Raw genomic sequence first — 57,671 nt, 5'->3', positions numbered from 1 at the left:
GCGCCCGTGACCGTGCGCACGGCGGTCAGGCGTCGCGGCGGGTGACGGCGACCGCCATGTCCCGCAACAGCCGCTTGCTCTCGTCGGTTGCGTCGCTGCCGTCGAGCGTGGTCAACGCCCGCTCGGTGAGGTCGGCGATGCGCTTCTCGGCGTCGTCCACCGCACCCAGGTCGGTGATCACCGTGCGCAGGCGTTCGATCTCCGGCTCCGACAGTTCGGTGCCGATCGACTCGCGCAGCAGTGCCGCGGCTGTCGGGTCCGTCCGATCGGCCTGCTGCAGCGCGACGGCGAACAGGACCGTCCGCTTGCCGTCGCGCAGGTCGTCGCCGGACGGCTTGCCCGTCACCTCGGGGTCGCCGAACACGCCCAGCAGGTCGTCGCGCAGCTGGAACGCGATGCCGATGTCGTGACCGAAGTCCCGGTACGCCGCGACGAGGGCGTCGTCCGCGCCGGCCATCGCGGCGCCCAGGTGCAGGGGCCGCTCGATGGTGTAGGCGGCAGTCTTGAACCGGTCGACACGCAGCGCCGACTCCACCGACTCGTCGGCCCGCACCTCGTTGCTGATGTCGAGGAACTGCCCGCCGAGCACCTCGGTCCGCATCGCCGACCACACCGGAGAGATGCGCGTGAGCGCGGCGTGGTCGAGACCGGACTCGCGCACCATGTCGTCGGCCCACGCCAGCGCGAGATCACCGAGCAGGATCGCGGCCGCCCGCCCGAACTCGGCCGCGCCGCCGCTCCACTGCTGCGCACTGTGCTGATCGGCGAACTCCACGTGCACGGTGGGGAACCCGCGTCGCGTGGTCGACGCATCGATGATGTCGTCGTGCACCAGCGCGCAGGCCTGCACGAGCTCGAGGGCCGACGCGGCCCGCAGCACGGCGGACGCCTGGTCACCGGCCGGGTCGCCGCCCGCACCCAGCCAACCCGTCCACGCGAAGACCGGCCGCACCCGCTTTCCCCCGCGGAGCACGAAGCTCTCGAGCGCGGCGACCGCGTCGGCGTAGCCACCGCCTACCGAGCGGACGAGCTCGGCGCGGGACGCGAAGAACTCCCGGAGCGACGCCTCCACGAGGTCGGTCAGTGGCGGGGTGGACTGGGTCGGGCGAGCAAACTCACCGGCTCCGGCGGACAGAACTGCCTCCAAGGTGCGTGGGAACTCGAGGTCGAGCACTGACGGCGACGCGGCGCTTCGGGCCGGCGCGAAGCCTCGCTCCCACCTTAGTGGGCCGCTGCCGAGGTCTGGCCGCGTCGGCCGCAGTCCCACCGAGCGGGCGACGCGATGCGCAGCGACGGGGCAGGTCAGCCTATGCTTGCCGGGTGACATTCGATGCCGTTCGGGGGCGCAGCAGCGCGGGTTGGGTGACCCAGACCCCTTCGATCGTGGACCGTATCCGCTCGTCCGACACGTCGCAGGGCGGACGGATCCCCTTCTCCGTCGAGTTCTCGCCGCCGCGCGACGAGGCCGCCGAGGAGCGGCTGTGGCGGGCGGTGCGCGCGTTCGAGCGGCTCGGCCCGGCGTTCGTGTCGATGACGTACGGCGCCGGTGGGTCGACCCGCGACCGCACGGTCCGGGTGACGGGGCAGATCGCGGAGGAGACGACGCTGTTGCCGGTCGCGCATCTCACGGCCGTCGGGCACAGCATCGACGAACTGCGGGCGATGTGCGGGGCCTACGCGGACCGCGGGATCAGTAACGTCCTGGTCCTGCGCGGCGACCCGCCGGGCGACCCGCTCGGCGAGTGGGTCAAGCACCCCGAGGGCGTCGAGTACGCCGAGGAACTCGTGCGCCTCGTGCGGGACATGGGCGACTTCCATGTGGGCGTCGCGTCGTTCCCCGAGGGGCACTACCGGGCACCGGATCTCGACCACGACACCAAGTATCTGGTGCAGAAGCTGCGGGCCGGCGCCGAGTACTCGATCACCCAGATGTTCTTCGACGTCGAGGACTACCTGCGGCTACGGGACCGGGTGGTGGCGTACGACCCCGAGCAGGGGGAGAAGCCGATCATCCCCGAGATCATGCCCATCACGTCGCTGCGGTCCGCTCGGCGCAGCCTGGAGCTGTCGGGGTCGCGGTTGCCCGAGGAGCTCGAGACGCGGCTGCGGCGCGCGGCGGGCGACGGCCCGGAGGAGAACCGGGCCGCGGTACGCGAGATCGGTATCGAGGTGGCGACCGAGATGGCCGAGCGGCTCATCTCCGAGGGCGCGCCGTGCCTGCACTTCATCACGCTGAACTTCGCGCGGGCGACCAGTGAGGTGCTCACGAATCTGGGAATGTCGGCGTCCGCCGCGGTGTGACGACGTATCCGGGGTGAGGCCCTGCGGCCGGTCCCGCCTCAGCCGACGGACCGGCCCTTCCAGCGCAGGCGTCCGCGCCGCCGATCGCGATGCGACGCGGCGAGCAGCCGGATCAGTCCGACCACCGATGCGGGATGGGCGAGAGCGTCCGCCACGTCGGTGCCCCGGGGGCGCCGGCCGGTCTCGACCGTCCGGGCCGTGAGCCGGGACGCCACACCCGCGGCGTAGCCCACCGCGCCCCAGACTCGGGTGCCGCCACGACCCGCGACGATCGCCACCGGCGGCAGTACGTAGCCGAGTGCGGCGACGGCCGCGACCACCGCGGCCCCGGCGGGGGAGCCGAACTGCGTCCACAACCACCGGGTGTGTCCGGCACGCAGGGTCGCGGCGCCGGTGTACATCCGGCACGAGGCAAGTCCCTGGGCGGCGGCGACCGCGGTGCGCTCGCCCCGGCGCCGGAGTGCGCGCGTGATGTCGAGATCCTCGGTGACGCTGCCCGCCACCGCGGTGTGCCCGCCGAGCCGGAAGTACGCCGCGGCGTCGAACACGAGGAACTGGCCGCACGCCACCGCCATCGACGGGCGCGTGTTGCGGTTCGCCACCGCGACGGGCAGGGCCGCGAACCACGACCAGCACAGCAACGGCTGGAGCAGACGCTCACTCACCGAACCGGCGTCCTGCCGCGGCCACGGCGACACCAGAGCGGCCCCGCTGCGGCGCAGCTCGCCGACGGCGGCCGCGAGCGCGCCGGGCGCCACGCGGACGTCGGCGTCGAGGAACACCAGCACGCCCGGGTGCCGCGGATCCATCAGGCGGGCGGCGTGGTCGGCGCCGCGCCGGCACGCCGCGTTCTTGCCGAGCCAGCCCTGCGGCGGCGGACCGTCGCCGTGGACGAGCGCGAAACGGCCGTCGCCGTCGAACGCGCGCCGCGCGACGTCGGCGGTGGCGTCGGAGGAGTCGTCGTCGAGGATCAGGACCCGCAGCGTGCCGAGTCCGCGCTGGGCGCGCAGATCCGCCACGAGAGCAGCGATTCGATCGGCCTCGTCGCGGGCGGGCACCACCACCGTCACCGGTTCGGTCACCGTCGCCGCCCGCAGGCGGGGCAGGGTCGCGGCGTTGACGGCGGCGACCGCGGCGCTCAGCAGCGCGAGTCCGGTTCCGGTACGGGTGGCGAGATCGAGGAGGCGGAGCGGGCGAACCACGGGGGGTCGGATCACCGTGCGGGGCTCGACGGACGCGGCTCCCGCGGGGCCGCGGGGCGCGAGTCGCGCGGCGGAGTCGGGGGCTGCATGCGGTTGCGGGTGGCCCACGCCATTCCGCCGACGATCACCGCGACCGCGATCGCGACGCCGCCCGCCATCCCGGCCCAGCCGGCGAAGCTGCGGGTGCTCGGGTCGGCGTACCGGACCTCGGCGCGCAACGTGCTGACGTCACCGGCCGGGAGCTTCCACGTCACCGTCGAATCGCCCTCACGGACACCGTTCGTGGTTGCGACCCGCGCCGGGAACGCGATCGTGAACTGGACGTCGGTGCCCTGTGCCGGCACGTTCTCGAGATCGACGCGCCCGTCGAGCGTCACCTGGTCACCGGCGCGGCGCAGCGCCAGCTGCAGTGCGGTGCCGGTCTGGCTGTACATCGAGCCGAGCTCCTGGACGTCCCCGAACGACAACCCGTTGAAGAAGGCCTGGGTGCCGACGTAACCGTCCTTGCGGTACTCCTGCACGCGGATGCGGCCCGCCAGCGACCCCGGCGGGGTGAGCTGCGGGCCCTTGTCGTCGTCGCTCTGCGGCACCGTCGCCGCGACGATCTGCCCGGAGACCTTGTCGTCGGCGGACACGCCCATCGAGACCTGCACCCGCAGACACCCCGCGAGCAGCGGGACCAGCAGAAGCGCGAGGACTGCGGCCGCGAACACGCGGGGGGAGCGGGACCGGGAGGAGGGGCCTGAGGAGGACGGCTGCACAGCAACATCGTGCCAGGTGCGGCGACATCCACGTGCCAGGCACCGCGTTTCGGCTCAGGTGGTGGGGGAGCTGTCCGATTCCGTGCGGTCGGTGCTCCGGTGGGGCCGGAGCAGCCGCAACAACAGCGGGACGCCGACGACACCCATCGCCAGCAACCCGTAGACCGCCGAGTACCGCAGCTCCGGCGGGTCCAGGAAGACCGCGTGCGCGAGCGACGAGCCCAGCCACGTCCACAGGAACAGTGCGATCGGCACGGCGTCCAGACGCGGCGTCGGCGTCACCCGCCGCCGCCGGTCGAGCGCGTCCACGACGACGGCCATGCCCGCCGCGACGACGACCCATCCCGCATAGTTCGTGAGCGGGATGTGCGCGATACCGGGCAGCCCGGCATCGGTGACACACCAGCGCCACTGCCCGTCGGCGACCATCTGCGGATCGAGATACAGATCCCAGCCGACGACACCGGCGGTGGTGAGAGCGATGCGGCGCACCCGGCCGCGGGTGACGAGCGAGGCCGCGCACCACACCGGGTAGAAGCCGGCCGTCCACGCGAACGGCACCACGAGGGGGACGTCGACGAGCGCCCAGCCGAGCCGTCCGGCCGCGTACTCGTAGCACCCGTACGGGTAGCCGGTCGCCGTCCCGACGATCTCGGAGACGAGCCCGATGCCGGCCGTGGTCACGACCATGCCGGCGGCCCACCGCCCGCCGCGGGTGCCCACCGCGTGCACGATCGACGCGGCGGCGAGCAGGGCGACGACCGCGACGGTCACGACGTCGCGGACGCGCCCGTCGACGAGGGGGTAGACGATCTGCGCCCCGACCGCCGCCGCCGCGACCACCGCGGAGACCGGCACGAGCGGAGACCGGGTGCTCATCGCAGCGTCTTGCGCAGCGCCCGCCGCAGCCGTCCGCCACTCGCGTCCGCGAGCGCGACGCGGGCGGCGCTGCGCCCGCTCGAGCCCGACACTCCGCCGCCGGGATGTGTGGACGCGCCGGTCAGGTAGAGGGCCTCGGCGTGCGGGACGCGGTGCCCGGCGAGCTCCGGGAGGGGGCGCCACATGAACATCTGGTCGAGGGACATCTCCACGTGCATCACGTTGCCACCGAGCAGGCCCATCTCGCGCTCGATGTCGGCGGGGGTCTGTACGTACCGGTGCCGGATGCTGTCCGCGAAGCCGGGTGCGAGCGCGTCCACGCCCGCGACGATGCGGTCGGCCTCGGTCGCCCCGAGATCGGCCCAGGACCGGCCGCCGGACAGCGCGTACGGGTGCCATTGCGACCACAACGTCACCTGGTGCTCGCCGGCGGGGGAGATCGTGGGGTCGATGCCGCTGAAACTCATCGCGAGTACCGCCGGCTGCGGCGGCAGTTCACCTGCCAGGGCCGCACCGTGCGCCGTCCGCAGTTGTGCGCGATCGGAGACGAGCAGCTGCAGCCCCGACGTCGCGGCCGCCTCGCTCGGTGCGCTCGGATACGTCGGCAGCGCATCGGTGCCCAGTCGCAGCACCATGCCGATCCCCGGTCCCACCCGGATGCGCCGGCGCCATCCCGCGAGGGTCTCCCGGTCGTACCCGCCCCGCTCGAGCAGGTCGAGGGTCGTCAGCACGTGACACCCGGCGATCACCGTACGCGCCCGGATCCGGCGGCCCGACTCGGTGACCACCGTCCACCCGTCGTCGCCGCGCCGCAGTTCGGTCACGCCGTCCCCGAGTGTGACGGTGCCGCCGTCGGATTCGAGGCGGCGGGCCAGCGCCGCGGTGAGCGCGCCGCTGCCGCCGACTGCACGACCCGGCGGAAGGGTGTGCATCAGGGCGGCGAACCCGACCATCGGCGCGGTGCCCGGCTCGGACATCGGCGGCCCGGACTGGGCGCCGAACCAGGCCAGCGCGGCCTTGAGCGGTTCGCTGTCGAAGTACTCGTCGAGCAGGGCGTCGCCCGTGGTGAGGAACTCTCGTGAGAGTGCGCCCGCGCCGCCGGCCGTGTCGAGACCCCAGAACGAGCGCAGCAGCCGCCCTCCGGTCGGGGGCGCGGCGAACGCGCGCATGACCCGTTGCGTCCGCGGCCCCCACGTCGCGACGAACCGCCGGTAGGCGTCCGCGTCCGCGCTGCCGCACGACTCCTCGATCGACCGGCACGTGCGATCGAGGTCGCGGTGGAAGACGATGCCGGGACGATCCGATCCGGCCGGCGCGGGCGCGAACGCCCATGGGTCGCAGTCGATGTAGCGCAGCCCGTGCGCGGCGAGGTCGAGCTCCTCGACGATTCCGCTGTGGCGGATCATGATGTGCGCCGACGAGCCCCGGTCGACACGGTGTCCGGGGAACCGCTCGACCGTCGAGACGGCGCCACCGACGACGCTGTCGCGTTCGATGACCTCCACCGACCAGCCCTCTCGTGCGAGGTAGCAGGCCGAGACAAGGGCGTTGTGGCCCGATCCGACGACGACGGTATCGATCACAGCGGCAACCCCCGGCCTAGAACTGCGAACGGCCGTCGGTCGCCCGCGAAGGTGAAGTGGCGGACGACGTCCCGGAATCCGGTACGGCGGTACAGCCGCCACGCCCGGTTGTCCTCGCCCGCCACCTCGGGTGTGGAGAGCAGGACTCCGCGCTCGGGACGGCCGGTGAGCAGTCGGTGCAGCAGTCGTTCGCCCAGACGATGTCCCTGGGCGCTGGGGTGGACGTGCAGTTCGGTCAGCTCGAAGTAGTTGCCGAGCACGTACTCGATCTGGTCGCGGCTCCAGCCCGTCGACTGCATGCCGTGGCGAACCTGCTGCTGCCACCACTGGTCCGGCGCACCCCGGTACCCGTAGGCGATGGCCACCAGCGTGGCAGGGCGGTCCGGGTCGGCGGGATCGGACCGGACGGCGCCGACCGCGCGCCACCCCGCACGTCGCGTGTGCTCGGCCCAGAGGGGGGCGCGGTGGTACTCGGTGCCGCGCGGGTAGCCCATCGCGGCCACGTAGATCGCCAGCGCCTCGGGCAGTCGCGCACGCATCTCGGCCGCCGACAATTCCAGAACGACCGGCGCGGCCGCGTCCGGTCGGGGATCCGGGCGCTCGCCGGGGCTCGCGCCGGTACTGCCGGTGGAGTCCATGCTCGGGCTCACCCTCTTCTCTCTTGACGTCCTGTCGGTGGGTCCAGCTATATTGAATAGGTCGAACATGTGTTCGACATCGGCGATCCGGTGATGTTCGAGGGAAGCGAATCATCGCCGGATCGCCGGCCCTGGACCCGCAAGCGGTGGGAGGTGCTCGGAGTCATGTCGGATGCAGTATCGAAGATGCGGCCGCGGTCGGCATCGATCGTGTCGGGCGCGCGGCGTCCCGGAGCGGCGCCGTGCGCGGACGGGGGACGGTCACGCCGCGGGGCGCTCGTGCGGGCGGGCGCACTTCTGCGCCGGGCGGACGGGCTGCTCTCGGAGTCGGTCGGGGCCGGGGCGCCCGCCGAGCGTTTCCGGTGCGCCTATCTCGCGGCGCTCAAGGGTGCCGCCGCGGTGCTCGCGGCGTCGGAGGGACAGCAGGCTCCGGCGCGACGGCCGCGCTCGCGCAGCGCCTGGGTGCTCATGGCGCGTACGGCACCCCAGTTCGGTGAGTGGGCCGACTACTTCGCCGCGCACTCGGCGTTGCGGGCGGCGATCGAGGCCGGCGTCGACCGCGGCGTGTCGGATGTCGATGCCGACCGCTTCTATGCGGAGGCGGGGAGGTTCCTCACCGCCGTCGAGGATTTCCTCGCCGAACAGGGTGCCGACGACACGTATCCGGGGATCTCCGCGTAGCACTCGCCGGTGATTCCGGACACGTTGGCGGCCTCGGCGGTCGAGGTGTCGCAGATCGCCGGCGATTCTTCGAGAACTCGTCGGTGGAGTAGGTGGTCAGGTGCGGGTGCACCTCGTATTATCGATTCCAGGTAACCGTCAGTCCGTTACCCGCCTCTCCGCACCGCGGTGAGGTGCCAACTCTTTAGTGCCGGGGGAGGTACCGTGCCACTCTCCGAGCACGAGCAGCGCATGCTCGACCAGATCGAGAGCGCGCTCTACGCCGAGGATCCCAAGTTCGCGTCGACGGTGCGAGGCGGCCGCATGCGTGCGCCGTCCGGCAAGCGCCGGTTGCAGGCCGTGGCCCTTTTCGTGCTGGGTCTCGTCCTTCTGGTCGTGGGCGTGGCTGTGAATGTGAGGTTGGGCGAATTCCCGATCATCAGTTTGATCGGCTTCGTCGTGATGTTCGGTGCCGGAATTCTCTTCCTGCTCGGCAACGGGAAGAGTCGTCTGGCAGCGGTTCCGGACGGAGACGGTTCTGCGGGCGGATCGCATCCGCGTAAGTCCCATGGGAGCAAGAAGGGCGGCGGTGGGTTCTCCTCCCGTATGGAGGACCGGTTCCGCAGGAGATTCGAGCAGGAATAGGGCGTAGGAAAGACCGCACGACTCGAGGGCGGTGGCGTGGCTCGCAAGAGCCCCGCCACCGCCCTTTCGTCGTCGAGCGCACCTCGCGGCCGGGCCGCCCCCTCGCGAGCCGTCCCCACCCCGTCTCCCCACCCCGGCCCACCCGGTCTCCCCACCCCGGCCCACCCGGTCTCCCCACCGCTCCCCACCTGCCGGTGCCCACCCCCGCGGCGCCGGGCCGCGTGGCGCCCGCACGGCGCTGAGCTGCCGATTTGTTGATCTTGATGGGCGCGTGCGACGCGTGCGCACCGGGTAATCGGCGTGTTTGCCGTCACCCGGAGCACTTCCCCCACTCTCGCCCCCTGGGCGTGAGCTGCACTTATCCCTCGAAACTTGTCAAATCACGCACCGATTCGGATTGAAAGTGGAGGAGAGTGGGGTAAAGTGGCGGGCAGCGGATCGCGCGAGCGACCCGCAAGAGATGCGGAACGGCGCCGGCGGGTGCCGGCCCGCACGTTCGCAACAGGGCCCCGGCGGGAGGTGTCGAGTTGTTTCTCGGTACCTACACGCCGAAGCTCGACGACAAGGGGCGGCTGACGCTGCCCGCGAAGTTCCGGGATGCGTTGGCGGGAGGTTTGATGGTCACGAAAGGTCAGGACCACAGCCTTGCGGTGTACCCCCGCGAGGAGTTCACCGCACTCGCACGTCGTGCCGCCGCCGCTTCCCGCAGCAATCCGCAGGCCCGCGCATTCGTGCGCGGTCTCGCGTCGGGCACCGACGAGCAGCACCCCGACGCGCAGGGACGGATCACGTTGTCTGCGGACCACCGCCGCTACGCGGGCCTCTCCAAGGACTGCGTGGTGATCGGATCGGTCGACTTCCTGGAGATCTGGGACGCCCAGGCGTGGGCGGACTACCTCGCGGAGCACGAAGAAAGCTACTCACAAGCCAGAGACGAGGCGCTCGAAGGGATCTTCTGACCCGTCGACGCCGGCGAGTGCCGCGAGGCCTCTGCCCGAGTGTGCCCCTGACGCACTTCCCCAGCGCCAGGTTCACCCCGGGGACCCTGACGCTCTTCCCCAGCGCCAGGTGCCCCGATCGGACAGGGACCTCGAGGCATTCGCTCTCCCAGGAGACGTGACGTTCGCGAGTGTCGTTGCCGGACAGATCGACAAGATCGATGGCCGACGAAATCGCCGAACCCACCTCCGCCACCCGAAGAACGCACAGCCAGCGCATCGAGCGAGACCCGGAGGAACCATGGTCGACGGCGAGGACGACACCCGGTCCGTCCCCGGCGAATTCGGTCATGTCCCGGTGCTCCTGCATCGCGCGGACGACCTGCTCGGACCGGCGATCACCGCGAACGATCCGCGTGGCGAGGGCGCCGTCATGATCGACGCCACGCTCGGACTCGGTGGCCACTCCGAGTACTTCCTGCGGACCTATCCGGGGCTGCATCTCATCGGCCTCGACCGTGACCCGGAGGCGCAGCGCATCGCGTCTCGCCGACTCGCCCCGTACGCCGACCGCACGACGTTCGTGCACACCCGCTACGACGGCATCGTCGACGCGCTCGCCGAGGCCGGGCTGGACTCGGTCGGAACCGTGCACGCCATCCTGTTCGACCTCGGCGTGTCCTCGATGCAGCTCGACGAGGCCGACCGCGGTTTCGCCTACTCGGTGGACGCGCCGCTCGACATGCGCATGGACCCCACGGTCGGTATCACCGCCGCCGAGGTGCTCAATACGTACAGCCACGGCGAACTCGCCCGCATCCTCAGCACGTACGGCGAGGAGCGTTTCGCAGGCCGGGTCGCGTCCGAGATCGTGCGCCGACGTCAGAAGCAGCCGTTCACCACGAGCGCGGCGCTGGTCGAACTGATCTACGACGCGATCCCGGCCGCCACGCGCCGGACCGGCGGGCATCCCGCCAAGCGGACGTTCCAGGCGCTGCGCGTCGAGGTCAACGGCGAACTGGACTCGCTGCGCGCCGCGGTGCCCGCGGCCCTCGACGCGCTGGCCGTCGGTGGCCGCGTGGTGTTCATGTCGTACCAGTCCCTCGAGGACCGCGTCGTCAAACAGGAACTGACTCCCCGCTCGAAGTCCAAGACGCCGGAGGGTCTGCCGGTGGAGCTGCCCGGGATGGGACCGGAGTTCCGGCTCCTCACCCGAGGCGCGGAGCGGGCGTCCGAGCAGGAGATCGAGGACAACCCCAGAGCAGCGCCGGTGCGTCTGCGTGCGGCGGAACGAATCGCGAGGAGGACCACAGCATGACCGTTCAGGCGGCTCCCCCCGCACGGATCAGACGGTCCACGGCAGCGCAGCGCGCCTACGACCGCCGCCGTCAGCGCGCGACGGTCGTCGGCGGCCACCCCGCACCCGCGTCGGCGCCGACCGTGACGGCGCCGCGCGCGATCGTGGCGCGGATCCCGTTCGTGGCCACCGTCATCGGACTGCTCTGCCTGGGGCTGGCCGCGACGTTGCTGCTGACCACGCGCGCGGCCGAGGACTCGTACGAACTCGCCGACGCGCGGGCACACAACCAGAGCCTGCGGGAACGGACGGCGGCGCTCGCGCGGGACGTCGCAGCCGGCAACTCGGCTCCGGTGTTGGCCGCCAAGGCCGCGGAGCAGGGACTCATCCCGGCGAAGGACCCGGCGCGACTGGTGATGGATGCCGACGGCACCGTCCACGTGGTGGGCACCCCCAAGCCGGCGGAGGGCAAGCCCGTCCCGCCGTTGGACCGCACTCCCGTCCCGGTGCCGGCCGCTCCGGCCCCGCAGACCCAGGTGAGCCGGCCCGCGCCGACGACGCAGGCGACGGCCCCGACCTCGGCTCCGGCCCCGACGACCGCAGCCGCGCCCACCCCGACGCAGCAGCCCGCCACACCGCAGTCCGCCAATGACGGTCGAATCCAGGCCCGCGGTGAACAATCGACTCTCGTGACGGTCATCACGCAGCCCCCGGCAGGTGCGCGGCAGTGACGTCCCCGGGTGGACGCGCTCCGGCCCCGCGTCGGCGCCGATCGGCCCCGCCCTCGCGCAAGGCGCGGGGGCGGCCACCGTCGGCGCGCCGCAGCGGCGGTTTCGCCTTTCGGCTCAAGTACGGTCGCGCGGTCATGCTCATCGCGCTGGGCGTCGCCGCGGTCCAGCTGTTGTGGGTGCAGGGAATCGACGCTCCGCGATTGTCGGCGGAGGCAGCGAACCAGCGCACGACGACCGTGACGCTCCCCGCCGTGCGGGGAGCGATCCTCGACCGCAGCGGCAACAAGCTCGCGTACACCCTCGATGCGAAGGCCCTCACGTTCCAGCCGGTCCGCGAGCGCAAGGCCATGGAGGACCTGCGCGCCAAGGACGACACGGCTCCCGATCCGGCGACGCGGCTCGAGGAGATCGCCGCCGGCATCCACGACCGGCTCGGCGACACCGCGTCCGAGAGCGAGTTGCTGAAGAAGCTGGAGAGCGACGAGACGTTCGTCTACCTCGCCCGCAGTGTGGATCCGGCGGTCGCGGCCGAGATCGCCGAGGAGTTCCCCGAGGTCGGTCTCGAACGCCAGGACATCCGCGAATACCCCGGCGGATCCCTCGCGGCGAACATCGTGGGTGCCACCGGCTGGGACGGGCACGGCCTGCTCGGCCTCGAGGAGTCGATGGATTCGGCGTTGGCCGGACAGGACGGCGCGGAGACCCACGACCGGGGCTCCGACGGCGCGGTGATCCCCGGTAGTCGCCGTGACCAGCGGCCCGCGGTGGACGGATCCACGCTGGAACTGACGATCGACTCCGATCTGCAGTACTACGTGCAGCAGCAGACGCAGCAGGCCAAGGACCTCTCGGGCGCGAAGAACGCGTCGGTGGTGGTGCTGGACAGCAAGACGTCCGAGGTGCTGGCGATGAGCAACGACGGAACGTTCAACCCGGCGATCGGGGTGGGCAACAATCCCCGCACTGCCCAGATGGGCAACCTCCCGGTCAGCTCGCCGTTCGAGCCCGGGTCGGTGGGCAAGCTCGTGACCGGGGCCGCCGCGATCGAGTACGGACTCACGACACCGGACGAGGTGCTGCAGGTTCCCGGGTCGATCCAGATGGCCGGCGTGTCGGTCAAGGACGCGTGGGCGCACGGCGTGGTTCCGTTCACGACGACCGGAGTGTTCGGGAAGTCGTCGAACGTGGGCACACTTATCCTGGCCGAGCGCGTCGGCGAGGAGCGGTTCGCGGACATGCTGCACCGGTTCGGGCTGGGACAGGCGACCGGCGTCGGGCTGCCGGGCGAGAGCGCCGGCAGCGTGCCGGCCCTCGAGGACTGGTCCGGCGGTACGTTCGCCAACCTGCCGATCGGTCAGGGCCTGTCGATGACGTTGCTGCAGATGACCGGGATGTACCAGGCCATCGCGAACGACGGTGAGCGCATCCCGCCCCGGATCGTCAAGGCGACGGTGGACCCGGACGGCACCCGGACCGAGACGGAACGCCCCGACTCGGTGCGCGTGGTGAGCGAGGAGACCGCGCGGTCGGTGCGCGACATGTTCCGGTCGGTCACCCAGAAGGACCCGATGGGCTACCAGCAGGGGTCGGGCCCGCAGGCCGCCGTCGACGGCTACCAGATCACCGGGAAGACGGGCACGGCGCAGCAGGTGGACCCGGCGTGCCGGTGTTACTCCAACTCGAACTACTGGATCACCTTCGCAGGTATCGCCCCGGCCGACGATCCGCGCTACGTGATCGGCATCATGCTCGACGCGCCGGCCCGCGGCATCGACGGTGGCCCCGGCCAGTCGGCCGCGCCGCTGTTCCACAACATCGCCTCGTGGCTGCTGCAGCGCGACAGCGTGCCGCTGTCACCGGACCCGGGTCGGCGGCTGGTGCTCGAGGCCGATTGACCGCCGGGCGGGGTGACTATTCCCACTGGCCCGCACTTCCAGCCGACGGTGACTCGTGTGGCGAGCGCCTCCGCCGGTAATCTGACACGTCGATCTCCGTCGCGCGCAGCGACGGGACTCACAGCACCATCGCCCGCCGAACCCGTACGTACCACCGATTCGAGAGGACCTGTCGCCTGTGCTTCCGAGTCCGCAGCCTTCCACGCCGGACGCGGCGCCGGGGAGCGGTCTTCGTCCGACGAATCCGCCGCTCACCGAGCTCGCGGGTCTCGCACCGACCATCGGCGCTCGGCTCGAGTGGGTGGGCGCGGCGCGGCCGCACGACGCCGGACCGGCAACGGTGACCGGGGTCGAGCTGCGAGCGCAGGCGGTGCGGGCGGGTGATCTGTTCGCGGCCCTCCCGGGCGCGCACACCCACGGCGCGGAATTCGCGGTCACGGCCGTCGAGGCCGGCGCCGTCGCGGTCTTCACCGACGAGGCCGGGCTGGACACGGTGCGGGAGCGGCTCGCAACGCAGGCGCCCGTCGCGGTCCTCGTCCACCCGTCCCCGCGGCAGGTCCTCGGCGAGGTGTGCGCCACCATCTACGGGCGCCCGTCGGAGCGGATGCAGGTCATCGGCATCACCGGGACGTCGGGCAAGACGACGTCGTCGTATCTCGTCGAGGCCGGGCTGGCGGCGGCGGGCCGCAGCATCGGGCTCGTCGGCACCGTCGAGACCCGGGTCGGCGGACACCGCATCCCCAGCGCCCTGACCACGCCGGAGGCCCCCCAACTGCATGCCCTGTTCGCCGCGATGCTCGAACGCGGCGTCGACACGGTCGTGATGGAGGTGTCGAGTCACGCGCTCGCCCTCGGCCGCGTCGACGGCACGCGGTTCTCGATCGGGGCGTTCACCAATCTGTCGCAGGATCATCTGGACTTCCACAAGGACTTCGCCGACTACTTCGCGGCCAAGGCCCGCCTGTTCGCGGCGGACTCGACCGTCCACGCCGAGCGCGCGGTGGTCTGCACCGACGACCAGTGGGGCCGCCGCATGGCGGAGGTCGCCCGCGGGGCGCATCCGGACCGGCCCGGCGCGGTCGCCACCGTCGGCACCACCGAGTCCCCGGCGGACTGGTCGGCCGGGGTGGCCACGGGTGAGCCCGACGGCAGCCAGGTCTTCGCGCTCACCGGTCCGGACGGCGCCGTGCGCGAGGTGTCCCTGCGGCTGCCCGGCCGCTACAACGTCGCCAACGCTGCGCTGGCCGTCGCCGTGTGCGCCGCGGCAGGCGCGGACATCGACGCGGTGCTGACCGGAATCGCCGGCGTCGACGTCCCGGGTCGGGTGCAGCGGGTGGACCGGGGACAGGACTTCCTGGCCGTCGTCGACTACGCGCACAAGCCCGCCGCGCTCGAAGCGGTCATCGCGACCCTGCGCGGTCAGACGAACGGCCGGATCGCGGTCGTCGTCGGTGCCGGGGGAGACCGCGACAGCGGTAAGCGTGTCCTCATGGGCGAGGCCGGCGCGCGGGGCGCGGACCTGCTGGTGGTCACCGACGACAACCCGCGCACCGAGGATCCGGCCGCGATCCGAGCCGCCGTGCTCGAGGGGGCGCTGGCCGTTCCGGCGGACGAGCGCGGCGATGTGCGCGAGGTCGGCGACCGGGCGGCGGCCATCGCCGCGGCGGTCGGGTGGGCCGGCCCCGGTGACGTGGTGCTGGTGGCAGGGAAGGGCCACGAGACCGGCCAGGAGATCCACGGGGTGAAGTACCCATTCGACGACCGCGAGGTTCTGGGAGAGGCGATCGCTCGGATCGTCTCCGGAGACGGCCTCGCACACGGAGGAAATGCATGATCCCGATGACGCTCGCCCAGATCGCTCAGGCGGTCGGCGGGACGCTTCACGACGTCGGCGACCCGTCGGCCACCGTCACGGGAACGGTGGAGTTCGATTCGCGGAAGGTCACCGCGGGTGGGCTGTTCCTGGCGCTGCCGGGCGCCCGCACGGACGGGCACGACCACGCCGCCCAGGCGGTCGCGGCCGGTGCGGTGGCAGTCCTCGCGGCGCGGCCGGTCGGCGTTCCGGCGATCGTGGTGGAGCCGCTCGGCCCGTCCGGCAGTGCGGCGCTGGCGCTCGAACACGACGCGGACGGCTCGGGAGCCGCGGTCCTCGAGGCCCTGGCCCGGCTCGCCCGCGCGAGTGTCGACAAGCTCGCGGAGGCGGGGCTGACCGTCGTCGGTGTCACCGGCTCGTCGGGCAAGACGTCGACGAAGGACCTGCTGGCCGCCGTGCTGACGCCGCTCGGTTCCGTCGTGGCGCCCCCCGGATCGTTCAACAACGAACTCGGTCACCCGTGGACGGCGCTGCGCGCGGACCGTGACACGCGGTTCCTGGTCCTGGAGTTGTCCGCCCGCGGCCGTGGCCACATCGCGACGCTGGCGAAGATCGCGCCGCCGCGCATCGGTGTCGTGCTCAACGTCGGGACCGCGCACCTCGGCGAGTTCGGCTCGCGGGAGGCCATCGCCGAGACCAAGGGCGAACTGCCCGCGTCGTTGCCGGCCGCGTCCGACGGCGGTGTCGCGGTGCTCAATGCCGACGACCCGCTCGTGGCCGCGATGGCCGCCCGCACCAAGGCCCGGGTCGTGCTGGTCGGGCAGTCCGGCAACGCCGACGTCCGCGCCACCGACGTCCGCCTGGACGACCAGGCCCGCGCGAGCTTCACGCTCACGTGCGCGGCCGGCACCGTGCCGATCACGCTGGCCGTGCACGGCGAGCACCACGTGGGCAACGCGCTGGCCGCGGCCGCCGTCGCGCTCGAGTGCGGTGCGACGCTCGACCAGATCGCCGATGCTCTCGGCGCGGCGGCGCCGGTCTCGGCGCGCCGGATGGAGGTCCGCGACCGCGCGGACGGGGTCACGGTCGTCAACGACTCGTACAACGCCAACCCCGACTCGATGCGTGCGGCCATCAAGGCGCTCGTGTCCATGGCGAAGTCCGGCCGCGGTCCGGCACGCCGGACGTGGGCGGTCCTCGGTGAAATGGCCGAACTGGGGCCAGAATCAGTGGTCGAGCACGACGCGATCGGACGATTCGCGGTGCGGCTGGACGTGACCAAGCTGATCCTCGTCGGACCGGGTCGTCCCGTCCGCGCGATGTACCAGGGAGCGGTGATGGAAGGTTCGTGGGGTGACGAGGCGATCCACGTGCCCGACGTGGCGAGCGCGGTGGCTCTGCTCGAGCAGGAACTGCGGGCCGGTGACCTGGTGCTGGTGAAGGCCTCGCAGTCCATCGGCTTGTGGGAGGTCGCGGACGCCGTGCTCGCCGCACCGGTGACGGGCTCGGCGTCGGCCGACCAGGAGGCGTCGCAGTGAGACAGATTCTCTTCGCCGCGGGCATCGCGCTCGCGGTCTCGATCCTGCTGACGCCGGTCCTGATCAAGATCTTCTCGCGGCAGGGCTTCGGCCAGGAGATCCGGGTCGAGGGCCCGGCCAGTCACCAGGCCAAGCGTGGCACCCCGACCATGGGCGGCGTCGCGATCCTGGCCGGTCTGTGGGCCGGGTACTGGGGCTCGCACCTCATCGGGATCGGCTACGACGCGGAGGGGCCGTCGGCGTCGGGTCTGCTGGTGCTGGGGCTGACGACCGCGCTCGGCGGTGTCGGCTTCCTCGACGACTTCATCAAGATCCGCAAGCAGCGCAACCTCGGCCTCAACAAGACCGCCAAGCTCGTGGGCCAGCTGGTGGCCGCGGTCGCGTTCGGCATTCTGGCGTTGCAGTTCCGCGGCGGCAGTGGGCTCACCCCGGGCAGCGTGCACCTGTCGTACGTGCGCGACATCGCGACGGTGAGCATGGGCTCGATCGTCTTCATCCTCTTCGTGTACCTGCTTGTCAGCGCGTGGTCGAACGCGGTGAACCTCACCGACGGTCTCGACGGTCTGGCGGCCGGGTCCATGAGCCTCGTGCTCGGCGCCTACGTCATCATCACGTTCTGGCAGTACCGCAACGCGTGCAGCGGCGGTCCGGGCAGCCTCGGCCCGTCGAAGGGCTGCTACGACGTCCGCGACCCGCTGGATCTGGCGCTGCTGTGCGCCGCCGGCGCGGCCGCCTGCATCGGGTTCCTGTGGTGGAACGCGGCGCCCGCGAAGATCTTCATGGGCGACACAGGCTCGCTCGCGCTCGGCGGCATGCTCGCCGGCCTGTCGATCACCACCCGCACCGAGCTGCTGATGGTCGTCATCGGTGCGCTGTTCGTCGCCGAGGCGGCGTCGGTGGTCATCCAGGTGGCGGTGTTCCGGTCGAGCCGGCGCCGCGTGTTCCGGATGGCGCCGTTCCACCACCACTTCGAACTCGGTGGCTGGGCGGAAACCCAGGTGATCATCAGATTCTGGCTGCTGGGCGCGATCGCGTCGGCGATCGGTCTGGCCCTGTTCTACAGCGAGTACCTCGCGGCGATCGGGGACTGACGCATGCAGTTCGAGGAGCAGTACCTCGACGCCGCGGGCCTGGGCGGACTGCGCGGCGCGGCCGTCCTGGTGGCGGGCGCCGGCATCTCGGGCCGGGCGGTCATCGCGCCGTTGCACGACCTCGGCGCCCGCGTCACGGTCACCGACACCAACGCGGACGTGCTCGCGCGATGTGCCGAGGCGGGCGCCGCGACGGTGCCGCTGGGCGACCTCGTCGCCGACCCCGCACGGGTCGCGGAGTTCGCCGTCGTCGTCACCAGCCCGGGTTTCCGCCCCGACGCCCCGGTCCTCGCGGCCGCCGCCGCGGCCGGGGTGCCGGTGTGGGGCGACATCGAGTTCTCCTGGCGCGTCGACCGGGCCCGCATCTACGGTCCGCCCAGGCGCTGGCTGGTGGTGACGGGCACCAACGGCAAGACCACGACGACGTCGATGCTGCACTCGATCCTCGAGTCCGCCGGAATTCCGTCGGCGGCGTGCGGCAACATCGGACTGCCCGTCCTCGACGCGCTGCGCACCGAGCAACCCCGGGCCGAGGTGCTCGCGGTCGAACTGTCGTCCTTCCAGCTGTACTGGGCGCCGTCGGTGCGGCCCACCGCCGGCGTCGTGCTCAACATCGCCGAGGACCATCTGGACTGGCACGGCGGCATGACCGGCTACGTCGACGCGAAGGCCCGGGCACTGACCGGTGAGGTCGCGGTCGTGGGCCTCGACGACGCCGTCGCGGCCGCGCTCGCGGACCGCCCCCGCGACGGACGCACCGTCGGATTCCGGCTCGGCCGGCCCGGCCCCGGCGAACTCGGCGTGACCGACGGCATGCTCGTCGATCGGGCGTTCGACGGCGCCTCGGAAGACAACTCGGCCGGCGCCGCGCTGATCGGCGCCGACGAGATCAGCCCGCCCGGCCCGGCCGGCGTGTGCGACGCGCTGGCGGCGGCTGCGCTGGCCCGCGCGGCGGGCGTGTCGGCGGACGCGGTCGGTGCGGGTCTGCGCGCGCACCGGGTGGGCCCGCACCGCGCCGAGCTGGTACGCGAGGCGGCCGGGGTGGTGTTCGTCGACGACTCCAAGGCAACCAATCCGCACGCCGCGCGGTCGTCGATCCTCGCGCGCGACTCCGTCGTGTGGATCGCCGGCGGCCTCCTCAAGGGTGCGCGGGTGGACGACCTCGTCACCGAGGTCGCCGACCGGCTCGCGGGCGCGGTGCTCATCGGCCGCGATGCCGCCGAGATTGCCGACGCACTCGCGCGACACGCCCCGGAGGTCCCCGTCGTGCACATCCGGGCGGGAGACGATGCTCGGATGGCGGCAGGAACCCCCGGCACGGCGCGCCTCGACCTGCCACGGGCGGACGCCGACGCGGTGATGGCGGAAGCGGTGGGCGCGGCTGCGGCGATGGCTGCGCCCGGCGACGCCGTGCTGCTGGCCCCGGCAGCGGCGTCGCTGGACATGTTCGACTCGTACGGTCACCGCGGACGGAGCTTCGCCGACGCGGCGCGGGCGCTGCCCGACGACCGGATCGGGCCGGCGAACACGGCGGGGGAGTCCGGGACCCGCCGATGAGACCCGAGACCGAGCGCACCGCCAAGTCCGACCGCGGACCCCGGACCCGCATCGGCGCGTGGCTGGCGCGACCTCTGACGTCGTTCCACCTGGTCGTCACCATCGCGACGCTGCTGACGGTCCTCGGCCTGGTGATGGTGCTGTCGTCGTCGAGCGTCGAGTCCGTGGCGGCCGACGGGTCGGCGTACGGGAAGTTCGTCTCCCAGTTGATCTTCGCGACGCTCGGGCTGGTGATCTTCTACGTCGCCCTGCTCATCCCGGTGCGGGTCATGCGCAGGTGGGCGCTGCCGGCGTTCGGTGTGACCGTCGTGATGCTCGTGCTCGTGCTGATCCCCGGTATCGGCACGATGTCGCAGGGCACCCGCGGCTGGTTCGTGATCGGTCCCATCTCGCTGCAGCCCTCCGAGCTGGCCAAGATCGCGTTCGCAGTGTGGGGGGCGCACCTGCTCGCCACGCGGCGCCGGGAGACGCAGTCGCTCAAGGAACTGCTGATCCCGCTGGTGCCGGCCGCGCTGATCGTGTTCGTCCTGATCGTGTTGCAGCCGGACCTCGGGACGACGATCTCGCTCGCGATCATCCTGCTGGCGCTGCTGTGGTTCGCGGGGTTGCCGCTCAAGGTCTTCGTCGGCATCCTCGGTGCCGGTGTGGTCGCGGCGGTGACGCTCGCGCTCACGGCCGGCTACCGGTCCGCGCGCGTCCAGGCGTTCTTCGACCCGGCAGCCGACCCGCAGGGCATCGGCTACCAGGCGCGCCAGGCGAAGTACGCGCTGGCGGACGGCAGTCTGTTCGGTGAGGGGCTGGGGCAGAGCCGCGCCAAGTGGAGCTACCTGCCCAACGCCCACAACGACTTCATCTTCGCGATCATCGGCGAGGAACTGGGGTTCCTCGGCGCCGGCGCGGTAATCGGCCTGTTCGGGCTGTTCGTGTACACCGGGTTGCGGATCGCGCGGCGTTCGTCGGATCCGTTCCTGCAGCTGCTGACCGCGACCGCGACCGCGTGGATCACCGGTCAGGCGTTCATCAACATCGGTTACGTCGTCGGGATCCTGCCGGTGACCGGCCTGCAGTTGCCGCTGGTCTCTGCGGGCGGTACCTCGACGGCCACCACGCTGTTGATGTTCGGTCTCGTCGCGAACGCGGCCCGGCACGAACCGGAGGCCGTCGCGGCACTGCACAGCGGTCAGGACGGCCGGGTGTCGCGTTTGCTGCGGTTGCCCAGGCCCGCGGCCTACATCCCGCCGCGGCCCCCGGGCGCGGCGGTGGTCCGGCGGGCGCCGCGGGAGCCCGTGCCGCCCGCGCGCCGGGAGCGGCCGCGTCCCCCCGAGCCACGCGGGGACGGACCCCGCCGTCGGCCACGCGACGTCGATCGGCGCGAGGACGACAATCGAGTACGCCGGGGGCCCAACCCGGCGACGGAACGTGGGCGGGCCGCGCGGTCGCGTGGTCCCCGCCCGGAAGAGCGAGGAATGCGTAGGTGAACGGCGACAACCGCGAGAAGGCCGCCCTGTCGGTGGTGGTGGCCGGTGGTGGCACCGCGGGACACATCGAGCCGGCCATGGCGGTGGCGGACGCGATCCGCGCCCTCGACCCCGACGCCGTCGTGACGGCACTCGGCACCGAACGGGGCCTCGAGACGACGCTGGTGCCCGAACGCGGATATCCACTCGAACTGATCCCCCCGGTGCCGCTTCCACGCAAGCCGACGATGGACCTGTTCCGGCTTCCGGGGCGGATCCGCCGGTCGGTCGCGGCGACCCGCGCGGTTCTGGAGCGCACCGATGCGGACGTGATCGTCGGCTTCGGTGGCTACGTGGCGCTGCCCGCGTATCTGGCGGCCGGATCGGGACTGTTCGGACGGCGCCGAAAGGTCCCGATCGTCGTGCACGAGGCCAACGCGAGCGCGGGCATCGCGAACAAGGTGGGGGCCCGCCGGGCGCGCCGCGTGCTGGCCGCCGTCGCGGGCTCGGGGGTGGCGGCGCGGGGCCACGCGGACGCCGAGATCGTCGGTATCCCGGTGCGCTCGTCGATCACCGGCCTCGATCGTGCGGCGCTGCGGGCCCAGGCTCGCGCGCACTTCGGGCTGCCCGCGGAGGGCCCGGTGCTGCTGGTCTTCGGCGGCTCCCAGGGCGCCCGGTCGCTCAACGACGCGGTCGTGGGAGCGGCCCCGAAGCTGGCGGCCGCGGGCATCTCGGTGCTGCACGCCTACGGACCCAAGAACTCCGTCGAGGTCGAATCCGACCCCACCACACCGTATGTCGCGGTGCCGTACCTTAGCCGGATGGACCTGGCGTATTCCGCGGCCGACGCGGTGATCTGCCGGTCCGGCGCGATGACGGTCGCGGAGGTGTCGGCGGTCGGTCTGCCGGCGGTCTACGTGCCCCTGCCGCACGGCAACGGCGAGCAGGAACTGAATGCGCGCCCGGTCGTGTCCGCGGGTGGCGGGATGCTCGTGGCCGATGCCGAGCTGACGCCGCAGTACGTCGCGGACACCGTGGTCCCGCTGCTCGGTGACCGCGCGCGACTCGACGACATGAGCCGGAACGCGGCGGGCGCGGGCCACCGCAGCGCCGCCGCCACCGTCGCACGGATCGTTCTCGACGTGGCAGCGTCCGAACGGGGAGAGGGAAAGCGATGAGCGAGCAGTTGCCCGCGGGTCTCGAGCGGGTACACATGGTCGGCATCGGCGGCGCCGGCATGTCGGGCATCGCGCGCATCCTCCTGGCCCGCGGCGGCCAGGTGTCTGGATCCGACGCCAAGGAGAGCCGGGGCGTCCTGGCGTTGCGGGCGCGGGGCGCGGTCGTGCGCATCGGCCACGACGCGAGTGCGCTCGACCTGCTCCCCGGCGGTCCCACCGCCGTCGTCACGACGCATGCCGCGATCCCGAAGGACAATCCCGAACTGGTCGCAGCTCGCGAACGGGGCATCCCGGTCATCCTGCGCCCGGTGGTGCTGGCGTCGCTCATGCGCGGGCACCGCACGTTGCTGGTCTCGGGTACGCACGGCAAGACGTCGACGACGTCGATGCTCGTCGTGGCGTTGCAGCACTGCGGATTCGACCCGTCCTTCGCGGTGGGGGGCGAGCTGAACGAGGCCGGCACCAACGCGCATCACGGCTCCGGCGAGGTGTTCGTCGCCGAGGCCGACGAGAGCGACGGCTCGTTGCTGCAGTACGACCCGGACGTCGTGGTGGTGACCAACATCGAGGCGGACCACCTCGACTACTTCGGCAGCAGCGAGGCCTACGTCCAGGTCTTCGACGACTTCGTGGCGCGCGTGACGCCCGGCGGCCTGCTGGTGGTGTGCCTCGACGACCCCGGGTCGGCCGCGCTGGCGCGCCGCACGGTCGAGGCCGGCCGGCCCGACATCCGGGTGGTCGGTTACGGGACGTCGGACGCGGTCGCGGCCGCCGGCGACGTTCCCGTCGGTGTCGAGTTGCTGTCGTGGGAGGCGCGGGACGTCGGGGGGTCGGCGCACATCCGGCTGGCCGGCGAGCGCGATCCACGGACGTTGCGCCTGGCCGTCCCGGGAAAGCACATGGCGCTCAACGCGCTTGCGGCGCTGCTCGCCGGACTCGACTCCGGTGCCCAGCTCGACGAACTGCTCGAAGGGCTTGCCGGCTTCGGGGGCGTGCACCGCAGGTTCCAGCTCACCGGCCGCGAGCACGGCGTCCGGGTGTTCGACGACTACGCCCACCATCCCACCGAGGTGCGGGCGGTTCTCGGCGCCGCCCGCGAACTGGTCGGTGGCGACCCGGCCGCCGGTCGGGTGGTGGTGGTCTTCCAGCCGCACCTGTACTCACGGACGGCGACGTTCGCGCGCGAATTCGGGGAGGCGCTCGATCTCGCCGACGAGGTGGTGGTGCTCGACGTCTACGGTGCCCGCGAGGAACCGATCCCGGGCGTGAGTGGCGCGCTGGTCGCGCAGGGCGTGTCCAAACCCGTTCACTATCAGCCCGATCGGTCGCAGGTTCCGCGTCAGGTCGCGGCGATCGCAGCGCCCGGTGACGTCGTGATCACGATGGGAGCCGGTGACGTGACGATGCTCGGTGGACAGATCCTCGACGCGATACGGTCCCACCCCGGTCCCGGCCGTCGTTCGGGTACAACGGGATCCGGCGCGGAGTCACGATGACGGTCGACGGGCGGCGGGGCGGTTCGCGGGGCCGACACCCGGATGCCCGGCGGGACCGGCGGGCGCGCGGTCGGACCGGTGTCCGTGAGCGGCGTCCCGTCGAGCACGCGGCGACCGGTGACCACGCGGGTCAGGCCGCTGCCGAACGCGCGCGTGCCAGGTCGTTGCGCCGCAAGGTGTTCCTGTTCGGCGGCACGGCCGCAGTGGTGCTCGTGGCGGTGTTCGCGGCGCTGTGGTTCAGTCCACTGATGTCGGTCCGGCAGATCGAGTACGTCGGGGACGGGGTGATCACGCAGGAGGAAGCGCTGCAGGCGCTCGACATCGCCGAGGGCACGCCCCTGCTGCGGGTCGACACCGGAGCGGCCGCGCGGCGGGTGGCCACCATCCGCCGGGTCGCCGAGGCGCGGGTCCAGCGGATCTACCCCTCGACGGTCAAGCTCACCGTCGTCGAACGGATTCCCGTGTTGTTCTTCGATTCTCCGGAGGGCCCACACCTGCTGGACGCGCAGGGGGTGGACTACGCGACCGAACCGCCCCCGTTCGGGGTGGCACGCCTGGTCACGCCCACCCCGGGACACGACGACCACGCCACCCAGGCGGCCCTGGCGGTGCTGGACGCGCTGCCCGAGGCGCTGCGAGTCCAGGTGGCCGAGGTTGCGGCACCGACGATTTCGAGCGTCTCGGTTACTCTGGTGGACGGCCGCGTCGTGGTGTGGGGCAGCGCCGAGAGTTCCGAGAGGAAGTCTGCGGTGGTGTCCGTACTCTTGACGCAGCCGGGCCGGAACTTCGACGTCTCGAGTCCCGAACTGCCCACAGTAAAGTGATGGGTGACTCGGACGGCTCGTGTCGAAATCGGGTCAGGGTCCCGGAGGGGCCCGCAAAAACTTGGCGCGCGTCGGCGCGCCTGCTGGCGGATCGCTGTGGCACTGCATAGCGTTTCGCAACAAGGAACTACTTGACATAACCTTGACCCTGTGGTTGAGGTTGAGGGTTTTCCGATACTCATCCCAGAACGAGCGCGAAATCCACTCACGGAAGGCGAGAGCCAATGACGCCCCCGCACAATTACCTCGCCGTCATCAAGGTCGTCGGTATCGGCGGCGGCGGCGTCAATGCTGTCAACCGCATGATCGAGCAGGGACTCAAGGGAGTCGAGTTCATCGCGGTCAACACCGATGCGCAGGCACTCCTGATGTCCGACGCCGACGTCAAGCTGGATGTCGGACGTGAACTGACCCGCGGACTCGGGGCCGGTGCCGATCCCGAGGTGGGCCGCAAGGCCGCCGAGGACCACAAGGACGAGATCGAAGAGGTCCTCAAGGGTGCCGACATGGTCTTCGTCACGGCGGGCGAGGGTGGTGGCACCGGAACCGGTGGCGCGCCCGTCGTCGCCAGCATCGCTCGCAAGCTCGGCGCCCTCACGATCGGTGTGGTCACCCGCCCGTTCTCGTTCGAGGGCAAGCGCCGTGGCTCGCAGGCCGAGTCCGGCATTTCCGCGCTGCGCGAGTCGTGCGACACCCTGATCGTCATCCCCAACGACCGCCTGCTCCAGCTCGGTGACGCGGCGGTCAGCCTGATGGACGCGTTCCGCAGCGCCGACGAGGTCCTCCTCAACGGTGTCCAGGGCATCACCGACCTCATCACCACCCCGGGTCTGATCAACGTCGACTTCGCGGACGTCAAGAGCGTCATGTCGGGCGCCGGTAGCGCCCTCATGGGTATCGGCTCCTCGCGCGGGGAGGGCCGCTCGATCAAGGCCGCCGAGACCGCGATCAACTCGCCGCTGCTCGAGGCGTCCATGGAGGGCGCACGGGGCGTGCTGCTGTCGATCGCCGGCGGGTCGGATCTGGGCCTGTTCGAGATCAACGAGGCGGCGTCGCTGGTCCAGGAGGCCGCGCACATCGACGCCAACATCATCTTCGGAACCGTGATCGACGATTCGCTGGGCGACGAGGTTCGCGTCACGGTGATCGCGGCCGGCTTCGACGGCGGCGCGCCGGTCAAGCGTCCGCTCGAGGTCCAGTCCGCCATCGGCCGCGGCAACATCGGTGCCGGTCGCGCCGGTGAGGTCGGACAGTCCGAGCGTCCGGCTCCCCAGGCGCCGCCGACCGCTCCGGCCGCCCCGGCCGAGCCGGCCCATGCGGCGCCGCCGCGCGAGCCGGTGGGTACTCCGACGGGTTCGAGCCTGCCGCCGCTCGGTGGCAACACCTCCCGCGCGGTACCGGTCGGCAACGAGGAGGGCGAGGACGACGACGTCGACGTGCCTTCCTTCATGCGCCGTTGAGCGGGGCCTCCGTGACGGGCGTCCGGGTCCGGCGGGTCGTCACGACCCGCGCCGGCGGTGTGTCCGCGGCGCCGTACGACTCGTTCAATCTCGGTGACCACGTCGGCGACGACCCTGCGTCCGTCGAGGCCAACCGTCGTCGGCTGGCCGACGGCATCGGGCTGCCGTTCGAGCGCCTGGTGTGGATGGAGCAGATCCACAGCCGCACGGTGACGGTCGTGGACGGTCCGGTCGACGGGCCCGTGCCCGCGACCGACGCGCTGGTGACCACGGAACCCGGACTCGCGCTCGTGACGCTCAGCGCGGACTGTGTGCCGATCCTGCTGTCCGACGACGAGGCGGGCGTGATCGCGGCCGTCCACGCCGGCCGGATCGGTGCCCGGATCGGCATCGTGCCCAAGGTCATCGGCGCCATGATCGAGCAGGGCGCCCGTCCGGAGCGCATCGGTGCCTTCCTCGGTCCGGCGGCCAGTGGTCGCCGGTACGAGGTCCCCGCGGCGATGCAGGCGGACGTCGAGAAGTTCCTGCCCGGGAGCGCGACCCGGACCGAGAAGGGCACGCCCGGCCTCGATCTACGGGCCGGCCTGCGCCGCCAACTCCTCGCGGCCGGGGTCTCGGGCGTCGCCGAGGACCCGCGCTGCACCATCGAGGACCCGACGCTGTTCAGTCATCGACGCGGTGCGCCGACCGGTCGGCTGGCCGCCGTGATCTGGATGGATCCGTCCGGAGACGAGTGACGGAGAAGAGTTGACAGTCGGGATGGACAGACACGAGCAGATCGCGTCGGCGCTGACGCAGGTCCGCGCCAGGCTCGACACTGCGTGCCGGGACGCGGGCCGCGATCCGGCCGAGGTCGCGCTGTTGCCGGTGACGAAGTTCTTCCCGGCGTCGGACGTGCACATCCTCTACGAGTTGGGCTGCCGCGAGTTCGGCGAATCCCGCGAGCCCGAGGCGAGTACCAAGATTGCCGAGTTCCGTGACCACCGCGATGCGCCGGAGCCGGTGCGGTGGCACATGATCGGCCGGTTGCAGCGCAACAAGGTCAAATCGGTCGTCAGGTGGGCCGACACCGTCCACTCACTCGACAGCGACCGCCTGGCGGACGCCTTGTCCGCGGCAGCGGCCGCGGCGCTCGAGGTGGGGGAGCGGGCGCGTCCGGTCGAGGTGCTGATCCAGGTGAGTCTCGACGGGGATCCGTCCCGGGGCGGGGTCCCGGTCCCCGACCTCGACGCGCTCGCCGACCGGATCGCGGCGTCGCCCGGGCTCGACCTCGCCGGTCTCATGGCGGTCCCGCCCCTGGGCGCCGACCCGGATGCCGCGTTCGCGCAGCTGAACGCGGTGCACAGCGAGCTGCTGCGGCTGCATCCGGCCGCGAGGACGGTGTCCGCCGGGATGACCGGCGATCTGGAGGCGGCGGTGCGGCACGGATCGACCTGTGTGCGTGTCGGAACTGCGCTGCTCGGCCCTCGACCGATAGTCTCGAAATGATCACCAGTCACACCATGATCATCTGTCACATCCGGAGTTCTGCGGTCGACCGCAGGATGAGCCAGTATCAGTCCGCCGCGCCCAGGAAGGTCGATCAATGAGCAGCCTGCACAAGTTCAAGGCTTACTTCGGCATGGTTCCCCTCGAGGACTTCGAGGACGATTACATCGACGAGCCCGGACCGGGTCGTCGCGAGTACGCCGAGCCCGGATACGCGTCGTCGCGCCGGGACGAGGTGGAGAGCGATTTCGATCGCTACGAGCCCGCTCCCCGTCCGTCGCAGCGCATCGAGTCGATCGCGCCGCGCAACGCCGCTCCTCGGGGCGCGACGCGAGGCGCGCTCGCCGTCGACTCGCGTATGGACCGGGTGGAGAGCCGTCGTCCGGTGGTCGACGAGGGCGGCCCGCTGTCGAAGATCACGACGCTGCGTCCCCGCGACTACGGTGAGGCCCGCACGATCGGCGAGCGCTTCCGCGACGGTTCGCCGGTGATCATGGATCTGGTCGAGATGAGCAACGCCGACGCCAAGCGTCTGGTGGACTTCGCGGCCGGCCTGGCGTTTGCCCTCCGCGGCTCCTTCGACAAGGTCGCCACCAAGGTCTTCCTGCTCTCGCCGGCCGACATCGACGTCTCCGCCGAGGAGCGCCGCCGGATCGCCGAGACCGGGTTCTACAACCAGAAGTAAGAGACCGTCGAGAACGCGTCGCATCCTTCCGGAGGTGTGACGCGTGCCTCGGCTTGTCGAATGGTTTTGATCGACCGGTTGTCGTCAGGCAGAGTGAAGGTGTGGCCGTGTTCTCGGTGATCTACGTGATCCTGTTCATCTTCTGGTTGTTGCTCATCGGACGGATCATCGTCGAGTTCATCCGAGTGTTCGCCAGGGACTGGCGACCCACGGGTTTCGTGGTGATCGTCCTCGAAGTGATCTTCACGGTCACCGACCCGCCGGTGAAGCTGCTGCGGCGGCTCATCCCGCCGATCTCGCTCGGCGGGGTCCGTCTGGACCTCTCGATCATGGTGCTGTTGTTCCTGCTGTTCATCCTCATGCAGGTGGTGTCGGGACTGGCGTCACCTTCGGGTTTGGTGTGACAGAATGGCCCGCAGTTACAGTGTGACAGGTAACGAAATGGTTAACGAGTACGCGCAAACGCGATAGAACCGAATGCGTGCTAGACCGCCAAATGACGCGTGAAGGGATCCTTCCATGCCGCTGACTCCAGCTGATGTGCACAACGTCGCGTTCAGCAAGCCTCCGATCGGGAAGCGTGGCTACAACGAGGACGAGGTCGATGCCTTTCTCGACCTCGTCGAGCAGGAGCTTTCGCGGCTCATCGAGGAGAACGCTGACCTCCGTCAGCGGGTAGGCGAGCTCGACCAGGAACTGGCCGAGGCGAAGAAGGCCCCGCGCCCCGCCGCCGCAGCGCCGGCGCCCGCGCCCAAGCCCGAGCCGGAACCGGTTCGGGTCGTCGAGCAGCCCAAGCCCGAGCCGGTGCCGGCCGCCGCGCCGCCGCGGTCCCAGGACGCCAACATGCAGGCGGCCAAGGTGCTCGGCCTCGCGCAGGAGATGGCGGACCGCCTCACCGGTGACGCCAAGGCCGAGGCGGAGGAGTTGCTCAGCGACGCCCGTACCAACTCCGAGCGCCTCGTGACCGAGGCTCGCACCAAGTCGGAGACGATGGTCTCGGACGCCAAGCAGAAGTCGGAGACCATGGTCTCGGACGCCAAGCAGAAGTCCGAGGCTCTGCTGTCCGATGCGCAGACCCGCTCGGAGACCCAGCTGCGTCAGGCCAAGGAGAAGGCCGACGCGCTGCAGGCGGACGCCGAGAAGAAGCACACTGAGATCATGGCGACCATCAATCAGCAGCGGACGGTTCTCGAGAGCCGCATCGAGCAGCTCAAGACGTTCGAGCGTGAGTACCGCGTCCGCCTGAAGTCGTACCTGGAGTCGCAGCTCGAGGAACTCGAGCAGCGCGGCTCGGCCGTGCCGGTCGACGGCGGCCAGGAGGCCTTCGGTCAGTCGGGCTTCGGCCAGTCGTCGTTCGCCAAGGGAAACAACTGACCGAGCCGACTGCGGCCGCCGGCTCCCGAACAGAGGGTGACTCGTGCTGGTCATGACGCTGGTCCTCGCCGCCGTGGGGTTCGCCCTGCTGGTGATCGCCCTGATGACGGGGTCCGTCGTCTGGGCGTGGGGATGCATCGCGGTTTGTGTCACGGGCGCCGTCCTCCTGCTCGTCAGTGCGCTGGCGAGCAGGAAGGCGGCTCCCGTCGCTGGTGCGCCCGACGCGCCCGCTCCGCACGCCCAGGGGTCCGACTTCCCTCGTCCCGACCGGGGCGACAGGGCAGAGGGTGACCGGACGGAGGGCGAGCGGGCGGAGAGCGAGCGGCCGGCGACGAGTCCGGACGACGCCGCCGAGGACGAGGGCCGCGGCTCCGGCGGTGCAGGCGACCCGGGCCGGAATCCGGCCGAGGGTTAGACGAGGGATAGACTCGACAACGCACACACGGCGACGATCCGGCCATCACCGGGGAGCCTTCGGAAGAACGGCGCGACCTACCGGACCCATCGGGGACGGGGATCGCGCTCACTAGACCCGAACGGGTGGGCCCGTCACAGCCCGCATCGAGTGGCTCGTCCCGCGCGCGGGGCGGGCAAGCGGGGTGGTACCGCGGTAACGGCGCACAGGGCGCCGTCGTCGTCCCCGTGCCGGCAGTCAGGGCACGAGGAGCTTTCGCGGTGACCAGTAACGAATCCACCCCTGCACGGACGAACGACGCGTATCCGCGTGTCGATCTCGTCGGCGGACGCGCTACCGGGTCCGTCTCGTTCCCCGACCTCGAGCAGAAGGTGCTCGCGGTGTGGGAGGCGGACGACACCTTCCGCGCCAGCATCGCGCAACGCGACGGGGCCGAGGACTTCGTGTTCTACGACGGCCCGCCCTTCGCGAACGGCCTCCCGCACTACGGTCACCTGTTGACCGGCTACGTCAAGGACGTGGTGCCGCGCTTCCAGACCATGCGCGGCAAGAAGGTCGACCGCCGCTTCGGCTGGGACTGCCACGGCCTGCCCGCCGAGCTCGAGGCCGAGAAGCAGCTCGGCATCAAGGACAAGTCGCAGATCGACGCGATGGGCCTCGCGGAGTTCAACGCGTACTGCAAGCAGTCCGTCCTGCGCTACACCGACGAGTGGCGCGACTACGTCACCCGGCAGGCACGCTGGGTGGACTTCGACAACGACTACAAGACCCTGGATCTGGACTTCATGGAGTCCGTCATGTGGGCGTTCAAGGAGTTGTACGACAAGGGCCTGATCTACCAGGGCTTCCGGGTGCTGCCGTACAGCTGGTACGAGCAGACGCCGCTGTCGAACCAGGAGACCCGCCTCGACGACGCCTACAAGATGCGTCAGGATCCCGCGGTCACGGTGGACATGGTGCTCACCGCTCCGGACAGCGATCTCGACGGCGCGAACGCGTTGATCTGGACCACCACGCCGTGGACGTTGCCGTCCAACCTGGCGATCGCGGTGCACCCGGACGTCGACTACGTCCACGTTGCCGGCGCCGACGGCAAGACCTACCTGCTCGCCGCGGCCCGCCTCGGCCACTACTCGCGCGAGCTCGGCGACGCCCCCGAGGTGCTCGGCGCGTACAAGGGTGCCGACCTGGTCGGTCTGAAGTACGTTCCGCCGTTCGACTTCTTCCACGGCCCCGGCAAGGGTCACGAGGAAGCGCACCGGGTGCTGTCGGCCGACTACGTCACCACCGACTCGGGTACCGGTATCGTCCACCTCGCGCCGGCCTTCGGTGAAGAGGACATGGAGTGCGCGACGGCCAACGGCATCGCGATCGTCCAGCCGCTGGATCCGGGTGGCAAGTTCACCTCGATGGTGCCGCCGTACGAGGGTCTGCAAGTTTTCGATGCGAACCCGGTCATCATCAAGGACCTCAAGGCCGCCGGGAAGCTGCTGCGCCACGAGACGATCGAGCACTCGTACCCGCACAGCTGGCGCTCCGGTCAGCCGCTGATCTACATGGCGGTGCCGTCGTGGTTCGTCGCCGTCACCAAGTTCCGTGACCGCATGGTCGAGCTCAACCAGGAGATCACCTGGGTTCCGGAGCACATCCGCGACGGCCAGTTCGGTAAGTGGCTCGAGGGTGCCCGCGACTGGAACATCAGCCGAAACCGTTACTGGGGCAGCCCCATCCCGGTGTGGGTGTCGGACGATCCGGCGTACCCGCGCGTCGACGTCTACGGTTCGCTCGACCAACTGGAGGCGGACTTCGGGGTGCGGCCGACCGATCTGCACCGGCCGATGATCGACGAACTGGTTCGCCCCAACCCGGACGATCCGACCGGCAAGTCCATGATGCGCCGGGTCCCGGAGGTGCTCGACTGCTGGTTCGAGTCGGGCTCGATGCCGTACGCGCAGGTGCACTACCCGTTCGAGAACCGGGAGTGGTTCGACTCGCACTACCCGGGCGATTTCATCGTCGAGTACAACGGACAGACCCGCGGCTGGTTCTACACGCTGCACGTGCTGGCCACCGCGCTGTTCGACCGTCCCGCGTTCAAGTGCGTTGCGGCGCACGGCATCGTGCTCGGTGACGACGGCCTGAAGATGAGCAAGTCCAAGGGCAACTACCCGGACGTCAAGGAGGTGTTCGACCGGGACGGCTCGGACGCCATGCGGTGGTTCCTGATGTCGTCGCCGATCCTGCGCGGCGGCAACCTGATCGTCACCGAGCAGGGCATCCGGGAGGGCGTCCGGCAGGCGCTGCTGCCGCTGTGGAACGCGTGGAGCTTCCTGCAGCTGTACGCGTCCAAGCCCGGACAGTGGCGCACCGACTCGTCGAACGTGCTCGACCGGTACATCCTCGCGAAGCTTGCGCAGACGCGTGACGCGATGACCGATGCCCTCGACGTGATCGACATCGCCGGCGCGTGCGACGAGCTGCGCACGTTCTGCGACGCCCTCACCAACTGGTACGTGCGCCGTTCGCGGAGCCGTTTCTGGGACGAGGACCGCGACGCGATCGACACGCTGCACACCGTGCTCGAGGTGGTCACGCGCCTGGCGGCACCGCTGCTGCCGATGGCGTCCGAGGTGATCTGGCGTGGACTCACCGGCGGCCGTTCGGTGCACCTGACGGACTGGCCGGCGGCCGCCGAGCTGCCCGCCGACGCCGACCTGGTCGCCGCCATGGACGACGTCCGGAGCGTGTGCTCGACGGTGCTGAGCCTGCGGAAGGCGCAGAACCTGCGGGTGCGTCTGCCGCTGCCCGAGGTGACCGTCGCCGCGCCGGACGCCGAGAAGATGCGCCCGTACGTCGGATTGATCGCCGACGAGGTCAACGTGAAGAAGGTCGACCTCACCGAGGACGTCGACGTGCACGGCCGCTTCGAGCTGGTCGTCAATGCGCGGGCCGCGGGTCCGCGCCTGGGCAAGGACGTGCAGACCGTCATCAAGGCGGTCAAGGCCGGAGAATGGACGGAGGAGGACGGGGTGGTCACCGTCTGGCCGGGACGCTCCGCGGGCTCGGCTCCCGATGCCGGCATCGAACTCCTGCCGTCGGAGTACACCCAGCGCCTGGTCGCTGCCGAGCCGGAGTCGACGGCGGCGCTGCCGGACGGTGCGGGCCTGGTGGTGCTGGACTCGCAGGTGACCGAGGAGCTCGAGGCCGAGGGTTGGGCCAAGGACCGTGTCCGCGAGCTGCAGGAGGCGCGCCGCAGCGCGGGACTCGATGTCTCCGACCGGATCTCGGTCACCCTGGAGGTGCCGGCCGAGCGCCGGGAGTGGGCCTCGCGGCACCGGGACCTGATCGCCGGTGAGGTCCTGGCGACCACGTTGGAGCTCGGCGAGGCGAGCGGCGATTCCGTCGTCGAACTCGGGGAAGGTGTGCGCGCCACGATCGCCAAGGTGTGATCGGGTAGCTCCTCGATCCGTCACGAAGCCCTGAGAGACCGCCGGTCCCTCAGGGCTTCGTCGTCGGCGCGGGGATCTGGGCGTCGATCGCGCTGCCCATCCACCGCCGGAGATAGCGGCGAAGCTCGGGCTCGGTGCGGTCGCCGGGGGAGACGAAGAACGACTGCATCGTGCGCAGCAGGTACTCGACCAGCTCGCGCAGTGCGGGCTCGTCGTAGCCGTGACGTTCCCAGTCGACGTCGAAGCGCCGGATCATGGTCACGCCGAACGCGAGTGCCTCGTCCGAGGTGATGCCCTCGGTGTGGGAATGCGAGCCGGACAACATGATTCCCAGGTGCGGGGTGCGCGGCACCGCGTCCAGTGTATAGATGACGGCCTCGGTCAGGGCGTCGGCCGGGTCCTGCCGGCCGCGGACCTGGGCGGCGAGACGATCGAGGAAGCCGTCCACGGACGCGATGGCCGCCGCGCGCAGCAGTGCGTCGGTGCTGGGGAAGTAGCGGTACACCGTCTGCCGGATCACGCCGAGTGATTCCGCGACGTCGGCGATGCTGACCTCGCCGCCCGTGCGGCCGATGAGTTCCACCGCGGCGGCGACGATCCGCCTCGACGCCTCGTCGTCGCTCTCCGGCGGCGTCCCGCCCCACCCGCGTCTGCGTGCCACCACCTGTGCCCTCGCCTCCCCGCGTGCCGCTGCCGGAACCGTGATCCGGTGAGAGGCTACCGCGGCCGATGTCGGCGATTTCCATCATACAAAACGGCCCACGTGTGTATGGTCGCATGCGCTGGGGCCTCGCCCACCCCTCTGGGGCCTCAGCGCTCATGCCGGACGAGACGAGGTGTCGCCAAGTGACCGACTTGCACGTGCGAAAGATGCGGTTCGCGTTCGCGGACTACGACGTTCCATTCCTGTGGAACGAGCGGAATCCGGCGTTCTCGAGCATGGCCAACGCCGTGTCGTTCCTCGCGATCGGTTTCGAGAAGATGATCGTGCAGCTGATCACCGAGCTGATGCCCCGGATCACCGATCCCGCGGTCGCGGAGGAGGCCGACGCGTTCATGCGGCAGGAGGGGCAGCACTCGACGGCCCACCGGCAGCACGTCAAGGGCCTGATCCGGCGATACCCCGGCCTGCAGACGACGCTCGACGAGGTGATCGGCGCGTTCGACAAGCTCACCGCGCAGACGTCGCCCGAGTACCGGCTGGCGTACACCGCCGACCTCGAGGCGACGTTCACCCCGGTCTTCAAGCTGATGCTCGACAACGACTCCAGCCTGTTCCGCCCGGGCGACGACCGAGTCGCGTCGTTGTTCATCTGGCACTTCGTCGAGGAGGTCGAACACCGCAGCTCGGCGTTGGTCATCTTCGACTCGGTGGTGGGCAGCGACCTGTACCGGATGCGGCAGGCGCCGTCGGTGTTCAAACACGTGCTCGATGTCATCAAGATCGCGTGCGAGGGCTTCAACGAGCATGTCCCGCTGGAGGACCGGAAGATCGACGCACTGTCGATGTTCGCGCGGCACCGGCGCGCGCAGCGCGTCCGGAAGCTGCTGCCGTGGCTGGACCACACCGATCACGGGCCCATGCCGCGGGCGTTCGACGACCTGCCCCTCGGGCAGCAACTGGTGGCGCTCTCGGGTGTCGTGCGCAGCCAGATGCCCCGGCACAATCCCGAGCACGAGAAGTTGCCGGCCCTGGCCGGTGAATGGTTCGACCGCTACGACGAGGGCTACGACGTCACGTACTGGTACACCGCCGGAACGCGGGAGGCGAACTGATGTCGGACCACTGTTCGCCCACCTTCGCCGATCTGGCCACTCGGCTCGGGTTCTCGTGCGAGGAGGCCGGGGGACTGGTGGAGGTCCGCAACCCGTTCGCGTTGGAGAACTGGACGCTGCCGGTGCTCGAGGTGACGATCGTGCTGGGCGCGGTGCTCGCGCTCGTCTACGCGATCGTGCGGTTGCGCCGCCACGGCGACCCCACGAATCTGGTGGTGTGGTTCGGTGCCACCGCGTTCCTGTTCGTGATCGAACCGCCGATCTACTTCCCGGCCGCGTTCGGCACCGAGGACTACCTGGGGACGATGTTCGCGCACAACGTCTTCACCGTGGACTTCCTGTGGGGCCGTCTCCCGCTGTACATCGTGGCCATCTATCCGCTGATGGCCACGCTCGCGTTCGAGATCGTCCGGATGCTCGGCGTGTTCCGCCGGTACGGGGTGTTCCTCGGCGCGGTGTGCGTCGGCTTCGTCCATCACGCGTTCTACGAGATCTTCGACCAGCTCGGTCCGCAGTTGCGGTGGTGGGAATGGACGCTCGACAACAAGGTCAACCAGCCGTTCTTCGATTCCGTTCCACTGCCGAGTGTCGTGGTGTTCGCCGCGCTGTGGCCGATGTCCCTGGCGCTGTGCGTCCAGTTCTTCGTCGGCCGCCAGGTCGATGCCGGCCGGCACTTCTCGGGGCTCACGTTGGTCTGGCGCACGGTGGTGGTCGGTCTCAGCGCATCCGTCGGGGTGTTCGTCCTCCCGCTCCCGGCGACGGTGTTCGGGATGGGGAGCGACACGATCCGCGGCGTGCTGTACGCGGCGGAACTGGTGGTGCTCGCCGTGGTGGCGGTCCCGATACTGGTCCGTCAGTGGTCGCGGATGCGAGCGGGCACGGCGGGCGTTCCGCCCTACTCCGACGACTTCGTCCGCTACTACGCCGTGGTGTATCTGGGTGTGATGGCGGTGCTGTGGGTGACGGCGCTGCCGGACCACTTCGACGCCGTCGCCGGGGTGACGAGCAACGGCGATCCGATCGGCAACCTCTGGTACACGGCGGCGTGTTTCGCCGTCGCGATCGCGAGCGTGCTCGCAGTGTTCACCGTCCCGCGACCCGCCCCGACCGCGGACGGGGGTGTGTCCGCCGACCGGCGGGCGGTGCCGGGCACCGTCTAGACCGGCCGGGCCCCGGTCTGCCGCCGGGCCTTGTCGTGGCCGCGGCGTAGTTTTTCCTCCATGATCGCCGCCGTCCCCGATCCCACGCGCAGTCGTCGCTGGGTGCTGCACCTCGACATGGATGCGTTCTTCGCATCCGTCGAGCAGCTCACCCGGCCGACGCTGCGCGGGCGGCCGGTCCTGGTGGGCGGGCTCGGGGGTCGGGGTGTGGTGGCAGGAGCCAGCTACGAGGCGCGGGTGTTCGGCGCGCGGTCGGCGATGCCGATGCACCAGGCGCGTCGGCTCGTCGGTGCGGCCGCGGTGGTGCTGCCTCCACGCGGCGCGCTGTACGGGGAGCTGAGCCGTCGGGTGTTCGACGCATTGCGGGTGAAGATGCCGGTGCTCGAACAACTTTCGCTCGACGAGGCGTTCGGTGAACCGAAGGAACTGGCCGGCGCGGGCAAGGCGGAGGTCCTGCGGTACTGCGAGGAGTTGCGGGCGTTGGTGCTGGCGGAAACCGGGCTCGTCGCGTCCATCGGCGCCGGCCCCGGCAAGCAGGTGGCCAAGATCGCCTCCGGCCTCGCCAAGCCGAACGGCATCACGGTCGTCTCACCCGATGTGCAGCAGGAGCTGATGGCGGCATTGCCGGTCCGCAAACTGTGGGGCGTCGGTCCGGTGGCCGAGGAGAAGCTCAAACGCCTGGGGATCGAGACGATCGGCGCGCTGGCCCGGTTGCCGGAACCGGAGGTGGTGTCCGTCCTCGGCGCGACCGTGGGGCCGAGCCTGCAGCGCCTGGCGCGCGGCATCGACGACCGGCCCGTGGCCGAGCGTGCCGACGCGAAACAGGTGAGCGCGGAGACGACGTACGCGCAGGACATCGTCACCATGGCCGATCTGCGCCGCGCGGTCGACGCCAGCGCGGCGGCGGCGTTCCGGCGCCTCGAGCGGGACGGCCGCGCGGCGCGCACCGTGGTGCTCAAGCTGCGCAAGTCCGACATGAGCATCCTCACCCGCTCGCTCACGCTGCCGTACGCGACGACCGACGCCCGGGTCCTCACTGCCACCGCGCAGCGTCAGGTGCTCGACCCGCTCGAGATCGGGCCGGTCCGGCTGGTCGGTGTCGGCTTCGGCGGCCTGTCCGCGGTCAGTCAGGGCTCACTGTTCCCGGAACTCGATCAGGCAGTTCCGGACGTGGGAAGTGATGACACCGAGCAGGATTCGGGGTTCGACGTACTGTCCGGACCCACGCCCGGGTGGCGGCCCGGACTCGACGTCGCGCACCCCGAGTACGGGCACGGCTGGGTGCAGGGCGCCGGGCACGGGGTGGTGACGGTGCGGTTCGAGACGCGCAGCACGGGACCGGGTCCGTCGCGTACATTCGACGAGACGGACTGCGACCTGACGGTCGCGGACCCGGCCGACAGCTTGAGGTGAGGCGACCCTCTTCGCCGGTACTCTTGCTGTGAACTGGAGTCATAGCTGGGACAGCGACGGTGTCCCGGCTGCGGCATGAACGATGTTCGACCGAGAATGAAAAGGACAAGCACTTGAAGCTTCGGAAGATGACCATCGCTGGTGTGGCGATCGCGGCTGCCCTCACCATGTCCGCCTGCTCCGACGACAGCAATGACGACGGTGGACGTACGACGGTGACCCAGGCGCCCACCACCACCGCAGCCGAGGGCGCCAACGGCACCGCGCCGGCCCCGCCGACCGCCGCGGACCTCAACGCCGCGCTCGCGAAGGCGTTCGACGACAGCGTTCCGCTGGACCAGAAGGTGCAGCTGGTGCAGGGCGCCGAGGCCGATCCCGAGCTCATCAACCAGGTGACGGCCGCCGCGAAGCAGAACAACGCCACCATCGAGGTGCAGGACGTCACCCCGACCGGCGACGACACGGTCACCGCCGGCGTCAACCTGATCATCAACGGCCAGGCGAACCCCGCGACCGTCGACTTCGTCGCCGAGGACGGGGTCTGGAAGATGTCGAAGACCTACGCCTGCCAGCTGGTGCAGGTTGCCGGCCTGACCTCGCCGGCCTGCCCCGCGTAGTCTGTGCCCCCGCCGATGCCGGCGTCACCCGACGGGTGGCGCCGGCATCGGCGTTTTCACGGGTCCGGCGTTTTCACGGGTCCGGCGTTTTCACGGGGCCGGCGTTTTCACGGGTCCGGCGGAGTCACAGGTTCGTCGGGTTCACGGTGTGGCCTCTCAGCGCGGACCGGCCGCCGCGTGCACGCGCTGCGCGGTGGTGCGCGCCAGCACGGTGGTGTCGTCGCCGGCGAGGGCGTCGGGACCGGTGGTGACGACCTGCACCACCGTAGAGTCGACGGAGGTGACGACGGCGTCGGAGACGAGCGTGAATCCCTCGCTGGTCGTGGTGACCCGGAAGGCGATCGCGGCGTCCCCCGCGTCGGGCCGGGCGAGCGGTTCGACGCGGTATTCCACCGCCGTGCCCAGCGCGTCCGTGCCGGTGAAGGTGGTGCACGTGCGGACGCTCGCCTGGACGGCGGCGAACGCGTCCGCGGCGCCGCTGCCTGCGTAACTGGCGGCGTCGACGTCGATACTGGTGAAGCCTGGCCCGCTGAAGTTCTGTTCGGCCGTGGCGACGGCGCCGGGGGACTGGCGGGCGATGGTGTCCAGGACGTTCGCGCAGCGGGCCGGATCGGTCGAGGACGCGTCGGTGGCGTCGTCCGCATCCCGACCCGCGGGGTCGTCCGGCGTGTCCGGCAGTACGGCGAAGCCGGGCGCCAGATCGGCGGTCGTGGGCAGCGCCGCGCGTAGCGCGTTCCCGTCGGTGATCGGCCCGGCCGCCGGTGTGGCCGGGGCCGTCACCTCGGGCGCCGGGTCCGCCGCCGGAGCCGGGTCGGACTCCTCGGATCCGCACGCGGTGAGCAGCACCGCGAGGGAGAGTGCCGCGGCCGCCGCGGCGCCCCCCGTCACCCCGCCCACTGCACGCTCTCGCCGGTGGTCTGCCGCAACTGCATCGCGCCGGCCGGGTCGCTGTAGGACTGCGTGCCCTCGACGCTGACGGAGCCGTCGATCGGGAGCGGCGACGCCATGTCGACGACGACGGTGCCGGCCCCGCGCAGCGAGTACGAGTCGACGTTCAACGTGCCGGCACCGCTGGGGAGTTCGAACACCGGCGACTTGGGTGTCTGCTCCACCTGGACGTCGACGGTGAGACGATCGCCGTCGCGGGCGACGAGGGTCGCGGTGGTGACCTGGTCCAGGGCGACGGCGCTCATCACCTGTTGGCGGATCTTCCACACCGCGCCCACGCCGATCGGCTGGCCGGGGAACGCGACGGTCCGGTACACCGCCTGGTAGAACGCCTGCTCGATCATCGAGCGCGCCTTGTTGTCGGTCTCGGGATCGGGCCGCAGCCGCAGGGCCGTGATCGCGCCCGAGCGATCCATCGTGAAGCCCGCGTGCGAGCCCTGGGCGGGTGCGAGCAGTTCGTCGGTCGCCGCGTCGGGGGTCGTGAGCTCGCCGAGCGTGAGGTCGACGGTGGTGGCCGGCGTCGCGTCGGTGACGCCCTGCGTGACCAGCGCGGCGAGCGGCATCGTCATCTGCGGCGTCGAGAAGTCCTGCGGCGGCTGCTCGTCGATCTGCTGCGACACGGTGGCCGTCGTCACGAGGCGCGCGTCCTGCCGCGTGCCCTGCGGTAACCGGTACTGGACCAGCTCCCGCGGCTCGGCGCCGGCGTCGACGATCTCCGTCGTGGCGGCCGTGACGGGGACGGTGACCTCGTCGGATGCGGCGCCGACGGCGTCGGGGCTGGCCGGGGTGGCGTCACCACCGCTGCTGCACCCGGCGACGAGGAGCGAGAGGGAGAGTGTCGCCGCGACGAGCGCGGTACCGGAGGAGAGGAATTTCGACGGCAGTGGCACGCCAACAGGTTAGTCGGCGCGGGTGGGATGACCGGTCTGTTCCCCGGGTAGGGGATGATGGCGGAGTGAGTGACGACCGCGCCGAGAGCGACGACCGTGCCGTGAAAGGTAACCAGATTCCGGAACCCACCGCCTCCGAGCCCGACGACCCGGCACCCGACGACCCGGCACGCGACGACCCGGCACACGACCCGGCGACCTCGGGGCGGCCGTCGCGGGCGCCGCGGAAGATGATGCGGTTGCTCGTCGGCATCGCGGTGGTGGTGTTCGGGCTCGACCTGCTGACCAAGTCGCTGGCCGTCGCCTACATCGACCCGGCCGACCCCGTCCGGATCGTCGGCGACACCGTCACGCTGACGCTGATCCGCAATGCCGGCGCGGCCTTCTCGATGGCCACCGGGATGACGTGGCTGCTGACGCTCGTCGCGGTGGGCGTCGTCGTCGGTGTGATCCGGATCGGTCGCAGGCTGAGCTCGCCGTGGTGGGCGCTGGGACTCGGACTCGTCCTCGGCGGCGCGCTCGGTAACCTGATCGACCGGATCTTCCGTTCGCCCGGACCGTTGCAGGGCCACGTCGTGGACTTCGTCTCCGTGGGCTGGTGGCCGGTGTTCAACGTCGCCGACTCGTCGATCGTGTGCGGAGCGATCCTGTTGGTGGCGCTCACGCTGTTCGGGATCGAACCGGGCGGTGGACGGGCCGAAACGAAGAACGGTACTTCCCGGAAGGGGGATGCGGCATGAGGGAGACGCGATCGATGCCGGTTCCCGACGGGCTCGACGGTATGCGGGTGGACGCCGGGCTGGCGCGTCTGCTCGGGCTCTCGCGCACCGCGGTGGCGACACTCACGGAGGAGGGCGCCGTCCAGGTGGACGGCGTCGCGGCAGGCAAGTCGGATCGGCTCGCGGCCGGAACGTGGCTCGAGGTCGAGCTGCCCGAGCCGCCGCGCCCGTTGACGATCGATCCCGAGCCCGTCGAGGGCATGGAGATCCTGTACGCGGACGACGACATCGTCGCGGTCGACAAGCCGGTGGGCGTCGCCGCCCACGCGAGTGTCGGATGGACGGGACCGACCGTCATCGGCGGTCTGGCCGCGGCCGGCTTCCGGATTTCGACGTCCGGGGCGCACGAACGTCAGGGCATCGTGCACCGACTCGATGTCGGCACCTCCGGCGTGATGGTGGTCGCGACCTCCGAGCGCGCGTACACGGTGCTCAAGCGGGCGTTCAAGCAGCGCACCATCGACAAGCGGTACCACGCGCTGGTGCAGGGGCACCCGGATCCGAGCAGCGGCACCATCGACGCGCCGATCGGACGGCACCGCAGCAACGACTGGAAGTTCGCGGTCACGGCGGACGGCAAGCCCAGCGTCACCCACTACGACACCGTCGAGGCGTTCCAGGCCGCGAGCCTGCTCGACATCCATCTCGAGACCGGCCGCACCCACCAGATCCGCGTGCACTTCTCGGCGCTGAGGCACCCGTGCTGCGGCGACCTGACGTACGGCGCCGACCCGCGGCTGGCCGAGCGCCTCGGCCTGGAACGGCAGTGGCTGCACGCCCGTTCGCTGGGGTTCGCGCATCCGGCCGACGGTCACTGGGTCGAGATCACCAGCGAGTACCCGAAGGATCTCCAGCACGCGCTCGGAGTGCTGCGGGGCGCGTGAGATGAGTGCACGTACGTGGCCGTCCGTCGTGGCGGCGGCCGTGCTCGTCGGCGCCGTCGTCGGGCTCGGGATCGCGAACCCGGTGCCCGACGCCCGGATCTCCACCGATCGGCTGGGGCCGGACGCCGGTGAGCAGGTGACGGAGTATCTGGACCGGGCGCGCGGCACGCTGGCGGACGATCCCGCGGCCGGCGCCGACACCCGGCACTGGGCGCTGGTGTCGCTGGCCGCGCCCGCCGCGCCGCAGCACCTGCTGGACGTCACCGCGGATTTGCGGGTGGCGCAGGTGCTGCTTCGGGTGCCGCTCGACCGGGTGCAGACACCCATGGTGGCCATACCGGTCGCGGCGAATCCGACTGCTGTGCTTCGCGCGTCGGGTGTCGCGGCTGCCCGGCTGCACACGTCGATCGTCGGTCACGACCGGCAGTCGCTCGTCGCGGCGTACTCGGCCGCGCAGCTGTCCGACGGGTGCGCGTGCGTCGTGGGCGCCACCGTGCGCGGGACGCTGGACCAGTTGCGGCTGCTGGCGGACACGCCGGGGGTGCGGGTCGTGGAGGCGCTTCCGCCCGACGCGGTCGCGGGTTCGTTCGCGGTCAGTCCGCTGCTGCCGGAACAGGTCGGCACGGTGGCGCCGGGTCCGGACGACGGACCGGTCCCGATCGCGACGTGAGACCGTTCGCCGTCCCCGAGCGGCCGTCGTATCCGCCGCTCTGAACCCCACTGCTGCACAATGTGGTCCATGAAACCAGTCGGGTGGTCCGTGAACCGTGTCGGATGGATCGCGGCGACGGCCGCTGTCGCCGTCTCGTCGATACTCGCCGCAGCACCGGCCGCGGGCGCCCGGTCGTACGCGCCGGCCCCCGGAGAACTGCGGCCGCTGGTGCTCTCGATCGCGCAGCGGTTGTCGACGGCCGATCCGGTGGCTGCGGCCAAGTGGGGGACGGACCGCCCGATCGACGATCCCGCGCGTGAGCGGGACGTGCTGCGGTCGGTGGGCGAGCAGGCGAGCGGCGCGGGTCTGGAAGCAGGCCGGGTGGAAGCGGTGTTCCGCGCCCAGATCGAGGCGAACAAGGACGTCCAGCGCGGCCTCTTCGGCTACTGGCAGCTGGCGCCCGCCGCCGCCGCCGCCGTCCGCCCCGACCTGGCGACCGTCCGCTCGGTGCTGGACACCCTCAACCGGGACATCGTCGCGGAGATCTCGGCGCGGCGACAGGTGCTGGCCGGACCGGAATGCCTGCCGGACCTGGTGACCGCGGCGGTCGACGTCGTGGCCACCGAGCGGGTCGACGCGTTGCACCAGGTGGCACTGGTGCGGGCGCTCGGGGCGGTGTGCGGCCCCGTCGCCGCGAACTGAGGCGCCGGCCAGTCGGGTGAGCTCGGTCAGGCCCCGGGGGCGTCGACGGTGTGCTTGCGGAGGAACTCGACGGTCCGTTCGAGCGCCGCACGGCCGTCGGCGTTGTCGAGGTCGAACTGGTATTCGTGTGCCAGCGCGGGCACGTGGTCGTCGGGGTAGAACAGCGCGGTCACGTCCACCCCGAGGCCGGTGAGTCGGGCGGCCAACGCCTTCGACTGCTTCGCGGTGAGCCCGTCGGAGTTGCCGCCGGAGACGAACGTGGCCGGGAAGCGGTCGGAGACGTGCCGCAGCGTCGACATCTGCGCGACCGTCGGCGAACCCGAGACGTCCTTGGATCCGGTGTACGCCCACACGGATTCGGAGGTTCCCCACCCGATGACCCCGGGACCGCCCACCATGTCGGCGACCTCGTAGATTCCGCAGTGGAGGATCACGCCACGCAGCTGCTGCGGTTGCAGCGCCGGTTCGATGCAGACGGCGCGGGCGTAGCCGGGGTCGGTGGTGATGACGGCGAGCTGGCTCGACAACTGCGCGCCCGCGGAGTCGCCGGCGAGCACGATCCGGTTCGGGTCGACGTGCAGGCGCGCGGCGTGGGCGAGGACGTACGCGTGGGCGTCGTGCAGTTGCCGGACCGCGGTGGGGTAGCGGCGCCGCGGCGCCAGCGAGTAGTCCACCGCGATCACCGTGAATCCGGCCGCGGCCAGCAGCCGGTAGTACGCGGTGTGGTGCGCGCGGCTGCCCGAGATCCAGGCCCCGCCGTGGGTCCAGATCACGGCCGGCAGTGCGCGGCCGGTGCCGCGGAGTTCCTCCGGGAAGTACACGTCGAGGTAGGCGTCGTCGTCGCCGCTGCGGTACTGCTGGTCGAGAATCGTGGCGACGCCGGCCGGGGCGTGCACGGCCAGGGCGGCACTCGTGCGCCGCGCCCCGCGGTCGAAGACGAGACGGACGAGCATCGCCCCGGGCCACGGGCTCGCGAGGAACGCGGTGATCGCGCCGCCGATCAGCGCCGCGGCGACCGGAAACCGCCACCCGCGGCGGGCGAACCGAGGCCGGCGCGGGGACCGGGCAGGGGCGGTGATGAGGGTCACAGGGCGGTCCTCCGTGCGGTCGGGCGCGTCGACGCGGTGGCGAGCCAGCGTAGCCCGGCGGCTATCGTGACGGAGCGTGACACCGCGGCACCGCTCCGAAGATTCCACCGGACTGCTCTCCGGGGTCGGCGCCTACCTCATCTGGGGCATGTTCCCGATCTTCTTCGGTCTGCTTGCCCCCGCCGGCTCCCTCGAGGTGCTCGCGCACCGCATGGTGTGGACGGTGCTCCTCATGCTGATCGTGCTGGCGATCCTCGGCCGGCTCGGGTCGCTGCGAGGACTCGGGCCCCGCACGTGGGCTCTGGTGACCGCGGCGACGATCGCGATCGGCATCAACTGGGGCGTGTACATCTACGCGGTCGTCTCCGGCCACGTCGTCGAGGCCGCCCTGGGGTACTTCGTCAACCCACTCGTCAGCGTCCTGCTGGGTGTTGTGCTGTTCCGGGAGCGGCTGCGTCCGGCCCAAATCGGCGCCCTCGTACTCGCGGGGATCGCGGTGGTCGTGATCACCGTCGACTACGGCAGGCCGCCGCTCGTGGCGCTCACGCTGGCGTTGTCGTTCGCGTCGTACGGGGTGATCAAGAAAGTGGTGCCCCTGGACCCGCGCACCAGCCTCACCGCCGAGGGGGTGGTCGCCGCGCCCGTCGCGATCGGCTACCTGGTGGTGCTCGCGGTCTCGGACACGGGCTCGTTCTTCGGCAACGGGGTCGGTCACAGCCTGCTGCTGATGGCCGCCGGGCCGGTCACGGCCGCCCCGCTGCTGCTGTTCGGAGTGGCGGCGCAACGCATCCCGCTCACGACCCTGGGCATCCTGCAGTACCTCACGCCCGCGCTGCAGATGGTGTGGGGCGTCGCGGTCATGCACGAGGTGATGCCGCCGTCACGCTGGGCCGGATTCGTCCTGATCTGGGTGGCGCTCGTGGTGTTCACCACCGATGCGCTGGTGCGATCCCGCCGCGCCCGCCGAGAGCGCCTGCGGCGGGACGAGACCGTCGGTGCGAGGGCCTAGACTCGATGCGCTGAACCCAGGGACCGCCGGATCCGCCGACGCGCGCGCGTCGGGCCGAACTACAGAGAGGCGCACGTGGCTGACTCGTTCGTTCACCTGCACAACCACACCGAGTACTCGATGCTCGACGGTGCGGCAAAGGTCGGCCCGTTGTTCAAGGAAGCCGAACGGCTCGGGATGACCGCGGTCGGGATGACCGACCACGGAAACATGTACGGCGCCAGTGAGTTCTACAACGTCGCCAAGAAGCACGGCATCAAGCCGATCATCGGCATCGAGGCGTACGTCGCGCCCGAGTCGCGGTTCAACACCAAGCGCGTGCTGTGGGGCGATCCCAGTCAGAAGTCCGACGACGTCTCCGGTAGCGGCGCCTACACGCACATGACGATGGTCGCCGAGAACTCGACCGGTCTGCGGAACCTGTTCAAGCTGTCGTCGCTCGCGTCGATCGAGGGCCAGCTCGGCAAGTGGCCGCGCATGGACGAGGAGCTCATCGCCCACCACGCCGAGGGGATCATCGCGACCACCGGCTGCCCGTCGGGTGAGATCCAGACCCGGCTGCGTCTCGGTCACGACCGGGAGGCACTCGAGGCCGCCGCGAAGTGGCAGGAGATCTGGGGCAAGGACAACTTCTTCCTCGAGCTGATGGACCACGGGCTCTCGATCGAGCGACGCGTGCGCGAGGGCCTGCTCGAGATCGGCAACAAGCTCGGCATCCCGCCGCTGGCGACCAACGACTGCCACTACGTCACCAAGGACGCCGCGGAGAACCACGAGGCACTGCTGTGCATCCAGACCGGCAAGACGCTGTCGGATCCCACGCGCTTCAAGTTCGACGGCGACGGCTACTACCTCAAGTCGGCCGACGAGATGCGCGCCATCTGGGACTCCGAGGTTCCCGGCGCATGCGACAACTCCGTGCTCATCGGCGAGCGGGTGCAGCCGTACGAGGACGTGTGGCAGCACCGCGACCGGATGCCGATCTTCCCGGTGCCCGAGGGCGAGACGCAGGCGAGCTGGCTGCACAAGGAGGTGATGCGCGGTCTCGACCGCCGCTTCCCGGCCGGGCCGCCGCGCGAGTACATCGAGCGCGCCGAGTACGAGATCCGCGTCATCAACCAGATGGGCTTCCCCGCGTACTTCCTCGTGGTCGGCGACCTCATCAACCACGCCCGCGAGGTCGGCATCCGGGTCGGTCCCGGTCGTGGCTCGGCGGCCGGCTCGCTCGTCGCGTACGCGATGGGCATCACCAACATCGACCCCATCCCGCACGGACTGCTGTTCGAGCGATTCCTCAACCCCGAGCGCGTGTCGATGCCCGATATCGATATCGACTTCGACGATCGCCGCCGCGGCGAGATGGTCCGCTACGCCACCGACAAGTGGGGCAGCGACAAGGTGGCGCAGGTCATCACGTTCGGCACCATCAAGACCAAGGCGGCCATCAAGGACTCCGCGCGAGTCCAGTTCGGGCAGCCTGGGTTCGCCATCGCCGACCAGATCACCAAGGCGCTGCCGCCGCCGATCATGGCCAAGGACATCTCGGTGTCGGGCATCACCGACCCCGAGCACGAGCGCTACAAGGAGGCCGTCGAGGTCCGCGCGCTCATCGACTCCAACCCGGACGTCGCGAAGATCTACCAGACCGCCAAGGGCCTCGAGGGCCTGATCCGCAACGCCGGCGTGCACGCGTGCGCGGTCATCATGTCCAGCGAACCGCTCACCGACGCCATCCCGGTGTGGAAGCGCGCGCAGGACGGCGCGATCATCACCGGCTGGGACTACCCGTCGTGTGAGGCCATCGGCCTGCTCAAGATGGACTTCCTGGGTCTGCGCAACCTCACCGTCATCGGTGACGCGATCGAGAACATCAAGGCCAACCGCGGCATCGACATCGACCTCGACACCCTGCCGCTCGAGGACCCGGCGACGTACGAACTGCTCGCGCGCGGCGACACCCTCGGCGTGTTCCAGCTCGACGGCAGCGCGATGCGCGATCTGCTGCGACGCATGCAGCCCACGGGCTTCGAGGACATCGTCGCGGTCCTGGCGCTGTACCGCCCGGGTCCGATGGGCATGAACGCGCACAACGACTACGCCGATCGCAAGAACGGCCGTCAGGACGTCAAGCCGATCCACCCCGAGCTCGAGGAGCCGCTCAAGGAGATCCTCGCCGACACGTTCGGCCTGATCGTCTACCAGGAGCAGATCATGCAGATCGCTCAGAAGGTGGCCGGTTACTCGCTGGGACAGGCAGACCTGCTCCGGCGCGCGATGGGTAAGAAGAAGAAGGAGATCCTCGACGAGGCCTACGACGGTTTCGCCGAGGGCATGAAGACCAACGGTTTCTCGCAGGCGGCCATCACCGCGCTGTGGGACACGGTGCTGCCGTTCGCCGGCTACGCGTTCAACAAGTCGCACGCCGCCGGCTACGGTCTGGTGTCGTTCTGGACCGCGTACCTCAAGGCCAACTACCCGTCCGAGTACATGGCCGGCCTGCTCACCTCGGTCGGTGACGACAAGGACAAGGCCGCCGTCTACCTCTCGGACTGCCGGAAGATGGGGATCACGGTGCTGCCGCCCGACGTCAACGCCTCCCGCGTGGACTTCGCGTCGGTCGGTGAGGACATCCGCTTCGGTCTGGGCGCGGTCCGCAACGTCGGCGCCAACGTGGTGTCGTCGATCATCGCGGCCCGGGAGGAGAAGGGCAGCTTCACCGACTTCTCCGACTACCTCAACAAGATCGACGCGCTCGCTTGCTCCAAGAAGGTCACCGAATCCCTCATCAAGGCAGGCGGATTCGATTCGCTCGGGCATCCACGCAAGGGCCTGATGCTGGTGCACGCCGACGCGATCGACGCGGTGATGGGCACCAAGAAGGCCGAGGCGATGGGCCAGTTCGACCTGTTCGGCGGCGACGACGCCGACGAGTCGATCACGTCCGTGTTCAACGTCAAGGTCCCCGACGAGGAATGGGAGTCCAAGCACAAGCTCGCGCTGGAGCGGGAGATGCTGGGGCTGTACGTGTCCGGCCACCCGCTCAACGGCGTCGAGCACGTGCTGGCCGCCCAGTCCGACACCTCGATCCCCACGATTCTCGAGGGGGACATCAAGGACGGCACCCAGGTGACGGTCGGCGGCATCCTGGCGTCGGTGAACCGGCGGATCAACAAGAACGGCCTGACGTGGGCGTCGGCGCAGCTCGAGGACCTCTCGGGCGGCATCGAGGTGTTGTTCTTCCCGCAGGCGTACTCGGTCTACGGCATGGACGTCGTCGAGGACTCGGTGGTCCTGGTCAAGGCGCGGGTCTCGATTCGCGACGACCGGGTCTCGCTCATCGCCAACGACCTTGCGGTGCCGGACCTCTCGGCGATCGGTGTGGCGAAGCCGGTGGCGGTGAGTCTGCCGGTCCGGCAGTGCACCAAGGAGAAGCTCGGTGCGCTCCGGCAGGTGCTCTCACGTCATCCCGGCACGGCGGACGTGCACGTCAAGCTCATCGGCTCGCGCGGGACGTCGCTGTGGAAGGTGGACGAGGTGCTCCGGGTGGAGCCGTCGTCGTCGCTGATGGGTGACCTCAAGGCGCTGCTCGGGCCCAGCTGCCTGGCCGGGTGACGGCGAGCGGCGGCCGGTTCAGAGTCCGCCGAGGTCGGACAGCGTCTGCAGGGCGCTGTCCGTCACTCGCCACAACCCGTCGATCTCCTGCTCGGCGGGCGTCCGGATCCCGGGGTTCTGCAGCGCGAACCCGTTGGCGAGCGTGACGGTGTTGTAGCCGCTGTCGGCGGCGCGGAGCAGCGTCTGCGACGGCTGATCGTTGCCCGCCAGCGGGTCGAGGCCCTCGCCGACGAAGTAGAAGCGCCACAGGGGCCGGAGGTCGCCGCCGTACACGTCCTTGGTGAGCCCGATGATCGAATCGCCCCGGAGCGCGATGGAGTCGACGATGCGATAGAAGTCGGCGACGTTGTCGGGCCGAGTGCCGCTCGTGTCGACGGCGTGGGCGAGATCGACGGTGAGGTGCGCGTTGTATCCGGCCATCGCGACGCGGGCCGGGCTCTGGGCGCAGTCGCGCGCGAGGGCGAAATAGTTCGCCCAGGCCGGATCGACGGGTGTGCCGGTGAACTCGGCGTGCAGGTTCCGCAGATAGCGGGCCAACAGGTCGGAGCTGATCGCCGGGGACCACACCCGGTCGGGGAGGGCCGCCGGGTCACGCTGCAGGGGCAGTACGGCCTCGTGTTCCACGGCGTCGAGCCCCACCGAGAACACTCCGCGCCAGTCCCGGTGCGCGACGAGGATCTCGGTGATGCGGCGATGCCGGTCGACCGCGGTCTCGAGCCGGTGGAGTCCCGGACCCGGCAGCGTGGACGTGTCACTGAGATCGGTGATCTCCCGGATTTCGTTCGGGCTCAGCGCCGTTCCGCACGCCGTGGCGGTGTCGGCCACGGCCGGGGCGGGAGACAGCAGCGCGGCCGCGGCGCCGACGAGAAGGAGGGGAGCCAGCATCCGGCGTGAGCGCATTGCCCGAGCCTAGGGCCTGGGTGGCCGCTACGCCGAGCGAACGCTCCGGCCGTTGTGGTTCCTCGTCGACGTGTCGATCAGGTCGGCGGCCAGGCCGTCGGCGCGTCGGGACGGACGAGCATCAGGCGCCGTACCCACCACACGACCACTGCCGCGCCGGCGGCGGAGAGCACCGCCGTCTGCAACACGTGGGTCACCACCAGCGCGAGGAGGAAGATCACGAGCGCCGTGACGACCGCCTCGAGCTTGTAGAGCGGCCAGGCAGTGCCGGCCAGCTCGACGGTGGCGGTGCGGCGGCGAGCGCCCCGGTGGAGTGCGGCGGTGGTCATGCATGCACCTCGCGTGTTCGGATCGGTCCGTCGATATGTTCAGCGTAGCGATACCCGAGAGTTCGGTCCAGCTAACATTCACGTCGGGTCCGGGAAATCCCGACGTCCGGGCCATAGGGTGGTCAAGATCATGTGCGAGGTGTTGACTGAGAGGCATGCCTCTCACCGGTGAATACGAACCCAGCCCCTCGTCCTGGGCCGCGGACCAGGTCGACCTCTACGAGCGCTCCGGCGGCACCGAGGGAACGACGATGGAAGGGAAACCCGTCGTCATTCTCACCACCAAGGGCGCCAAGTCCGGCAAGCTGCGCAAGACGCCGCTGATGCGCGTCGAGCACGATGGGCAGTACGCCGTCGTCGCGTCGCTCGGCGGTGCTCCCCAGCATCCGGTCTGGTACCACAACGTCGTCGCCGACCCGCACGTCGAGCTGCAGGACGGGCCCGTCAAGCAGGACATGACGGCCCGCGAGGTCACCGGGGACGAGAAGGCGGTGTGGTGGGAGCGCGCCGTCGAGGCGTGGCCGGACTACGCCGAATACCAGAAGAAGACCGATCGTCAGATCCCGGTGTTCGTCCTCACCCCGCAGGCGTAACCGGCAGCCGCCGCCCCCAGCCGACCGGCTCGGTTCCGGGTAATCTGCGAACAACGAGGTCACCGACCCGATATCGTGGTGGAAGGCTGACATGGCGGCGAAAACTGTTGCAGATCAACTTGTTTCCCAGCTCCTGCAGGCGGGAGTGCGGCGAATCTACGGAATCGTGGGGGACAGTCTCAATCCCGTGGTCGATGCCGTCCGCCGGACCGGCGGGTCCGCGGCGGGCGGCATCGATTGGATACACGTGCGGCACGAGGAGGCCGCGGCGTTCGCTGCGGCCGCCGAGGCGCAGGTCACCGGCGAGCTCGCCGTCTGCGCCGGATCGTGCGGGCCGGGCAACCTCCACCTGATCAACGGTCTGTACGACGCGAACCGGTCGGGTGCTCCCGTGCTGGCCATCGCGTCGCACATCCCCAGTACTCAGATCGGCATGGGGTACTTCCAGGAAACCCACCCCGACCGGCTGTTCGTCGAGTGCTCGCGCTACACCGAGATGATCAGTACCCCCGCGCAGTCCCCGCGCGTCGTCCAGAGCGCGATCCAGCATGCGATCGCGCAGTCGGGGGTCGCCGTCGTCACGCTGCCCGGTGACGTGGCCGAGGAGCCCGCGGAGGGAGCGGCGCCGCCGCTGGTGCGCACCGGGACCCCCGCCCTGGTCCCCGCCGACGCCGACGTGCGGGCACTCGCCGACGCGATCAACTCGGCGTCCTCGGTCGCGATCTTCGCGGGCGCCGGGGTTCGCGGTGCCCGTGACGAGCTGCTCGCCCTCGCGGACATCGTCGGTGCCCCCATCGGGCACTCGCTGCGCGGTAAGGAGTGGATCCAGTACGACAACCCGTTCGACGTCGGCATGACCGGGCTGCTCGGGTACGGCGCCGCGCACGACGGGATCCACGACGCCGACCTGTTGATCTTGGTCGGCACCGACTTCCCGTACGACCAGTTCCTCCCCGACGACGTCCGGACCGCGCAGATCGATGTCGCGGCCGAGACGCTCGGGCGGCGGACCGGCGTCGATCTCGCGGTGCACGGCGACGCCCGATCGGTGCTGCGGGCGCTGGCGCCGCTGGTCCACCGGAAGACGGATCGACAGTTCCTCGAACGGACCCTCGACCGGCACCGCAAGCTCATGACCAAGGTCGTCGGCGCATACGCCGAATCCGTCAAGCAGCGCACGCCGATCCACCCGGAGTACGCGGCCTCCATTCTCGACGACATCGCCGCCGAGGACGCCGTCTTCACCGCCGACACCGGTATGTGCAACGTGTGGGCCGCACGCTATCTCGAGCCCAACGGCCGTCGACGCTTCCTGTCGTCGGCTCTGCACGGATCGATGGCCAACGCCCTGCCGCACGCGATCGGCGCGCAGTTCGCGGACCGGCAGCGTCAGGTGGTGGCCATGTCGGGCGACGGCGGGCTGTCGATGTTGTTGGGGGAGCTGATCACCGTCGCGATGTACAAGCTGCCGGTGAAAATCGTCCTGTTCGACAACTCGACCCTCGGGATGGTCAAGCTGGAGATGCTCGTCGACGGCCTGCCCGATTTCGGGGTGGACGTCCCCTCCGTCGACTATGCCGCTCTCGCAGCGACTCTCGGCATCTTCTCGCGGCGGATCGAGGATCCGGCCGAGGTGGAGTCGGGTCTGCGGGCAGCGTTCGAGCACGACGGTCCGGCGCTCGTCGACATCGTCACCGACCCCAACGCGCTGTCGTTGCCGCCGGCCATCACGGGTGAGCAGGTGCGCGGGTTCGCGCTGGCGATGTCCAAGATGGTGATGAACGGCGGTGTGGCCGAAGCGGTCCAGATGGCCAAGTCGAATCTGCGGAACGTCCCGCGCCCGTCCCAGTTCTCCTAGCCGGGGGCCCCGGCCGCGTGCCTGCGACGGGGCGGGTGTGCGTGCGCATACGACGGGTGGGAAAATGCGTGAGTGTCTGACTCGCCGGAACTCGCAGAACTGAAGGTAACCTCGCCCGCGCTCACCGCGGACGAGATCGACGCGGCTGCCGAGCGAATTGCGCACATTATCGACGCGACCCCGCTGCAGCTGAGCGAGCGCCTCTCGGCGCTGACCGGCGCACGCGTCTACCTCAAGCGCGAGGACCTGCAGGTGGTCCGCTCGTACAAGCTCCGCGGCGCCTACAACCTGATCATGCAACTCAGCGACGCCGAGCGGGCGGCCGGTGTGGTCACGGCCAGCGCCGGCAATCACGCCCAGGGTGTTGCGTTCGCGTGCCGAACGATGGAGATCCAGGGCCGGATCTACGTCCCTGCCAACACTCCCAAGCAGAAGCGGGACCGGATCCTGGTGCACGGTGGCCGGTTCGTCGAGCTCATCCCCACCGGGGAGACGTACGACGCGGCCGCGGCCGCGGCTGCCGCGGACGCCGAACGGACGGGCGCCACGATGGTCCCGCCGTTCGACGACGCCCGCACGGCCGCCGGTCAGGGCACCATCGCCGCCGAGATCCTGGAACAACTGGGGGAGGCACCCGACACCGTCGTCGTGCCGGTCGGCGGCGGCGGATGCATCGCCGGCATTGCCGCCTACCTGCGGGAGCGCGCGCCGGAGACGACGGTCGTCGGTGTCGAGCCGGTGGGCGCGGCGTCGATGACCGCAGCGCTCGTGGCGGGCGGACCGGTCGTGCTGCCGGAGGTCGACCCCTTCGTCGACGGCGCCGCCGTCAAGCGCGTCGGTGACCTGCCCTACGCGGTCGTGTCGGGGCTGGGTGCCAGCGTGGTCTCGCACGCGTCGCTGCCCCTGCTCGCGACCACTCGGTCCGCCGGCGCCGACGGCCGGTTCGTGATGACCCAGGCGGACGAGGGTGCCATCTGCACCGCGATGCTCGAGCTCTACCAGAACGAGGGCATCATCGCCGAACCGGCCGGCGCGCTGTCGGTCACCGCGCTCGGGCAGCTCGACGTCGCACCGGGAAGCACCGTCGTCTGCCTCGTCTCGGGCGGGAACAACGACGTCTCCCGCTACGGCGAGATCCTCGAGCGCTCCCTCGTGCATCTGGGGCTCAAGCACTACTTCCTGGTGGACTTCCCGCAGGAGCCGGGTGCCCTGCGCCGATTCCTCGACGAGGTGCTCGGCCCGGACGACGACATCACGTTGTTCGAGTACGTCAAGCGCAACAACCGGGAGACGGGCGCGGCACTGGTCGGCATCGAGCTGGGCTCGGCGGACGGGCTGGCCGATCTGCTGGCCCGCATGCGCGCGTCGCGGATCGAGGTCGAACAGCTCGAGCCCGGCTCGCCCGCCTACCGCTACCTCACGTAGCGGGCACTTCGCTCCCGGCGTCCGCCGCCGGGTCGGTGCCGAGCAGTCGGTGCACGACCCGGCGGTGCAGCTCGGGATCGGATTCGGGCAGACCCAGAAGTGCGGCCAGGTAGATGCCGTCGCCGACCAGCCGCACGATCTCGGCCTGGACCGGATCGTCGATCTCGGCGAGCAGGCCTTCGTCCCACGAGCGCATCACCTCGGCGAGCGCCTGCTGTACCTCGCCGTGCCGGCCGTCGGCGCTGCGCATCGCGGCCAGCATCGAGCGGTAGATCGTCATCTCGTCGGCCGACTCGGCGGGCGGGTACTGCAGGTAGATCTCGGACACCGTGCGTCCGCTGGCGACGGCATCGGCCAGCTGCTGATCGGACCGCTCCCCGAGCCGGCGCACCATCCCCGCGAGCAGCGCCTCCTTGCTCGGGAAGTGATAGAGCAGCCCGCCCTTGGAGACCTGGGCGTCCGCGGCCACGGCCTCGAGGGTGACCTGGGCGAGGCCCTGCTCCAGCAGGAGTCGTTCGAGCGAGTCGAGAATGCGGTTGCGTGTGTCGGACGCCATGAAAATCACTGTACCGGCTGGACGGTGGGCTGCTAACCTGGACATGGCACTGTACCGGCTGGACGGTCAACCGTCGCCGCATTCGTCGATCTGTTCCTGGGAGAAGAAGCATGTCTGTGGGCACCGTGCGGGATCCGCATGCCGTGACGGCGAGCCGGAAGGACTGGCTCGGTCTGGTCGTGCTCGCTTTCGCGGTCCTGCTCATCTCGGTCGACGCCACGGTCCTCGATCTGGCGCTGCCGTTCATCAGCGAGGACCTCGCGCCCAGCAGTACGCAGTTGCTGTGGATCATCGACGTCTACTCGTTCGTCCTCGCCGGCCTCTTGGTGACGATGGGCACCCTCGGCGACCGGATCGGTCGTCGCCGCCTCCTGCTGATCGGTGCAGTCGGATTCGGGCTGGCGTCGCTCGTCGCGGCGTGGTCGTCCGGACCGGAGATGCTGATCGCGGCGCGCGTACTGCAGGGCGTGTCGGGGGCGACGCTCGTGCCCGCCACCCTCGGTCTCATCCGCACGATGTTCGCCGATCCCCGTCAGCGCACCACCGCGATCGGCGTGTGGGGAGCGATGGCGGGCGGCGGCGCTGCGGCCGGGCCCCTCGTCGGCGGCTGGCTGCTCGAGCACTACTGGTGGGGTTCGGTGTTCCTCGTCAACCTGCCGGTGATGATCGGCCTGCTCGTCCTCGGTCCGCTGCTCATCCCGGAATCGAAGGACCCCCAGCCGGGACGCTTCGACCTCGTCAGCGCCGGTCTGTCGATGCTCGCGATGATCCCGCTGGTCTACGCCGTCAAGGAGACCGCGGTTCACGGTCCCGGCTGGGTGCTGACGGCGATCGGTGCCGGTGGCGCCGCCGCGGGGTGGGCGTTCGTGCGGCGGCAGCGGGTACTCGACGACCCGATGATCGACCTGTCCCTGTTCGCGCGGCCCGCCTTCTCCACCGCCGTCCTGACGAACCTGTTGTCAGTGTTCGCGCTCGCCGGTGTGCTGTTCTTCGGCTCGCAGTACCTGCAGCTGGTTCTGGGGTACCGCCCGCTCGAGGCCGGGTTGTTGATGTTGCCGGGGACCCTGGTCAGCGCCTTCGCCTCGCTCGCCGCGGCGTGGTTGGTGCGGCGTTGGGCGCCCAGCCGGGTGCTCAGCATCGGTCTCGTGGTCGCCGCCGTCGGCGCGGCCGCGATGATCGCGCTGCGCGCCGACAGCGGACCGACCGCCTTCGTCGTCGGTTTCGTCCTCGCCGGTGCAGGGGTCGGCATCGCGCTCACCCTGACCAACGATCTCGTCGTGAGTGCGGTCGAGCCGGAGCGCGCCGGCGCCGCCTCGGCGGTGTCCGAGACCGCATACGAGCTCGGCGTCGCGCTCGGCGTCGCGGTGCTCGGCAGCGTGGTGCTCGCGATCTTCCGCCGCGGAATGGACGTCTCTGCACTCACCGCGGACCAGGCGACGGTTGCGCAGGGCACGCTGGGCGGTGCGGTGGAGGTGGCACAGACGCTGCCGGAGGACGTGGCGGCAGACTTCGAGGTCTCCGCGCAGGCAGCGTTCGTCGACGGCATGCACGTCGCCGCCGGTGCCACCGCCGTGGTGCTCGTCGCGACCGCGGTCCTCGTCGCGCGGCTGCTGCGCGACCGCTGACGCTCGACGCCCGACCTACCCGGAGAACGTGGTGGTCACTGCCGCCCCGTTCCGACGCGGATCGGCGCGGCGTCCAACACCGCGAACGAGTGCCCAGGCAGCGTGACGGCCGACGCGGTCTCGTCGATCGCCGGTTCGTCCCACCACAGGATCGGGATGCCGCCCACCGGGACCGACACCGGTTCCGTGCCGAGGTTGCAGGTGATGCGCAGATTCCCGCGGACCAGCGCGATCCAGCGGGCGTCGTCGTCGTACTCGACCCTGAGGTGTTCGAGCCACGGGTCGCTCAGCTCCGCGCGAGCGTGCCGCAGCGTGATCAGCGCGCGGTAGCACTCGAGTAGGCGGGCGTGGTGCTCCTGCTCCGGTTCGGTCCAGTCGAGCTTCGACCGCAGGAAGGTGAGGTGGTCCTGCGGGTCGGGGATCTCGTGCGTGCCCCATCCGTGGCCGGCGAACTCCCGCCGCCGGCCTTCCGCGGTCGCCGCGCCGAGCTCCGGTTCGGGATGGGAGGTGAAGTACTGGAACGGAGTTCGTGCCCCCCACTCCTCGCCCATGAACAGCATCGGCGTGTACGGCGAACACAGCACCAGGGCGGCCTTGACCGCCAGCTGGCCCGCGGTGAGGTACGTGCCGGGGCGGTCACCGGTGGCGCGGTTCCCGATCTGGTCGTGCGTGCAGGTGTACGCAAGCATCGCGTCGGCCGGGATGCGCCGGATGTCCATGGGGCGTCCGTGATTTCGTCCCCGGAACGTCGAGTAGGTGCCGCCGTGGAAGTAGCCGTGCGTGAGGGTGTGCGCGAGCGCCCGGATGGAGCCGAAATCGCCGTAGTAGCCCTGGCGTTCACCCGAGACGGCGGCATGGATCGCGTGGTGGACGTCGTCGTCCCACTGTGCGTCCAGGCCGTATCCGCCCGCGGCGCGGGCCGTGATGATCCGCGGATCGTTGAGGTCGGACTCGGCGATGAGGGTCAGCGGTCGCCGCAGGTGCGCCGACAGGCGGTGCGTCTCGATCGAGAGTTCCTCGAGCAGATGGGTGGCGGTGTTGTCGACGAGCGCGTGAACGGCGTCGAGACGGAGCGCGTCGATGTGGAACTCCCGGAACCACCGCAGGGCGTTGTCGACGACGTACCGCCGCACCTCGCCGCTGTCGGGGCCGCACAGGTTGATCGTCGAGCCCCAGGAGTTCGTCCCGGCGGTGAGGTACGGACCGAACCGGTCGAGGTAGTTGCCGGACGGTCCCAGGTGGTTGTAGACCACGTCCAGCGCGACCGCCAGGCCGCGCCGGTGGCAGGCGTCGACGAAGCGTTGCAACCCGTCCGGGCCGCCGTACGCCTCGTGCACCGCGTACCAGAGCACGCCGTCGTAGCCCCAGTTGTGGGTGCCGTTGAACGCGGCCACCGGCATCAGTTCGACGAACCCGACACCGAGGTCGACGAGGTGGTCGAGGTGCGTGATCGCGGCGTCGAACGTGCCCTCCGGGGTGAACGTGCCGACGTGCAGCTCG

52 protein-coding genes (2 of these 52 running past the window's edge) are annotated in these 57,671 nt (G+C 70.6%); 37 read left to right on the top strand and 15 right to left on the bottom strand.

Annotation, left to right across the window (positions count from 1 at the left end; genetic code table 11):
• Together E7742_RS09875 and E7742_RS09870 are read right to left on the bottom strand one after the other, a co-directional pair.
• Window positions 1-20, bottom strand: the beginning of a protein-coding gene (locus E7742_RS09875; protein ID WP_137798794.1) for a hypothetical protein. Its footprint begins 268 nt before the window's first position; only the first 20 of its 288 coding nucleotides appear in the window; its start codon is at window positions 18-20; its stop codon lies off the left edge, out of view.
• Window positions 21-25: 5 nt separating this feature from the next.
• The gene (locus E7742_RS09870; protein WP_441346891.1) at window positions 26-1,147 is read right to left on the bottom strand and encodes a polyprenyl synthetase family protein; all 1,122 of its coding nucleotides are present in this window, start codon (window positions 1,145-1,147) and stop codon (window positions 26-28) included.
• Window positions 1,148-1,362: 215 nt separating this feature from the next.
• Here E7742_RS09870 and metF point away from each other — a divergent pair, with 215 nt between their 5' ends.
• Entirely contained in the window at window positions 1,363-2,301 is a 939-nt protein-coding gene (metF, locus tag E7742_RS09865; protein WP_217497529.1) for a methylenetetrahydrofolate reductase [NAD(P)H], read from the top strand.
• A gap of 38 nt (window positions 2,302-2,339) precedes the next feature.
• Here metF and E7742_RS09860 read toward each other — a convergent pair whose 3' ends face one another.
• From E7742_RS09860 to E7742_RS09840, 5 genes are read right to left on the bottom strand one after another with little or no spacing between them, the layout of a single operon-like run.
• A complete protein-coding gene (locus tag E7742_RS09860; protein WP_175420456.1) occupies window positions 2,340-3,503 on the bottom strand; it encodes a glycosyltransferase in 1,164 nt (387 codons plus the stop codon).
• Between the two features lie 11 nt (window positions 3,504-3,514).
• Window positions 3,515-4,264: an LppM family (lipo)protein gene (locus E7742_RS09855; protein ID WP_441346890.1), complete on the bottom strand. Its 750-nt coding sequence runs from the start codon at window positions 4,262-4,264 to the stop codon at window positions 3,515-3,517.
• Window positions 4,265-4,318: 54 nt separating this feature from the next.
• Window positions 4,319-5,143, bottom strand: a complete 825-nt coding sequence (locus E7742_RS09850) for a carotenoid biosynthesis protein (RefSeq protein WP_137798790.1) — start codon at window positions 5,141-5,143, stop codon at window positions 4,319-4,321.
• Window positions 5,140-6,726 carry a phytoene desaturase family protein gene (locus E7742_RS09845; RefSeq protein WP_137798789.1) on the bottom strand — a complete coding sequence of 529 codons (1,587 nt, stop codon included), beginning with the start codon at window positions 6,724-6,726 and terminating at the stop codon, window positions 5,140-5,142. Before E7742_RS09845 ends, E7742_RS09850 begins: the two co-directional genes overlap by 4 nt.
• The gene (locus tag E7742_RS09840) at window positions 6,723-7,364 is read right to left on the bottom strand and encodes a GNAT family N-acetyltransferase (protein WP_137798788.1); all 642 of its coding nucleotides are present in this window, start codon (window positions 7,362-7,364) and stop codon (window positions 6,723-6,725) included. The genes E7742_RS09845 and E7742_RS09840 overlap by 4 nt, the downstream gene beginning before the upstream one ends.
• 165 nt (window positions 7,365-7,529) lie before the next feature.
• On the opposite strand from E7742_RS09840, the gene E7742_RS09835 reads away from it, so the two are divergent.
• The 22 genes from E7742_RS09835 (at window position 7,530) to ileS (ending at window position 33,355) form a co-directional block, all read left to right on the top strand.
• On the top strand, window positions 7,530-8,045 hold the full coding sequence (locus E7742_RS09835; protein ID WP_368076961.1) for an SAV_6107 family HEPN domain-containing protein: 516 nt from the start codon (window positions 7,530-7,532) through the stop codon (window positions 8,043-8,045).
• Between the two features lie 204 nt (window positions 8,046-8,249).
• Window positions 8,250-8,669 carry a DUF3040 domain-containing protein gene (locus E7742_RS09830; RefSeq protein WP_137798787.1) on the top strand — a complete coding sequence of 140 codons (420 nt, stop codon included), beginning with the start codon at window positions 8,250-8,252 and terminating at the stop codon, window positions 8,667-8,669.
• A 527-nt stretch (window positions 8,670-9,196) separates the two neighbouring features.
• Window positions 9,197-9,628 carry a division/cell wall cluster transcriptional repressor MraZ gene (gene mraZ, locus E7742_RS09825; RefSeq protein WP_137798786.1) on the top strand — a complete coding sequence of 144 codons (432 nt, stop codon included), beginning with the start codon at window positions 9,197-9,199 and terminating at the stop codon, window positions 9,626-9,628.
• A gap of 280 nt (window positions 9,629-9,908) precedes the next feature.
• Complete coding sequence (rsmH, locus tag E7742_RS09820; RefSeq protein ID WP_137798785.1) at window positions 9,909-10,925, top strand: 16S rRNA (cytosine(1402)-N(4))-methyltransferase RsmH; 1,017 nt, start codon at window positions 9,909-9,911, stop codon at window positions 10,923-10,925.
• Window positions 10,922-11,635 (top strand): hypothetical protein, encoded by a 714-nt coding sequence (locus E7742_RS09815; RefSeq protein WP_137798784.1) that lies wholly within the window; start codon window positions 10,922-10,924, stop codon window positions 11,633-11,635. The genes rsmH and E7742_RS09815 overlap by 4 nt, the downstream gene beginning before the upstream one ends.
• Complete coding sequence (locus E7742_RS09810) at window positions 11,632-13,530, top strand: peptidoglycan D,D-transpeptidase FtsI family protein (RefSeq protein WP_254699226.1); 1,899 nt, start codon at window positions 11,632-11,634, stop codon at window positions 13,528-13,530. Before E7742_RS09815 ends, E7742_RS09810 begins: the two co-directional genes overlap by 4 nt.
• 178 nt (window positions 13,531-13,708) lie before the next feature.
• Entirely contained in the window at window positions 13,709-15,364 is a 1,656-nt protein-coding gene (locus tag E7742_RS09805) for a UDP-N-acetylmuramoyl-L-alanyl-D-glutamate--2,6-diaminopimelate ligase (RefSeq protein ID WP_137798782.1), read from the top strand.
• Entirely contained in the window at window positions 15,361-16,881 is a 1,521-nt protein-coding gene (locus E7742_RS09800) for a UDP-N-acetylmuramoyl-tripeptide--D-alanyl-D-alanine ligase (RefSeq protein ID WP_137798781.1), read from the top strand. The genes E7742_RS09805 and E7742_RS09800 overlap by 4 nt, the downstream gene beginning before the upstream one ends.
• Complete coding sequence (mraY, locus tag E7742_RS09795; RefSeq protein WP_137798780.1) at window positions 16,878-17,972, top strand: phospho-N-acetylmuramoyl-pentapeptide-transferase; 1,095 nt, start codon at window positions 16,878-16,880, stop codon at window positions 17,970-17,972. Before E7742_RS09800 ends, mraY begins: the two co-directional genes overlap by 4 nt.
• Window positions 17,973-17,975: 3 nt before the next feature.
• Window positions 17,976-19,529, top strand: a complete 1,554-nt coding sequence (gene murD / locus E7742_RS09790) for a UDP-N-acetylmuramoyl-L-alanine--D-glutamate ligase (RefSeq protein ID WP_137798779.1) — start codon at window positions 17,976-17,978, stop codon at window positions 19,527-19,529.
• Window positions 19,526-21,007 carry a putative lipid II flippase FtsW gene (ftsW, locus tag E7742_RS09785; RefSeq protein ID WP_137798778.1) on the top strand — a complete coding sequence of 494 codons (1,482 nt, stop codon included), beginning with the start codon at window positions 19,526-19,528 and terminating at the stop codon, window positions 21,005-21,007. The genes murD and ftsW overlap by 4 nt, the downstream gene beginning before the upstream one ends.
• 77 nt (window positions 21,008-21,084) lie before the next feature.
• Window positions 21,085-22,164: a UDP-N-acetylglucosamine--N-acetylmuramyl-(pentapeptide) pyrophosphoryl-undecaprenol N-acetylglucosamine transferase gene (locus tag E7742_RS09780; RefSeq protein WP_254699299.1), complete on the top strand. Its 1,080-nt coding sequence runs from the start codon at window positions 21,085-21,087 to the stop codon at window positions 22,162-22,164.
• Complete coding sequence (murC, locus tag E7742_RS09775) at window positions 22,161-23,660, top strand: UDP-N-acetylmuramate--L-alanine ligase (protein ID WP_137798776.1); 1,500 nt, start codon at window positions 22,161-22,163, stop codon at window positions 23,658-23,660. The genes E7742_RS09780 and murC overlap by 4 nt, the downstream gene beginning before the upstream one ends.
• Window positions 23,657-24,484, top strand: coding sequence for a cell division protein FtsQ/DivIB (locus E7742_RS09770; protein WP_137798775.1), 828 nt, complete (start codon window positions 23,657-23,659; stop codon window positions 24,482-24,484). The genes murC and E7742_RS09770 overlap by 4 nt, the downstream gene beginning before the upstream one ends.
• A 224-nt stretch (window positions 24,485-24,708) precedes the next feature.
• Complete coding sequence (gene ftsZ / locus E7742_RS09765; RefSeq protein ID WP_137798774.1) at window positions 24,709-25,944, top strand: cell division protein FtsZ; 1,236 nt, start codon at window positions 24,709-24,711, stop codon at window positions 25,942-25,944.
• The gene (pgeF, locus tag E7742_RS09760) at window positions 25,941-26,681 is read left to right on the top strand and encodes a peptidoglycan editing factor PgeF (RefSeq protein WP_254699225.1); all 741 of its coding nucleotides are present in this window, start codon (window positions 25,941-25,943) and stop codon (window positions 26,679-26,681) included. The genes ftsZ and pgeF overlap by 4 nt, the downstream gene beginning before the upstream one ends.
• Window positions 26,682-26,703: 22 nt before the next feature.
• A complete protein-coding gene (locus tag E7742_RS09755) occupies window positions 26,704-27,432 on the top strand; it encodes a YggS family pyridoxal phosphate-dependent enzyme (RefSeq protein WP_137798773.1) in 729 nt (242 codons plus the stop codon).
• Window positions 27,433-27,529: 97 nt separating this feature from the next.
• Window positions 27,530-28,117, top strand: coding sequence for a cell division protein SepF (locus tag E7742_RS09750; protein WP_137798772.1), 588 nt, complete (start codon window positions 27,530-27,532; stop codon window positions 28,115-28,117).
• A gap of 101 nt (window positions 28,118-28,218) precedes the next feature.
• The gene (locus E7742_RS09745; protein WP_137798771.1) at window positions 28,219-28,521 is read left to right on the top strand and encodes a YggT family protein; all 303 of its coding nucleotides are present in this window, start codon (window positions 28,219-28,221) and stop codon (window positions 28,519-28,521) included.
• 115 nt (window positions 28,522-28,636) lie between these two features.
• Window positions 28,637-29,491 (top strand): DivIVA-like cell division protein Wag31, encoded by an 855-nt coding sequence (wag31, locus tag E7742_RS09740; RefSeq protein WP_137798770.1) that lies wholly within the window; start codon window positions 28,637-28,639, stop codon window positions 29,489-29,491.
• Between the two features lie 43 nt (window positions 29,492-29,534).
• Window positions 29,535-29,906, top strand: coding sequence for a hypothetical protein (locus tag E7742_RS09735; protein WP_137798769.1), 372 nt, complete (start codon window positions 29,535-29,537; stop codon window positions 29,904-29,906).
• Window positions 29,907-30,166: 260 nt separating this feature from the next.
• Entirely contained in the window at window positions 30,167-33,355 is a 3,189-nt protein-coding gene (gene ileS, locus E7742_RS09730) for an isoleucine--tRNA ligase (RefSeq protein WP_137798768.1), read from the top strand.
• A 49-nt stretch (window positions 33,356-33,404) separates the two neighbouring features.
• On the opposite strand, the gene E7742_RS09725 is transcribed toward ileS, so the two are convergent.
• Window positions 33,405-34,016: a TetR/AcrR family transcriptional regulator gene (locus tag E7742_RS09725; RefSeq protein WP_137798767.1), complete on the bottom strand. Its 612-nt coding sequence runs from the start codon at window positions 34,014-34,016 to the stop codon at window positions 33,405-33,407.
• A 185-nt stretch (window positions 34,017-34,201) separates the two neighbouring features.
• Here E7742_RS09725 and E7742_RS09720 point away from each other — a divergent pair, with 185 nt between their 5' ends.
• The 4 genes from E7742_RS09720 (at window position 34,202) to E7742_RS09705 (ending at window position 38,321) form a co-directional block, all read left to right on the top strand.
• Complete coding sequence (locus E7742_RS09720; RefSeq protein ID WP_137798766.1) at window positions 34,202-35,131, top strand: metal-dependent hydrolase; 930 nt, start codon at window positions 34,202-34,204, stop codon at window positions 35,129-35,131.
• Window positions 35,131-36,291, top strand: a complete 1,161-nt coding sequence (locus E7742_RS09715; RefSeq protein ID WP_137798765.1) for a hypothetical protein — start codon at window positions 35,131-35,133, stop codon at window positions 36,289-36,291. The genes E7742_RS09720 and E7742_RS09715 overlap by 1 nt, the downstream gene beginning before the upstream one ends.
• Before the next feature lie 60 nt (window positions 36,292-36,351).
• On the top strand, window positions 36,352-37,704 hold the full coding sequence (locus E7742_RS09710; RefSeq protein ID WP_175420454.1) for a DNA polymerase IV: 1,353 nt from the start codon (window positions 36,352-36,354) through the stop codon (window positions 37,702-37,704).
• Window positions 37,705-37,832: 128 nt separating this feature from the next.
• A complete protein-coding gene (locus E7742_RS09705; protein ID WP_254699224.1) occupies window positions 37,833-38,321 on the top strand; it encodes a hypothetical protein in 489 nt (162 codons plus the stop codon).
• Window positions 38,322-38,477: 156 nt separating this feature from the next.
• Here the strand turns inward: E7742_RS09705 and E7742_RS09700 are convergent, their stop codons facing one another.
• Window positions 38,478-39,209, bottom strand: a complete 732-nt coding sequence (locus E7742_RS09700; protein ID WP_254699223.1) for a hypothetical protein — start codon at window positions 39,207-39,209, stop codon at window positions 38,478-38,480.
• Window positions 39,206-40,159, bottom strand: a complete 954-nt coding sequence (locus E7742_RS09695; RefSeq protein ID WP_137798762.1) for a hypothetical protein — start codon at window positions 40,157-40,159, stop codon at window positions 39,206-39,208. Before E7742_RS09695 ends, E7742_RS09700 begins: the two co-directional genes overlap by 4 nt.
• Before the next feature lie 65 nt (window positions 40,160-40,224).
• On the opposite strand from E7742_RS09695, the gene lspA reads away from it, so the two are divergent.
• From lspA to E7742_RS09675, 4 genes are all read left to right on the top strand, one after another.
• Window positions 40,225-40,899, top strand: a complete 675-nt coding sequence (gene lspA, locus E7742_RS09690) for a signal peptidase II (protein ID WP_254699222.1) — start codon at window positions 40,225-40,227, stop codon at window positions 40,897-40,899.
• Entirely contained in the window at window positions 40,896-41,822 is a 927-nt protein-coding gene (locus E7742_RS09685) for an RluA family pseudouridine synthase (RefSeq protein WP_137798761.1), read from the top strand. Before lspA ends, E7742_RS09685 begins: the two co-directional genes overlap by 4 nt.
• A gap of 1 nt (window position 41,823) precedes the next feature.
• Window positions 41,824-42,492 (top strand): hypothetical protein, encoded by a 669-nt coding sequence (locus E7742_RS09680; protein WP_137798760.1) that lies wholly within the window; start codon window positions 41,824-41,826, stop codon window positions 42,490-42,492.
• A gap of 69 nt (window positions 42,493-42,561) precedes the next feature.
• Window positions 42,562-43,176 (top strand): chorismate mutase, encoded by a 615-nt coding sequence (locus tag E7742_RS09675; protein WP_137798759.1) that lies wholly within the window; start codon window positions 42,562-42,564, stop codon window positions 43,174-43,176.
• A 26-nt stretch (window positions 43,177-43,202) separates the two neighbouring features.
• Here E7742_RS09675 and E7742_RS09670 read toward each other — a convergent pair whose 3' ends face one another.
• Window positions 43,203-44,264: an alpha/beta hydrolase gene (locus E7742_RS09670; protein WP_254699221.1), complete on the bottom strand. Its 1,062-nt coding sequence runs from the start codon at window positions 44,262-44,264 to the stop codon at window positions 43,203-43,205.
• A gap of 76 nt (window positions 44,265-44,340) precedes the next feature.
• On the opposite strand from E7742_RS09670, the gene rarD reads away from it, so the two are divergent.
• Together rarD and dnaE are read left to right on the top strand one after the other, a co-directional pair.
• Window positions 44,341-45,273 carry an EamA family transporter RarD gene (rarD, locus tag E7742_RS09665; RefSeq protein WP_137798758.1) on the top strand — a complete coding sequence of 311 codons (933 nt, stop codon included), beginning with the start codon at window positions 44,341-44,343 and terminating at the stop codon, window positions 45,271-45,273.
• A 75-nt stretch (window positions 45,274-45,348) separates the two neighbouring features.
• A complete protein-coding gene (gene dnaE / locus E7742_RS09660; protein ID WP_137798757.1) occupies window positions 45,349-48,885 on the top strand; it encodes a DNA polymerase III subunit alpha in 3,537 nt (1,178 codons plus the stop codon).
• An 18-nt stretch (window positions 48,886-48,903) separates the two neighbouring features.
• On the opposite strand, the gene E7742_RS09655 is transcribed toward dnaE, so the two are convergent.
• Both E7742_RS09655 and E7742_RS09650 read right to left on the bottom strand, forming a co-directional pair.
• On the bottom strand, window positions 48,904-49,785 hold the full coding sequence (locus tag E7742_RS09655) for a DUF5995 family protein (RefSeq protein WP_137798756.1): 882 nt from the start codon (window positions 49,783-49,785) through the stop codon (window positions 48,904-48,906).
• Between the two features lie 77 nt (window positions 49,786-49,862).
• Entirely contained in the window at window positions 49,863-50,114 is a 252-nt protein-coding gene (locus E7742_RS09650) for a hypothetical protein (protein ID WP_137798755.1), read from the bottom strand.
• Between the two features lie 155 nt (window positions 50,115-50,269).
• Here E7742_RS09650 and E7742_RS09645 point away from each other — a divergent pair, with 155 nt between their 5' ends.
• The 3 genes from E7742_RS09645 to ilvA all read left to right on the top strand — a co-directional run bounded on the left by E7742_RS09645 (window position 50,270) and on the right by ilvA (window position 53,990).
• On the top strand, window positions 50,270-50,707 hold the full coding sequence (locus E7742_RS09645; protein ID WP_137798754.1) for a nitroreductase family deazaflavin-dependent oxidoreductase: 438 nt from the start codon (window positions 50,270-50,272) through the stop codon (window positions 50,705-50,707).
• A 91-nt stretch (window positions 50,708-50,798) separates the two neighbouring features.
• Window positions 50,799-52,565, top strand: a complete 1,767-nt coding sequence (locus E7742_RS09640) for a pyruvate dehydrogenase (RefSeq protein WP_137798753.1) — start codon at window positions 50,799-50,801, stop codon at window positions 52,563-52,565.
• Between the two features lie 72 nt (window positions 52,566-52,637).
• Window positions 52,638-53,990, top strand: coding sequence for a threonine ammonia-lyase IlvA (ilvA, locus tag E7742_RS09635; RefSeq protein WP_137798752.1), 1,353 nt, complete (start codon window positions 52,638-52,640; stop codon window positions 53,988-53,990).
• On the opposite strand, the gene E7742_RS09630 is transcribed toward ilvA, so the two are convergent.
• On the bottom strand, window positions 53,983-54,546 hold the full coding sequence (locus E7742_RS09630) for a TetR/AcrR family transcriptional regulator (protein ID WP_137798751.1): 564 nt from the start codon (window positions 54,544-54,546) through the stop codon (window positions 53,983-53,985). The genes ilvA and E7742_RS09630 overlap by 8 nt on opposite strands.
• Window positions 54,547-54,656: 110 nt before the next feature.
• Between E7742_RS09630 and E7742_RS09625 the strand changes: the two genes are divergently transcribed.
• Window positions 54,657-56,171 carry an MFS transporter gene (locus E7742_RS09625; protein ID WP_137798750.1) on the top strand — a complete coding sequence of 505 codons (1,515 nt, stop codon included), beginning with the start codon at window positions 54,657-54,659 and terminating at the stop codon, window positions 56,169-56,171.
• A 35-nt stretch (window positions 56,172-56,206) separates the two neighbouring features.
• Here E7742_RS09625 and treZ read toward each other — a convergent pair whose 3' ends face one another.
• Window positions 56,207-57,671, bottom strand: the 3' portion of a protein-coding gene (treZ, locus tag E7742_RS09620) for a malto-oligosyltrehalose trehalohydrolase (protein WP_137798749.1). Its footprint extends 293 nt past the window's final position; 1,465 of the gene's 1,758 nt are visible here — the last part of the coding sequence; its start codon lies beyond the right edge, outside the window; its stop codon occupies window positions 56,207-56,209.

It is taken from the genome of Rhodococcus sp. SGAir0479, assembly GCF_005484805.1.
GTDB lineage: Bacteria > Actinomycetota > Actinomycetes > Mycobacteriales > Mycobacteriaceae > Prescottella.
This window is presented reverse-complemented; position numbering and strand designations above follow the sequence as displayed.

Bases quoted from the DNA above. Each gene is read 5' to 3' on its own strand.
- E7742_RS09850 (WP_137798790.1), bottom strand. From the start codon at position 5,143: ATGAGCACCCGGTCTCCGCTCGTGCCGGTCTCCGCGGTGGTCGCGGCG.
- E7742_RS09840 (WP_137798788.1), bottom strand. From the start codon at position 7,364: ATGGACTCCACCGGCAGTACCGGCGCGAGCCCCGGCGAGCGCCCGGAT.
- E7742_RS09835 (WP_368076961.1), top strand. From the start codon at position 7,530: ATGTCGGATGCAGTATCGAAGATGCGGCCGCGGTCGGCATCGATCGTG.
- rsmH (WP_137798785.1), top strand. From the start codon at position 9,909: ATGGTCGACGGCGAGGACGACACCCGGTCCGTCCCCGGCGAATTCGGT.
- E7742_RS09815 (WP_137798784.1), top strand. From the start codon at position 10,922: ATGACCGTTCAGGCGGCTCCCCCCGCACGGATCAGACGGTCCACGGCA.
- E7742_RS09800 (WP_137798781.1), top strand. From the start codon at position 15,361: ATGATCCCGATGACGCTCGCCCAGATCGCTCAGGCGGTCGGCGGGACG.
- murD (WP_137798779.1), top strand. From the start codon at position 17,976: ATGCAGTTCGAGGAGCAGTACCTCGACGCCGCGGGCCTGGGCGGACTG.
- ftsW (WP_137798778.1), top strand. From the start codon at position 19,526: ATGAGACCCGAGACCGAGCGCACCGCCAAGTCCGACCGCGGACCCCGG.
- E7742_RS09780 (WP_254699299.1), top strand. From the start codon at position 21,085: ATGGCGGTGGCGGACGCGATCCGCGCCCTCGACCCCGACGCCGTCGTG.
- murC (WP_137798776.1), top strand. From the start codon at position 22,161: ATGAGCGAGCAGTTGCCCGCGGGTCTCGAGCGGGTACACATGGTCGGC.
- E7742_RS09770 (WP_137798775.1), top strand. From the start codon at position 23,657: ATGACGGTCGACGGGCGGCGGGGCGGTTCGCGGGGCCGACACCCGGAT.
- ftsZ (WP_137798774.1), top strand. From the start codon at position 24,709: ATGACGCCCCCGCACAATTACCTCGCCGTCATCAAGGTCGTCGGTATC.
- E7742_RS09755 (WP_137798773.1), top strand. From the start codon at position 26,704: ATGGACAGACACGAGCAGATCGCGTCGGCGCTGACGCAGGTCCGCGCC.
- E7742_RS09750 (WP_137798772.1), top strand. From the start codon at position 27,530: ATGAGCAGCCTGCACAAGTTCAAGGCTTACTTCGGCATGGTTCCCCTC.
- wag31 (WP_137798770.1), top strand. From the start codon at position 28,637: ATGCCGCTGACTCCAGCTGATGTGCACAACGTCGCGTTCAGCAAGCCT.
- E7742_RS09715 (WP_137798765.1), top strand. From the start codon at position 35,131: ATGTCGGACCACTGTTCGCCCACCTTCGCCGATCTGGCCACTCGGCTC.
- E7742_RS09710 (WP_175420454.1), top strand. From the start codon at position 36,352: ATGATCGCCGCCGTCCCCGATCCCACGCGCAGTCGTCGCTGGGTGCTG.
- E7742_RS09705 (WP_254699224.1), top strand. From the start codon at position 37,833: ATGACCATCGCTGGTGTGGCGATCGCGGCTGCCCTCACCATGTCCGCC.
- E7742_RS09685 (WP_137798761.1), top strand. From the start codon at position 40,896: ATGAGGGAGACGCGATCGATGCCGGTTCCCGACGGGCTCGACGGTATG.
- E7742_RS09680 (WP_137798760.1), top strand. From the start codon at position 41,824: ATGAGTGCACGTACGTGGCCGTCCGTCGTGGCGGCGGCCGTGCTCGTC.
- E7742_RS09675 (WP_137798759.1), top strand. From the start codon at position 42,562: ATGAAACCAGTCGGGTGGTCCGTGAACCGTGTCGGATGGATCGCGGCG.
- E7742_RS09655 (WP_137798756.1), bottom strand. From the start codon at position 49,785: ATGCGCTCACGCCGGATGCTGGCTCCCCTCCTTCTCGTCGGCGCCGCG.
- E7742_RS09650 (WP_137798755.1), bottom strand. From the start codon at position 50,114: ATGACCACCGCCGCACTCCACCGGGGCGCTCGCCGCCGCACCGCCACC.
- E7742_RS09645 (WP_137798754.1), top strand. From the start codon at position 50,270: ATGCCTCTCACCGGTGAATACGAACCCAGCCCCTCGTCCTGGGCCGCG.
- E7742_RS09640 (WP_137798753.1), top strand. From the start codon at position 50,799: ATGGCGGCGAAAACTGTTGCAGATCAACTTGTTTCCCAGCTCCTGCAG.
- E7742_RS09630 (WP_137798751.1), bottom strand. From the start codon at position 54,546: ATGGCGTCCGACACACGCAACCGCATTCTCGACTCGCTCGAACGACTC.
- E7742_RS09625 (WP_137798750.1), top strand. From the start codon at position 54,657: ATGTCTGTGGGCACCGTGCGGGATCCGCATGCCGTGACGGCGAGCCGG.